This is a genomic window from Roseomonas nitratireducens (genome assembly GCF_017813355.1).
In the GTDB taxonomy this organism is placed as follows: Bacteria; Pseudomonadota; Alphaproteobacteria; order Acetobacterales; family Acetobacteraceae; genus Neoroseomonas; species Neoroseomonas nitratireducens.
On the sequence record NZ_JAGIYZ010000018.1, the window covers coordinates 1 to 55518 of the forward strand.

The following is a 55518-nucleotide window of genomic DNA, read 5'->3' on the forward strand; positions in this document are numbered from 1 at the left end:
CCACCGCCGCCGCGCCGCGCCCCGCCGCCCAGCACGACGCGCGCGCCACGGCGCTGACCCGCGCGGGATCGGCGCGGTCGCCGGTCTCCGCGGGACGACGGCCAGGGCGGCCTGCGCGCCGTTCCGGGTCCCGTGCGCGACATCGGGCAGGGTGATGCCGTTGGTCGCGACGTTGCCTAAGCCGCAACCTCGTCCGTGAAGACGCTGAACCCCGCCAGCGTGCAGGGCCCGAAGGTCGTCGCGATGGCGACGTCGGTGGCATCGCGGCCGCGCGCGAGCAGGATGCGCCCGATGCGGGGGACGTTGTTGCGCGCATCGAAGGTGTGCCAGCAATCATCGAGATACACCTCGAACCACGCGGCGAAATCCATCGGCCCGTAGGGCGGCGGCATGCCGATGTCGCCCAGGTAGCCCGTGCAGTAGCGCGCGGGGATGTTGACGCAGCGGCACAGCGTGATCGCGAGGTGCGCGTAGTCCCGGCACACGCCCCGCCGCTCCATGAAGGCTTCCGATGCGGTGCGCGTGGCGCGCGCATGCTCGTAGCCGAAGGCGATGCGGTCATGCACGTAGTCGCAGATCGCCTGCACCCGGTCCCAGCCGGTCGGCCCCTGGCCGAACAGCGACCAGGCGATGTCCGACAGCCGGTCGGTGTCGCAGTACCGGCTGCCGAGGAGATAGATCAGCATCTCGTCCGGCAATTCCTCGACCGAACGCTGCCACGCCGCCCGGATGACGGGGTCCGGCATGCCGGAATCCTCGACGACCAGCCGCGTGGCGATGGTCAGCCGCCCGGCCGGTGCGACGATGCGCGTGCAGACATTGCCGAAGCCGTCGCTGTAGCTCCTGGCCGCGACCGGCGGATCGAAGTCCAGGCTGTGCGGCCCGACCAGGTCGGGCGCGCGGGAGGGATGTGGCGTGACCACGAGCAGCATCGGCGTGGGCTGCGGGCAGTCGTAGACAATCTGGCAGCCGGCGCCGATGCGCATGGAAAGCTCCTTCGGAACGAGACGCCGGCGGCGACGGGCCGGTGGCGAGGAAAGGTGGCGAAGGGCCCGATCACCCGGGGCCCGGCGGGGGGTTCGTCACCGGGACCGGGCATCCGTGACGCTGACGTCGACCGTCATGCCGAGATCGTCCGAGGGAAAGCCCGTCCATGTCCCGTGCAGCGGCAGGACCTGGCGATGGTCGCGGGCGATGGCGACCCGGACGAGGTCACGGTTGCCGATGATGCCGTTGGTCGGATCGAGCTCGACCCAGCCGGCGCCCGGCACATAGACGCGAAGCCAGGCATGGGTCGCGCCGCCGCCGAGCCGGCCGCTGGGTTCCGGCGCGTAGAGGTAGCCGGAGACGAAGCGCGCCGCGAGGCCGAGCGCGCGCAGCGCCTCGATCAGGAAGACCGCGAAGTCGCGGCAGGTGCCGCTGCCGAGGCGCAGCGTCGCGAGAGGTTCCTGCACGCCCCGCTCGGACCGGGCGACATAGGCGAAGTGCCGGCGGACCCCATGGGTGAGATCCGCGAGCAGGGCGCGCGTGCCCGTCGGGCCGTCACGCCTGACGAACTGCCGCGCCCAGCGTTCCACCAGGTGGTCGGGGTCCGGGTATTGCCGCTCGATCGAGCGCGCGAGATCCGCCATGTCCTCGACATCGTAGGAGAAGGGGAAGGTCTCGGCATCGCGCGCGATCGGGTAGTCGAGCGCGTTGAGCGGCGTATGGTCGATCCAGACGCTGCTCGCGAACCGCAACTCGCTCGCGCGCGACGAGAAGCGCGCGATGCCGACGCTGTTGCCGAAGACGTCGTGCAGCCAGCGGATCTCGGAGGGTTCAGGCGTGATCTCGAGCTTCGCCTCGATCAGCCGCTGGTCATGCCCCTCCCGCGGGCGGAACATCATCCGATGCTCGCCGAAGGCGACGGGTTGCCGGTACCGGTACGTCGTGACGTGATGGATACCGAGCACCGGCATCGCGCATTCCCTCATGGGCTGGTCGCGACCGCGCGGGGCGGCTTCGGATCGTCGGTCGTGGAGCGCGGTTCGCAGCCCGCTGCCGCGCGGGCACCCAGGGATCTTCTTCGATCCATGCGGGTCGGCCATGACGGAGATGGGCACGGCACGCAGCAGGCGCAACCCATGCGCCGGCACGCGCCCCGCGGCCGCGGCGTTCCGGCGGGCCGGATACCGCTCTAGAGAACCGCTTCCCCGCGCAGCACGGGCACGCAGCGCCCCGCGACGCTCGCGCGGATGCCCTCCGGCGTGCGCCAGGCGCGGGCGAGGAGCAGGCTCGGCCGCCCCATCTCCACGCCCTGCGTGATCTCCCACGCGCCTTCGGCCGCGCCCGACAGGTGCAGCAGGAAGCCCGCGAGCGGCGTCGCCGCGGAGCCCGTCGCCGAATCCTCCCAGGTGCCGGCGAGCGGCGAGAACATCCGCGCCCGCGCCACGCCGCCATCGGGCGCGTAGATGTAGAGCGAGAGGAAGCCGCCCGTCGCCTCCGCATGCTCGGCGACCGCGCGCTGGAAGGCGGCGAGGTCGGGCTGCGCGGCGGCGAGGGCTTCCGGCGTCACTTCCACCAGCAGCCGGTGGTTGCCGCCATCAGCGGCGAGCGTCGGCGCATGGCGCGCGGTCAGCACCGCGGCCTCCGGGATCCCGGCGCAGGCCGCGGCGGTCGCGACCGGCAGAGTCGCGCCGATGCGCAGCGGCTGCGGCGCGGCGACCTCCGCCCCCGTCACGCGGCCGGCGGCGTCGCGCGTGAGCGTCACCTCGACGAGCCCCGCCGGTTCCTCGAAGCGATAGGCGCGCGGGCTTTCCTCATCTTCCCGCGCCAGCACATAGGCGGTGCCGACATTCGGATGTCCGGCGAAGGCCATCTCCGCCACGCGGTTGAAGATGCGCACGCGCGCGCTGTGCTGCGGGTTCGCGGGCGGCAGGACGAAGGTCGTCTCGCTGAGGTTGAACTCGGCGGCGAGCGCCTGCATCTCGGCATCGGTCAGGCCGCGCGCGTCGGGAAAGACCGCGAGCTGGTTGCCGCCGAAGCGGCGGTCGGTGAAGACATCGACGGTGACGAAGCGGAAGGCGCGCATGTTTCCTGGCCCTCAAGCGCCGGGCGGCCGGCATCCGCCGGCCTCGGCTTCGCGCCGTGCACTGGCGCACGGGCGGCAACGGTTGGCCTGGGCGCGCTCGCGCCTCGCGCTCCCGGATCGAGGCGATGCCTCGATCCGAACGGGTCGCGCCTTTGCCACCGCGCGCATCACATCACCTCCCGCCCCATCGCGCGCAGGATCGCGCCTTCCAGCAGGCCGGCGCCGATGTTCACGCCCAGCGCCTCGACGAACAGGAAGAAGGCGCCGAGCGAGACCGCGAGCGCGATCGCCGCGTCGCGCGCCGGCGTGCGGCTGCCGAAGGCGCGCGCCGTGCAGACGAACTGGATCGCGGCCGACAGCGCGAAGCCGAGCGGGCCGATCAGGACGAGGTTGAGCACCAGCCCGCCCACCAGCCAGCCGAGCGAGAGGAGGTTCGGCGGCCCGGCCTCCGCCACCTCGGCGATGTCCGCGCTCCATCCCCCGCGCAGCGCCGAGGCGAGCAGCAGCCCGCCCAGCACCACCAGCGCGGCGGCGACGCCATAGGGCACGACCTTCGGCCCGACCTGCGCATAGAGCGGCGAGGTCGGGATGGCGGCCGCCGCCCACAGCGCGACGCCGCCCAGGCCGAGCACGAAGACCCCCGCCGCGACGTCCGCGGCGTCGGCCCCGCGCCTCACGTCACCAGGCCGACATCGCGCAGCACGGCTTCCGTCTCGCGCTGGTCGCGCGCGAGGAATTCCTCGAAGGCCGTGCCGGTGAGGAAGGCGTCGTCCCAGCCGCGGGTTTCCATCAGCTGCCGCCAGGCCGGCAGCGCGTGCAGCGCGGTGAAGAAGTCCACCAGCCCCTGGCGTTGCGCCGCGTTGATGCCCGGCGCGCCGAACACGCCGCGCCAGTTGCCGATGACGATGTCGAGCCCGCTTTCCTTCAGCGTCGGCACGCCGTCGAGGCTGCGCGCATCGCCCGTGGTCGCGAGCGCGCGCATCCGGCCCGCCCGGATCTGCTCGGAGAATTCCGACACGCCGGAAATGCCCGCCTTCACCTGCGCGCCGAGGATCGCCGCCTGGGCGGGGCCGCCGCCGGCGAAGGCCACGTAGGACCCTTCCCGCGCGTTCCGGCCCTGCGACTTCAGCAGCAGGCCGAGCGTGATGTGGTCGATGCCGCCGGCGCTGCCGCCGCCGATGGAAACCGCGCCGGGATTGGCCTTCAGCGCGTCGAGGAAGCCGCGCAGGTCGCGGAATTCCGAATTTGCCGGCACGACGATGACGCCCGGCTCGGTCGTCATGCGCGCGATCGGCGTGACGTCCTTGATGCCGACCGGCGTGCGGTTGGTCAGCACCGCGCCGACCATCACCGCGCCGCCGATCATGACCGCATCGGCGCGGCCGCGGCGCTGCGCGATGAAGCGCGGCAGGCCGACGGTGCCGCCGGCGCCGCCGACATTCTCGAACTGGAAGTTGCCGACCAGGCCGGCGCCGCGCGCCACCTGCTCGATCGCACGGCCGAGGCCATCCCAGCCGCCGCCCGGTCCGGCGGGGACGAAGACATACATGCTGGCATAGCGTTGCTGCGCGGCGGCAAGGCGCGGCGTGAGTCCGAGCGCGGCGGCGGCGGCGAAGAGCGTGCGGCGATGGGTCATGGCGGTGATCCGGATTTCCTCCCTGAATGCCCGGAGTCTGCGCTGGCGCAGGCCACTCCGGGAAGGGGGGGAGATGCGGCCCCCTTGCGCAAGCGTCTCAATTTGCACAATCATCAACGACTTTGAGGAAGGACGTTCGATGCCGGACGATGAGAAGCCGCAGCGCCTGAAGCGCCGCGCCCTGGTGCTGAAGGTGGTTGCGGTCGGCGCGACGGCGCCCGCGCTGGCGGGATGCGTGGTGGTCCCAGGCCCCTCCGCGGGTCCGAGCTACGCGCCGCGCCCGGTGCGCACCGGCCTGACCGACGCCGACCCGAGCGATGGCCCCGGCCAGGGCCGCGGCAGCTATTCCGGCAATCGCGTCCGCACCGGCTACACCGATGCCGATCCCGGCGACGGCCCCGGCTATGGGCGCGGCGTCCGCTCCAACCGCGTCCGCACCGGCTACACGGATGCCGACCCCGGCGACGGCCCCGGCTATGGGCGCGGCGGCGGCGGCTACCGTCGCAGCGTGACGGACAGCGACCCGCGCGACGCCCCGGGTCGCGGGCGCGGCTGACGCCGACGGCCGGCCGGGCCTGAGCGTCCGACCGGCACATCCCCCGGCCATCGGTTCGGCAGGGTCGTTCAGGCGGGATCGCGCCGTCCGGCCCGGTGCCGCGCGCGACGTGACGCGGCGCACTCACCGTCCCTTCACCGCGCTTGCGGAAAATCCTTCGCCGGGCCGATGATGGCGCGGGGGAAGGAGCTGTGACGCGGATGACCGACGGAAAGAAGGTGGCGCCGCAGCCGGCGCCCGACGATTCATCGACGCCAGGGCCTCGTCTCGGCCGGCGTCTCCTGGTCCTCAAGGTTGCGGTCGGCGGCGCGGCCATGGCGGCGGCGACGCCGATGGCGGCCGAGGCCGGCGACGTCACGCCGGTGCAGTACCGCACGGGCATCACCGACGCGGACCCAGGCGACGGGCCCGGCTTCGGCCGCGGCGGCTATCGCGGCCCGCCGCGCACCGGCCTGACGGATTCCGACCCCGGCGACGGCCCGGGCTATGGGCGCGGCGGCTACCGCGCCCCGGCCAGGCCGCAAGGCCGCGCCTATACCGGCATCAACGACGGCGACCCGGGCGATCCCTCCGGCTACGGCACCGGCTGGCGGCAGCGCGGCCAGCCCTACACCGGCATCAACGATTCCGACCCGTCGGACGGCGCGGGGCGCGGGCGCGGCGGGTACCGCCGCAACGTGACCGACAGCGACCCGGGCGACGCGCCGGGCCGCGGCCGCGGCTATCGCTGACCCGACGATGTCACCGAAAAAGGGGGGGCGGCTCGGCCGCCGCCTGATCGTGCTCGCCGTGCCCGCCGCGGCGCTGCCCATGGCCGCCGAGGCACAGCCGCGCACCGGCACATCCGACAGCGATCCGCGCGACCCGGCGGGGCACGGCAGGCCGCAGACCGGGTACTCCGACAGCGATCCTCGCGACGCCGCCGGGCGCGGGCGACCGCGCACCGGCATGTCCGACAGCGACCCGCGCGATGCCGCCGGGCGCGGCCGGCCGCAGACCGGATACTCGGACAGCGATCCGCGCGACGCCGCCGGGCGTGGCCGCCCCCGGACCGGCTATTCCGACAGCGACCCGCGCGATGCGGCCGGGCGCGGGCGGCCGCACACCGGCTTCTCCGACAGCGACCCGCGCGACGCCGCCGGGCGTGGCCGCGGCAGCGCGCGCTAGGACGGCGCCCGGTAGGGTGGAGCGGCGCCGCGCCGCCGATCGGGTCATTCCGCCCGAACGGATATTGCCCTACGGCGCCATCCGATCACACTGGGTCGGTGCGATCGGATTTCGTGCCTTGGAATCAAGGGCTTCCAGCGCGGAAACGCCGATCGGCCAGATCCGGCAGATCGGATATCGCGCTGGTCAGTCAATGCCTCCCCGCCACGCGGCGGGCCCTGGAAGGATGCGATGAGCGCGACACTTGCCGAGGAAGCCTGGTCCCTTGCCTTCGGAACCATGTCCTTCGAGGACGGGCTGACGATGCGCGAAGACACCGCCTGGCGGCTGATGCCGGGCAACGATCCGGATCGTTTTTCCGACCTGCTCTCCATCGCCGACCTCGACGCCTTCCTGCGCACGGACGCCGCGCGCACGCCGCGCGTGTCGATGGCCGATGGCGGGCGCAAGGGCAGCGCGGCGGTGCCTGTCGACGAATACATCGAGGATGGCGGCGACCGCGTGGACCTGCCGCGCCTGCTCGCCCGGCACGATGCGGGGGCGAGCCTCGTCGTCTCGCAATTCCACGAGATCCATCCGCCGCTCGCCCGGTTCTGCCGCGGGCTCGAGAAGGCCTTCCTGCACGGCGTGCAGGCGAACATCTACATGACGCCACCGGGCGCGCAGGGCTTCCGCGTGCATTTCGACACGCATGACGTGCTCGTGCTGCAGGTCTCCGGCCGCAAGGCGTGGCGGGTGTGGGACGCGATCCCCTTCCCGGCGCCGACGCGCCACACGCCCTGGGCCAACAACGCGACCGCCGAGGGCGAGCCGCATGAGCTGCTGATGGCGCCGGGCGACGTGCTGTACCTGCCGCGCGGCGTGATGCACGAGGCGATGGTGCAGGCGGGCGGCGAGCCTTCCCTGCACATCACCATCGGCCTGCTGGAACCCGGCCTCGGCGAGATGCTGCGCAACCTTCTGTCCGAGCTGGAGGCCGAGGAGCCCGCGCTGCGCGCCGCCATTCCCACCTGGCGCCTCGCGGATGCCGACGGCGTCGGCGCGGTCCAGCAGCTGCTCACCCAGGCGCTCGGCGCGCTGGCACGGCCCGGCATCGCCGACCGCATCGCGGTCGCGGCGCTCGACCGCGTCGCGCGCGACCGCATGTCGCTGCCCGGCCGCTCGCTGACGACGCCGCCGCCGGCGCCGGACGACACGCTGCGGCTGTCGGAGACGATGCACCACACGCTGGTCCCCTTCGCCGAGGGCGGCGCCGCGCTGCGCTGGTACGGCGGGGCGGAGAAGCTCTCGCAGCAGGAATTCGACTGGCTGCTGGCGCTGGAGGAAGGCGCGACGCCGGCGGCGCTCGGCGATGGCGCGCTCGACTTCTGCCGCCGCCTTGCCCGCTACGGCCTGCTGGAACGCGCCTGACCATGCGCGCGCTGCCCGCCCATGGACGCGACCGCGCCAGCCTGATGGCGGAGCTGGAGGCGGCCAAGGCGGGCGACGTCTCCTGGCTGGACGCGCGCATGGCCGTCTATTTCTACCATCTGGACGAGGAGGTGACGCGCGTCGCGCAGGACGCCTACCTCGCCTACTGGACCGAGAACGCGATGGGGACGCGCGCCTTCCCCAGCGTGAAGCGGCTGGAGGAGGAGGTGGTGGGCATGGGCCTCTCCCTTCTCCAGGCGCCGCGCGATGCGGCCGGCACCTTCACCTCCGGCGGGTCGGAAAGCATCTTCCTCGCTGTGAAGGCCGCGCGCGACCGGGCGCGGGAGGAGAAGGGGATCGCGCGCGGCAACATCGTGCTGCCGCGCAGCGCGCATCCCACCTTCGACCGCGCGGCGCATTACCTCGGGCTCGAGGTCCGGCGCGTTCCCGGGCGCCGGAACGACCGCCGCGCGGATGTCGATGCGATGGCCGCGCGCGTGGACGCGGAGACGGTGCTGCTGGTGGGCAGCGCGCCCTGCTATCCCTTCGGCGTCTTCGACCCGATCGCCGACATCGCGGCGCTCGCCGCCGCGCGCGGCATCTGGATGCATGTCGATGCCTGCGTGGGCGGCTTCCTCGCGCCCTTCGTGCGCAGGCTCGGCCGGCCGGTCCCGGAGTTCGACTTCGCCGTGCCGGGCGTGACGTCCATCTCGGCCGACCTGCACAAGCACGGCTACACGGCCAAGGGCGCGTCGCTGCTGCTGCTGCGCGACGCGGCGCTGCTGCGCCACCAGCATTTCTCGGCCGATGTGTGGGAACGCGGGCCCTACATGCAGCCGACGACGCAGGGCTCGCGCCCCGCCGGCGCGGTCGCCTCGGCCTGGGCGGTGATGAACTTCCTCGGCGAGGAAGGCTACATGCGCTGGGCCGGGCTGCTGATGGAGACGACCGACCGCTTCGCCGCCGGCATCGCCGCCATCCCGGGCCTCGCGGTGCTCGAGCCGCACGAGCTCTGCATCCTCGTCTACCGCGCGGAGGATCCGGCGCTCGACATCGGCGCGGTGGCCGAGGCGATGGGCCGGCGCGGCTGGCTCGTCGGGCGCCAGGCGGAACCGGACGGCGTGCACCTGCACCTCAATCCGCAGCACGCCGTGGCGGTCGACGGCTATCTCGCGGACCTGCGGGAGAGCGTGGCGGAAGCCCGCGCGAGCGGCGCGACGGCAAGCACCCCGGCGGGGCGGACCTACTGACCCGTCACGGCCGGAGGTAGCCCAGCACCACCTCCACCACGTGCCGCTCCCGCGCCTCGAGCGCGGCCTCCGTGCCGAGATCGGCGCCGAAGATGGTGGACAGCGTGTGCCGGTTCGCCACCCAGAAATGGCCCAGGCCGAGCATCGTCACATAGAGCTGGAGCGGATCGACGTCGCGGCGGAACACCCGCGCCTCCGCCCCGCGGCGCAGCGTCTCCCGCAGCTCGTCCACCAGCGGGGAATAGAGCGCGGGCACCGCGCTGCTGCGCTGGAGGTAGGCCGCGCGGTGGATGTTCTCCTGGTTCAGCAGGGCGACGAATTCCGGATGCGCCGCCGTGTAGCGCAGGTTGAAGCGCACCAGCCGCGCCATCGCCTCGGCCGGCGGCAGGTCGTGCACCTCGAGCGCCCGTTCCTCGGCGCGCTTGGCGGCATAGGCGCGTTCCAGCACCGTCAGCCACAGCTCCTCCTTCGAGCCGAAATGCGCGTAGAGCATCCGCTTGTTGGCGCCGGAACGCGCCGCGATCTCATCCACCCGCGCGCCCGCCAGGCCGTTCAGCGCGAATTCCGCGAGCGCCGCATCGAGGATGCGCTGGCGCGTCGCCGCGGCGCGGGGGGAAAGCGGGCGGGTCTGCTCCATCAGAACTTTCCGTCCCGCACCTCGAACTTGGTGGCCTTGCCCAGGCTGCGGCCGCCGCGCGCCACCCAGCCCGCCACCCAGTCGACCATCCGCGCCAGCGGCACCGTCGGGTAGCCGAATTCGGCGAAGGCGCGCGCGGCGTTGGACAGCAGCGCGTCCGGCGCCTCGGCACCCGTCAGCTCCGGCGCGCGGCCGAATCGCGCGCCGAATTCGCGCGCCAGCCAGCGGATCGAGACCGTCTCAGGCCCCGTCACGTTCAGGATGGGGCAGGTCGCATCCGCCCGCGCCAGCGCGCGCAGCGTCCAGGCATTCGCGTCGCCCTGCCAGATGACGTTGGCATGGCCCATGGAGAGCGGTACCGGCGTGCCGGCGGCCACCTTCGCCGCGACGTCGTGCAGCACGCCGTATCGCAGGTCGATCGCGTAGTTCAGCCGGATGCCGAAGCAGCGCGTCCCGCGCGATGCCGCGGCATGCTGGAAGGCCCGTTCCCGCCCGAGGCAGGAGGCCGCGTAGTCGCCGATGGGCGAGGGCGCCGTATCGTCGGTGGCGCCACCCGATCCGACCGGCACCAGCGGCAGCACGTTGCCGGTCGAGAAGAACACGATGCGGGACGCGGCCCAGCGTTCCGCCACCATCGCCGGCAGCAGCACGTTCATCGCCCAGGTGAGCGGCTCGTTCCCCCTGCTGCCGAACTTGCGCGCCGCCATGAACACCACGTTCGGCGCATCGGGCAGGGCGGCGAGCGCGGCGCGGTCGGTCAGGTCCGCCGCCAGCGTCTCGATGCCCCAGGATTCCATCCGCGCGCGGAGCCCTTCCTCGGTCCAGCGCGCCACGGCGATGACGCGACGCGTCGGATCGGCGCGCCTGGCCTGGCGGCAGAGCGTGGGCCCCATCTTGCCCGCGGCGCCGAGCACCAGGATGTCCCCCGGCGCGCGCGCGAGGTCGGCCACCAGCGCCGGGTCGGGGCGCGAGAGCACCTCCTCGAGCGCGGTCTCGTCCTCGATCGTCGCGGGCCATTCGGTCACGGCGGGTCCTCCCGCGCGAAACTTGCGCGGGGCGCGGCGGCCTGTCCATGCCGCGGCTATTCGCCGACCGCGACCTCCACCGGGCGCGGGAGCAGCAGGAAGACCTCCGCCTCGTCGCGCATGCGGCCGGCGCGGTCGCCCGCTTCCGGCCCCCAGCCCCAGAAGAAGTCGGTGCGCGCGGGGCCGCGGATCGCGCCACCCGTATCCTGCGCGACGACGAGCCGTCCGGCCGGCGGCGCGTCCCGCCGCGCCATCGGGTCGCGCACCGTGACGAACATCGGCAGGCCGAGCGGAATGAAGGCGCGGTCCACCGCGACGCTGCGCTGCGGGGTCAGCGGCACGCCCATGGCGCCGATCGGGCCCTGGTCGGGCGTCAGCCCCTCGACCCTGCGAAAGAAGATGTAGGAGGGATTGCCCCGCAGCAGTTCCGTCGCGCGGTCATGCCCCGCATTCGAGAGCCAGGCGCGCAGCGCCTGCATCGACATCTGGTCGCGGCCGATCTCGCCCCGGTCGATCAGCAGCCGCCCGATCGAGACATAGGGCCGGCCATTCTGGCCGGCATAGCCGATGCGCAGCACCTCCCCATCCGGCATCACCACGCGGCCGGAGCCCTGGATATGGAGGAAGAAGGCATCCGCCGGATCGTCCACCCAGACGAGCTCGAGCCCGCGCCCGGACAGCGCGCCGCCTTCGATCGTCGCGCGGTCGTGGAAGGGCTCGATGCGGCCATCGACCATCATGCCGTAGCGGCGGCGCAGCGGGTTGCCGTTGACGGGCTGTTCCAGCAGTTCCGGCGGGCGGGCGTGCAGCGGCGTGCGGAAGGTGTCGTCCGGCGCCGGGGCGCCGCGCAGGATCGGCTCGTAGTAGCCGGTCATGATGCCGGCGCCGGCGGCGAAGGGCTGGAAGCGGGCCTCGATGAATTCCCGCACCGCGAGGTGCTTGGCCGCGATCCAGGCGGCGACGCGGCGGTCATGCGCGCGGCCCGTGCCGGGGCGCGGCGGCCGTGGCAGGCTGCGTTCCAGCGCGCGCAGCGCGACGCAGATCTCCTGCCAGGCCGCGGGGCTGCCGGCGCGCAGCGCGGCTTCGCCCTGCCCGCCCAGCACCGCGTCCGGGCGCATCGGCCGCAGCGCGGCGCAGGAGGCGGCCAGGGTCGGCAGGATCTCGGCATGCCCGTCGGATGCCCAGCCGGGCAGGTCGTCGAAGGCGACGGGGCGAAGCGGCGGAGGGGCGGGCGGACCGGCTTCCTCGGGCCTGGCTTCAGGCTCGGGCGAGGGGCCGCCATGCTGGGCCCAGGCGCCGGTCGCAAAGGCGCCGAGGACCAGCGCCAAAGCGATGGTCCGGGCGATGCGGCCGGGATGGCGCGGCAGGTCCATGGGCGGAGCATACCCCGGCCCTGCCGGCGCCGCGACTCTCCGGGGGCAAGTGGGAGGGCCGCGGACGCCCCGGCCCGGGGCTCAGGCGGGCCGGGTTCCCACCAGCTTCCAGGTGGGATCGGAGACCGCAAGATCGCGCTGGAATGTCCAGAGGTCCGTGATCTCGGTCACGGCCTCTGCGCCCGAGAGGATCGAGCCGTCCCGGCCCGTGGTCAGGCTGATCTGGTCGGACACGATGCGGACGGTGATCTCGGCGAGCGTCCCGCGCAGGTCGGCGGCCTCGATGCCCATGTCGTGGACGGCGCGGATTTCGGTGCGCTGCGTCTCGCCTTCCTGCTCCCGGCGGGCGATCTCGCCCTCGAAGCCGGCATAGGCGTCGTCGGACAGCAGGTTGCGCAGGGTGATGCGGTCGCCGGCGGCGAAGGCCTCGACGATCATGCGGAAGGCACCCTCGGCGCCGCCGAGGAAGGCGGCCGGGTCGAAGCCGGCATCGACGCCGCGGATGCGCATCAACGCCTGCCCGACGGGGGAGCGTGGATCAGGCACGCCGCGCCGCGCGGGGCCGGGCGGGGCGACGGGCACGGCCTCGGGCGCCACGGGCGCCTGGCCGGCGCCGGGCGCGGTTTCGCCGGGCTGGCGCTCGAAGCCGGTGCGCCGGCCGAGCACGCTGCGCAGGCGCAGCACCAGGAAGGCCGCCACCATCGCGAAAAGGATCAGGTCGATCGGCAGGCCGCCCGTCATGTTGCTCTCCTTGTAATCTCTCACTTAGGGCGGGCATGGCGCCGCCGCAACATGCGCGGCGCCCGGTTGCGGCGATGCCGCGCCCCGGCTACGCCCGCTGGGTCCGCCATCCGGGAAGTCGCCGCATGATCCTGCTCCGCCACGGCCAGAGCGAGTTCAACCTGCTCTTTACCCAGACGCGGAAGGACCCCGGCATCGTCGACCCGGTGCTGACCCCGCTGGGCCACAGCCAGGCCGAGGCGGCGGCCGAGGCGCTGGCGGGGGAGAAAATCTGCCGCATCCTCGTCTCCCCCTACCGCCGCGCGATCCAGACGGCCCGGCCGGTGGCGCGACGGCTGGGGCTGCCGCTGATCGTCACGCCGCTGGTGCGGGAACGCTACGCCTTCACCTGCGACATCGGCAGCCCGGCGACCGAGCTGCGGATGGCCTTCCCCGACCTCGCGCTCGACGGGCTGGATGAGGTGTGGTGGCCGGCCGAGGAGGAGCCCGCGACGCAGGTCGAGGACCGCGCGGCGCTGTTCCGCGCCGAGATGGCCGCGCTCGACGACTGGGCGCACACGCTGGTCGTTTCGCATTGGGGGTTCATCATGGCCCTGACGGGTCAAAGCGTGATGAACGGGCAGATGCTGCGCGTCGATCCGACCGAGCCGGCGCCGCCGGAGGTGCCCTGGCGCCACCCGTAAGGCGGCGCCAGGGGGAAAGGGGGGCCGCGCTACCGCCCCGTGGTGATCCGCTCGACCAGCTGCTTCACGGTCGGCACGAACCCGTTCGAATAGAAGGGGTCGGAGCCGAACCGGTAGGCGTTGTGGCCGGCGAACATCAGGTTGCGCTCCAGCGCGCCGTCATGTGCGACGTCCTGCAGCGTCTTCTGGATGCAGAAGGACCGCGGGTCGGCCTTCTTGCCGGTGCTGAACTCGGGTTCGTTCTGCGACCAGTTGCTGAAGCGGCAGTGCGACAGGCAGCCCATGCAGTCGACCTGGTCCTTCACGATCTCCCGCGCCTTGTCGGGGGTCACGAAGATCAGCGTGTTGTCCGGCGTGCGCATCGCCTCGGTAAAGCCTTCGGCTTCCCAGTGGTTGATGCGGGCGAGGTCGTGCGGCGCGACGTAGACGGGCCGCTTGCGCGGGCCGACGCCGTATTCCGACAGGTGCTCGCCGATCGGCTCGCTGGTGTAGGCGACCTGGCGCTCGTTGCGGTCCTCGAGCTCCCGGAGGAACTCGTTGCGCACGGCGCTGCTGTAGAAGCCGGTGGGCGAGAAGGGCTGCAGCGACACGTCGCCCGCCTTCAGCGTCAGCAGCCGCTGCTTCCAGGCGTCCGAGATCGGGCTTTCCTTCGTCACCAGCGGGCGGGTGCCGAACTGGAAGGCGATGGGGCCGAGCTCGGGATTGTCGATCCAGTGCTCCCATTCCTCCAGCCACCAGACGCCGCCCGCCATGATGATGGGGGTGTCGTCCAGGCCGAATTCGCGCATCTGCTGGCGCAGCTTCAGCACGCGGGGGTAGGGGTCCTCCGGCCGCTTCGGGTCCTCGGAGTTCGACAGCCCGTTATGGCCGCCGGCCAGCCACGGGTCCTCGTAGACCACGCCGCCGAGCCATTCGCGCGTCTTGTGGTAGGCGCGCTTCCACAGCGCGCTGAAGGCGCGGCCCGAGGAGACGATCGGGTAGTAGTGGATGCCGAAGTCGCGCGCGACGTCGGCCAGGCGATAGGGCATGCCGGCGCCGCAGGTGACGCCGTGGATCAGGCCCCGCGCACCTTCCAGCATCCCGCGCGCGACGCGTTCCGCGCCGCCCATCTCCCACAGGATGTTGGCGTGGATGCGGCCCTTGCCGCCGGCCATGTCCCAGGCGCGCTTCGCCTGCGTCACGGCGCCGTCGATCGCGTAGCGGACGAGTTCCTCGTGCCGCTCCCGCCGCGTCTTGCCGTGGTAGATCTGCGGGATGGGCCGCCCATCCGCATCGTAGGAATCCGCATTGACCGCGGAGAAGGTACCGACCCCGCCGGAGGCCGCCCAGGCCCCGCAGGATGCGCCGTTCGAAACGGACACGCCCTTGCCGCCTTCGACCAACGGCAGGACCTCGACCCCGCCCATGCGGATCGCGTTGATGGCCTTCAAGTTAGGGACGCTCCCCGGAGAAACATGACGTGATTATGGCACCGGCCGGGGCCGATCTAAAGACCCCGGCCGGCACTTGGTTATTGGTTCAGTCCGCGGCGTCGCCGCGCTCGCGCCGCTCGCCGCGGTCACGCCGCTCGCCGCCGCGCTCGCCACGGTCGCGACGCTCGCCACGATCGTCGCCGCCCTCGCGCGGGCGACGGGCGCCGACCTGCTCGGTGATGTCCGCGCCGGTGGCCTGGTCGACCACGCGCATGGACAGCTTCACCTTTCCGCGCTCATCGAAGCCGATGACCTTGACCTTCACCTGGTCGCCTTCCTTGACGATGTCGGTGGTCTTGTTCACCCGCTCCTGCGCCAGCTCGCTGATGTGGACGAGGCCGTCCTTGGCGCCGAGGAAGTTCACGAAGGCGCCGAACTCGGCGGTCTTCACGACCTTCCCGTTGTAGATCACGCCGATCTCGGGCTCGGCCACGATGCCGCGGATCCAGTCGATCGCCTTCTGCGCGGCCTCGATGCTGGTCGCCGCCACCTTGATCGTGCCGTCGTCCTCGATGTCGATCTTGGTGCCGGTCTGCTCGGTGATCTCGCGGATCACCTTGCCGCCCGAACCGATCACGTCGCGGATCTTGTCCTTCGGCACGTTGATGACGGTGATGCGCGGCGCGGTCGCCGCGACATCCGTGCGGTGGCCGGTCAGGCCCTTCGACATCTCGCCCAGGATGTGCAGGCGGCCGTCGCGCGCCTGGTCCAGCGCGATCTTCATGATCTCGAAGGTGATGGACGTGATCTTGATGTCCATCTGCAGGCTGGTGATGCCCGTATCCGTCCCGGCGACCTTGAAGTCCATGTCGCCGAGATGGTCCTCGTCGCCGAGGATGTCGGACAGCACCGCGAAGCCGCGGTCTTCCTTGATCAGGCCCATGGCGATGCCGGCGCAGGGGCGCTTCAGCGGCACGCCGGCATCCATCAGCGACAGCGAGGTGCCGCAGACGGTGGCCATCGAGGAGGAGCCGTTCGATTCCGTGATCTCGGAGACCACGCGGATCGTGTAGGGGAACTTCTCCTTCTCCGGCAGCAGCGGGTGGATCGCCCGCCAGGCCAGCTTGCCGTGGCCCACTTCGCGACGGCCCGGGCTGCCCATGCGGCCCGTCTCGTTCACGCTGTAGGGGGGGAAGTTGTAGTGCAGCATGAAGTCCTCACGGTACTCGCCCGTGAGGGCGTCGATGATCTGCTCGTCCTGCCCGGTGCCGAGCGTGGCGACGCAGAGCGCCTGCGTCTCGCCGCGCGTGAACAGCGCGGACCCATGCGCGCGCGGCAGCACGCCCACCTCGGACATGATCGGGCGCACGGTGCGCGTGTCGCGCCCGTCGATGCGCTTGCCGGTGTCGAGGATGTTGTTGCGGACGACGTCCGCCTCCAGCTCCTTCAGCAGGCCCTTCGCCGCGGCGACGTCCGCGCCCTCGGCTTCCAGTGCAGCGACCACGGCCTTCTTGACCGCGCCCACCTTCTCCTGCCGCAGCAGCTTCTGGGTTTCGGTGTAGGCGACCGCCATGTCGGCGCGGCCGAGCTCGGCGATGCGCTTCTTGAGCGCCTTGGTCGCCTCGCTTTCCTCCGGCAGGGGCCAGGGTTCCTTCGCCGCGACCTCGGCCAGGGCGATGATCGCCTGGATCACCGGCTGGAACGACCGGTGGCCGAACTCGACGGCGCCGAGCATGACCTCCTCGGTCAGCTCGCTCGCCTCGGATTCCACCATCAGCACGCCCTCGGCCGTGCCGGCGAGGACGAGGTCGAGCACGCTCGCCTTGCGCTCCTCGGCGGTCGGGTTCAGCACGTACTGGCCGTTGACGTAGCCCACGCGGGCGCCGGCGATCGGGCCGAAGAAGGGGATGCCCGACAGCGTCAGCGCGGCGGAGCAGCCGACCATGGCGACGATGTCGGCCTCATTCTCCATGTCGTGCGACAGCACGGTGGCGACGACCTGCACCTCGTTGCGGAACCCGTCCGGGAACAGCGGGCGGATCGGCCGATCGATCAGGCGGGAGGTCAGCGTCTCGAACTCGGACGGGCGGCCTTCGCGCTTGAAGAAGCCGCCGGGGATCTTGCCCGCGGCGAAGGCCTTCTCCTGGTAGTTCACGGTCAGGGGGAAGAAGTCCTGGCCGGGCTTCACCGATCGCGCGCCGACGGCGGTGCACAGCACGATGGTGTCGCCCAGGCGCGCGAGCACGGCGCCATCGGCCTGGCGGGCGACCTTGCCGGTTTCCAGCACCAGGGTCTTGCCGCCCCAGGGGATTTCCTTGCGGAAGTAGTTCTCGAACATCTTGCGTCCTCTCGGGTGCGGCGCGGGCGCCGCACGGGCCGTGCGCACCCGTCCTTCGCGGGCGCCAGCACGGCGGGATGGGGCCTTGGCAGGCCCCGGGAGCGACGCGGAGGGCGGAACAGGTGCGACCTGACGAGCGCCGGGAGAGTGGGCCGGGGTGTCGGCGTCTCGGGCGGCATGGGGTGGGCCCATCGCGCGGGCGCGACGGGAAGGCCGCCCATGTGGCCGGAAACGCCGCGCCGGTCCAGGCTCCGGGGCACGCGGTGTTCGCTGTTTGCCCGCCGCGGTCGCGGCGGTCGGGCGCGGCGCGGCAAGCGGCCGGGTCGCACCCGGGCGCTCCTATGGCGCAAATGGCGGCAGAACGCCACCGGAAACCACACGCCATGCGTGCAGGGCTTGCCGGCGGCGGTGGGGGGGCTATCCCGCCCCCATGACCGAGACCGACCTCCGCCGCCGCGCCCCCGCCGCCGCGCGCAACCGGGACCCCATCCTGGCCGCGCTCCGCCCCCGCCTGCCCGCGGCGGGGCTGGTGCTGGAAGTCGCGAGCGGCAGCGGCGAGCACGCGATCCATTTCGCCGCCGCCCTGCCGGGCCTGGCCTTCCAGCCGAGCGACGCGGACCCCGAGGCGCGGGCCAGCATCGATGCCTGGGCGGCGGAGGCCGCGCTGCCCAACATCCGGCCGGCGATCGCGCTGGATGCCGCCACCCTGCCCTGGCCGGTCGCGGCCGCCGATGCCGTGCTGTGCATCAACATGATCCACATCGCCCCCTGGGCGGCCTGCGAGGGGCTGGTCCGCGGCGCCGCCGGGCTCGGCGCGACGCTGGTGCTCTATGGCCCCTTCCGGCGCGGCGGGGCGCATACCGCGCCGTCCAACGAGGCCTTCGACGCGGACCTGCGCGCCCGCGACCCGTCCTGGGGCGTTCGGGACCTGGAGGCGGTGGCCGCGCTGGCCGCCGGGCAGGGCTTTGCGGCGCAGGAGATCGTCGCGATGCCGGCGAACAACCTGATGCTGGTCTTCCGCCGCCTCGACGCCACGCCCCGCGCCGCGCGATAGTCCCGCCGGAGCGAGGAGACCCGCCATGTCCGACCTGCCGCGCGCCGTGCGCATCACCGAGGAAGGCCCGCGCGAAGGCTTCCAGATCGCCGCCACGCCCGTGCCGACGCAGGACAAGATCGCGCTGATCGACGCGCTGTCGGCGACCGGCGCGCCGCGCATCCAGGTCGCCTCCTTCGTCAGCCCCAAGCGCGTGCCGGGCTGGGCCGATGCCGATGCCGTCGTCGCCGGCTTCGCGCCGCGCGCGGGCGTGGCCTACACCGCGCTGTGGTTCAACGCGCAGGGGCTGGACCGCGCGATGGCCTTCAAGGACAGGCTGACGCTGTACGGGTCCGTCACCGTCGCTGCGTCCGAGGCCTTCTCGCTGAAGAACCTGAACCGCGACCGCGCCGGGCAGATCGCCGCGCAACGGGAGACGATCGCCGCCCACCAGGCCGCCGGCGTGCCGGTCACGCGCGTCTCGGTCCAGGCGGCCTTCGGGTGCAATTTCTCCGGCGATGTCGCGCCTGCCCGCGCCGTGGCCGCCGTTTCGGAAGCGATGGCGCTGGCGGAGGAGACGGGCTGCGCCATCGAGAAGATCGCGCTGGCCGACACGATGGGCTGGGCCAATCCGCTGCTGATCGAGCGCGTGGTGGGCGAGGTGCGTTCCCGCTGGCCCGGCCAGGCGGTCTCGCTGCACCTGCACGACACGCGCGGCCTCGGCATCGCCAACGCCATGGCCGGGCTGCGCATGGGCGTGGCCGAGTTCGACGCCGCGGTGGGCGGCGCGGGCGGCTGCCCCTTCGCCGGGCATGCCGGCGCGCCGGGCAACATCGCGACGGAGGAACTCGTCCTGCTGTGCGAGGAGATGGGCATCGCGACGGGCATCGACCTCGATGCGCTCATCGCGGCGGGGCATCTCGCGGAGCGCGTGCTGGGGCGGACGCTGCCCTCCGCGCTGCTGCGCGGCGGGTCGCTGGCGGGGTTCCGGGCGAAGGCGCGGGCGGCGTGAGGCGCGGCGCGGCGCGCGGGTGGGGCGCCGCCCCTCCCGAACCCTCCCCGGCAAAGGCCGAAAGGCCTTTGCAATCCATGAGTTGGCGCCCCGCCTTGGAAGGTTCGGCGCCAGATATCGGTTCCCAAAGGCCTTTCGGCCTTTGGTGGGGAGGCCCGGAGGGGCAAGGCCCCTCCGGAAGCGAAGGACACGCCCCATGACATCCCTCCCCCTCGCCGGCATCCGCGTCGTCGAATTCTCGCACATGGTCATGGGCCCGACCTGCGGCCTGGTGCTGGCGGACCTGGGTGCGGAGGTCATCAAGATCGAGCCGCCCGGCAAGGGCGACCGCACGCGCTACCTGACCGCCTCCGGCACCGGCTTCTTCCCCGCCTTCAGCCGCAACAAGAAGTCCGTGCAGCTGGACACGGAGGACGAGGCCGACATCGAGACGCTGAAGCGGCTGATCGACACGGCCGACGTGGTGCTGGAGAATTTCCGCCCCGGCGGGCTGGAATCGAAGGGCCTCGGCTACGCCGCGCTGTCGGCGCGCAACCCGCGGCTGATCTACCTCTCGCTCAAGGGCTACCTGCCCGGCCCGTACGAGAACCGCACCGCCTTGGATGAGGTGGTGCAGATGCAGTCCGGCCTTGCCTACATGACCGGCCCGCCCGGGCGGCCGCTGCGCGCCGGCGCGCCGGTGAACGACATGATGGGGGGGATGTTCGGCGCCATCGCCATCCTCGCCGCGCTGCGGCAGCGGGACGTCACGGGGCGCGGCCAGCACCTGCAGTCCGGGCTGTTCGAGAACGCGGCCTTCCTCGTCTCCACCGCCATGCTGCAGCAGGCGATGACCGGCAAGGACCCGACGCCGATGCCCGCCGGCCGCCGTGCCTGGGGCGTCTATGACGTGTTCGACACCAGGGACGGGCAGCAGATCTTCGTCGGCGTCGTCACCGACCGGCAATGGGAGATCTTTCGCCGCGAACTGCAGGAACCCGCGCTGGAAGACCCCGCCTACGCCACCAACACCGACCGTGCGTCGCGGCGGGAGACGCTGATCCCGCTGGTGCAGTCGCTGCTCGTGAAGCACGACGTCGCGGCGATCGAGGCGATGTGCGAGCGCGCCGGCCTGCCCTTCTCCCGCATCGCCAGGCCCTGGGACCTGTTCGCCGACCCGCATCTGCTGGCCAGCGGCGGGCTGCTGCCCGTCACCCTGCCCGATGGCCGCGCGGGGGCGGTGCCGGCGCTGCCCGTCACCTTCGACGGCGCGCGGCTGGGCGTGCGGCACGACCTGCCGAAGCCCGGCGAGCATGACGAGGAGATCCTCGGGCCGCTCCGCGCCGCGCGCGACGCGGCGGAGTAGCGGCAGGCGCCTTGCCTGCCCCCGCGCCATGGACCACATCGCCACCATGGCCGGACCGATCCGCTTCACGCTCAACGGGCAGGACATCGCGCTGCCCGAGGGCACCTCGCCCACCGTCACGCTGCTCGACTGGCTGCGCGGGCCCGGCCACCTGCCCGGCACCAAGGAAGGTTGCGCGGAAGGCGATTGCGGCGCCTGCACGGTGGTGATCGAGGAGGGCGCGGCGCGCATCCCGGTCAATGCCTGCCTGATGCTGCTCGGCCAGGCGGCGGGTCGGGCGATCCGCACGGTGGAAGGCCTCGGCTCCGACCATCCCGTGCCGCGGACGCTGGCGGACAGCGACGGCACGCAATGCGGCTTCTGCACGCCCGGGATCGTCATGTCCGCCTGGGCCTGGACTCGGCAAGGCGGCGACGTGCACGAGGCGCTGGCCGGGAATCTCTGCCGCTGCACCGGCTATCGCCCCATCCTGGACGCGATGGCCGCCATGAGAGACGACGGCGCCGCCGCGCCATCCGCCGCCCCCGCGCCGGCCGATGTCTCGACCGCGGCGCAGCGCTTCTTCCTGCCGCGCGGGCTGGATGAGGCGATCGCGCTGCGCGCCGCGCATCCGGACGCCTGGCTGCTGTCCGGCGGCACCGATCTCGGCCTGCGCGTGTCGGAACACCGCGAACAGCCCGGCGCGGTGATCTGCCTGCTGAACGTGGCGGAGATGCAGTCGCTCACCGTCGACGCGCACGGCATCACGGCCGGCGCGGCGGTCTCCTACGGGCGGCTGCTTGCCGCCTGCGACGAGGATTTTTCCCCCTTCGCGCGGCTGCTCGCGCGGCTCGGCTCGCGGCAGATCCGCGGGCTGGGCACGCTGGGGGGCAATCTCGGCACGGCGAGCCCGATCGGGGATTCGCTGCCGCCGCTGATCGCGCTGGGGGCGATGGTGACGCTTGCCTCCCCGCGCGGGGAGCGCGTGCTGGCGGTGGAGGATTTCATCACCGGCTACCGCGCGACCGCGCTGGCGGCGGACGAGGTCATCGCGCGCGTGCACATCCCGCGCCCGCCGTCCGGCGCGCTGCTCGCCTGCGAGAAACTGTCCAAGCGCCACGACCAGGACATCGCGACGGTCGGGCTTTCGGTGCTGCTGGAATTCGAGGATGGCGTTGTGCGCGCGGCGCGCATCGCCCATGGCGGCTGCGGCCCGCGCGCGGCGCGCGCGCCGGGGGCGGAGGCGGTGCTGCTCGGCGCGCCCTTCGATGCCGCCGCTGCGGACCGCGCGGCGCACGCCCTGGACGCGGAGATCGCGCCGCTGTCCGACCTGCGCGGCAGCGCGGCGTATCGGCGCATCGCCGCGGGCAACCTGCTGCGGCGGCTGGCGCTGCGCGCGCCGGGCGTGATGGACCTGCCGGCCCCGCACGCCCCGCGCTTCATGGCCTGACGCGCCGGGCGGCGGGCGCGCCTCAGCCGCCCTTGTCGGCCTCCAGCACGGCGTTCACCGCCGCCGGGTCGCAGGCGATGGCGACACCCGCGCGGTCGAGCTGCATCTTCATCGGCGAACGGCTGTCGAGGTTCTCCCAGCCGCGGTTCAGCGCCTCGTTCACATCCTCCAGCGTCAGGTTGCACAGGCGCATCGGCACGCCGAGCTCGCGGCCCATGTTCACCGCCAGCGAGATGTCCTTGTGCGCCAGCTTCAGCGTGAAGGATGGCGGGTCGTAGTGGTCGATCAGGAACTGGTCGGCCAGCCGGTCGAAGGTGCGCCGCCGGCCGAGCGCGCCCTGCCGCACCACGCGCCAGAGCTCGAGCGGGTCCATCCCCGCCTTCACGCCCATGGAGAAGACCTCCGCCAGCACGGACTGGATCGCGTAGCCGGCCATGTTGTGCACGAGCTTCGCGACCGTCGCCGTGCCGATCGGGCCGATATAGGCCGCCTGGTCGCCGAAGCTGTCGAGCAGCGGCTTGTACTTGTCGTAGATCGCGCGATCGCCGCCGACCCAGATGGCGAGCTTGCCGCTCTCGGCCCCCTTCGGCCCGCCGCTGACCGGCGCGTCGAAGGCATGGGCGCCCTTCTCGGCCAGCGCCTCGGCGATGCGGCGGACCAGCGCCTGGGAATTGGTCGTGAGGTCGAACAGCACGGCGCCCGGCTGAATGCCGGCGAGGATGCCCTCGGGCCCGAAGACGACCGGCTCGACCTCCTTCGGGCCGGGCAGGGAGGTGAAGACCACCTCGCATTGCTCGGCCACCGCCCTGGGCGTCTCCGCCCAGACCGCGCCGGCGGACAGGCGGTTCGCACCCGCCTCCCGCCTGACGTCGTGGATGACGAGGTCATGCCCGGCCTTCTGGATGTTGGCGGCCATGAAGGCCCCCATGGTGCCGAGCCCGATGAAACCGACCTTCATGCCAGCATCTCCTCCCGCCGCCGCCGCGCGCCTCAGGGCGCGAGGTCGAAGCGCGTCATGGTGTCCAGGTCGTCGCCGAACCAGGCCTTGATGCCGGCCCGGTGCGCGCCGATCGCGCGCGGGATGCCGTTCTCGACCACCATCGGCAGGTCATGGCCGGGGATCAGCACGCAGCCCGGGCGGGCGCGGCAGATCTCCCACACCATGTCGATCGTCGCGCGGCTGACCGCGGGGTCGTAGGTCATGTCGGTGCGGCGCGTGGTGAGTTCCACGCGGTTCTTCACCGCGTCCTGCAGCAGCACGCAATCCTGCCCGTCGCCCTTGATGACGAAGATCAGGTGCCCCGGCGTATGGCCGGGGGCGAGATGCGCGGTGATGCCGGGCAGCACTTCGGCGCCGTCGTCCATCAGCACCAGCGTCGGCCAGGTGGACAGGCCGGCCACGGCGTGTTCGGGCACCGGCGTCTCCCCCCAGGGCACGCCGAGCGCCCAGGCCATCTCGCGCCGCCCCGCATGGATGCGCGCCTGCCGGAAGATCGGCCAGTTGACGCAGTGGTCGTGGTGCAGGTGGCTCAGCAGCAGGTCGGTGACGTCGCCCGGCGCAAGCCCGCGCGCGGCCAGCATGCCGACCAGCACGCGCCGCATGCCGAAGCCGCCGCCATCGAGCAGCACGACGCGCCCATGCCCGCGCAGCAGCAGCACCGTGCTCCAGCCGAGGCCGCCATGCGGGTCCGCCTTGCCGGGGAAGCCGTTGACCAGGATCTCGAGGTCCCAGCCACCGCCGCGCCAGCGCATGCCGTCATCCATGCCCGCTCTCCTCAATCCATCGTCGCGCCGGAAGACCGCGCGACCGGGATCCACAGCGCGAGCTGCGCATCCCAGAAGGTGGCGAGTTCCTCCGCGCTGCCGCCGCGCGGATCGACGCCGACATCGACCAGGCGCTGGCGAATGGTGGGCGAGGCGACCGCGGCGCGCGCGGCGCGTTCCAGCCGCGCGACCACCGGCGCGGGCGTGCCCACCGTCGCGAAGACGGCGTGCCAGTTGTAGCTTTCATAGCCCGGCAGGCCGGCTTCCTCGGCCGTCGGCACCTCCGGCATGGCGGGGCTGCGCGTGCGCGTCGCCATGGCGAGCGCCCGCACGCGCCCTTCGCGCACCATCGCCACATAGGGCGGCAGCGTGTCGACCATCATGTCCACCGTGCCGGCGATCAGGTCGTTCAGCGCGGGGCCGGACCCGCGATAGGGCACATGCACCATCTCCACGCCGATCAGCCCGGCGAGCATGTGGCCCGACAGGTGCACGATCGTGCCGGGGCCCGAGCTCGCATAGGTCACGCGCCCCGGGTTGCGGCGGACATGCTCGACGAATTCGCGCAGGTTCGCCGCCGGCAGGCGCGGGTTCACCACGATGATGTTCGGCACCAGCCCGACGAGCGAGACCGGCACGAAGGACCGCCGCATGTCGAAGGGCAGGTTGCGGTAGAGCGCTACGTTCAGCACGGCGGAGGACGCGGTGTGGAAGACGATGGTGTATCCGTCCGCCGGCGCGGTCAGCGCCGCCTGGGACCCGATCACGCCGCCCGACCCGCCCCGGTTCTCCACCACCACCGGCTGGCCGAGATCCTCCGCCATGCCCTGCGCGACCAGGCGGGAGACGATGTCCGCCGCGCCGCCGGCGGCGAAGGGCACCACCATGCGGACCGGCCGCTCGGGGAAGCCGCCCTGCGCGGCGGCCGGCCCGGCCAGCGCGGTCGCGCAGGCGACGAGAAGCGCGATGATGGCGCGCATGGCGTGTCCTCTCCCGTTCGGCGCGTCGCGCGCCGTTGCGCGCAGTAGAACCGCGCATGGCCGGAAGGTCCAGGGCGCCCGCCTGCATTTGGTGGGTTGCGCCCGTGGCCGCGCGGTTGAACCATCCCCCCATGCCCGAGCCCGACGCCTTCGACCCCATCAGCCTTGAGATCCACTGGTCCCGGCTGATCTCCATCGCCGACGAGGCCGCCACCGGCCTGCTGCGCACCGCCTTCTCCACCATCGTGCGCGAGTCGAACGACTTCGCCACGGTGCTGATGGACCGCAACGGCGACAGCGTGAGCGAGAACACCGGCGGCATCGCCTCCTTCTCCTGCATCCTGCCCAAGACGACCAAGACCTTCCTGGAACGCTTCCCGGCCGAGACCTGGCAGCCGGGCGACTGCGTCATCACCAACGACCCTTGGCTCGCCACCGGCCACCTGCCGGACTTCACGGCGGTGACGCCGATCTTCCACCGCGGCGCGCTGGTGGGCTTCGCGGGGTCGATCTCCCATTCGCCGGATGTCGGCGGATCGCTCTGGTCGGCCGATTGCCGCGAATTGTTCGAGGAAGGCATCCGCATCCCGCCCTCGCGCCTGTATCGCGCGGGGGAACGCAACGAACAGCTGGTGGACATCCTGCTGTCCAACGTGCGCGTGCCGCGCCAGGTGCTGGGCGACCTGGAGGCGCAGGTCGTCGCCAACCGCGTCTGCGCGCAGGGCGTCGCCGAATTCCTCTCCGACACCGGACTGCCCGACCTGCAGGGGCTGTCGGCCGCGCTGACCGCCCGCGCCGACGCCGCGATGCGCCGCGCCATCGCGGCACTTCCCGACGGCACCTGGCGCAGCGTGCTGGAGGCGGACGGCTTCGACGAGGCGATCACGCGCATCGTCTGCGAGGTGACGATCCGCGGCGACACCATGCATATCGACTTCGCCGGGACCTCCCCGCAGGTCGATCGCGGCATCAACTGCGTGATGAACTACACCCACGCCTATTCGGTCTATCCGATCAAATGCGCGCTCGACCCCTTCACGCCGCGCAACGAGGGGTCCTACCAGGCGATCACCGTCGCCGCGCCCGAGGGCAGCATCCTCAACCCCCGCTTCCCCGCGCCGTGCAGCGCGCGGCAACTCACGGGGCACCTGCTGGCGGGCGCGATCTACAAGGCGCTGGCGCCGGTGATGCCGGAGAAGATCATCGCCGAATGCGGCGGCGCGCCGACCATGCGCGCGCTGTTCAGCGGCATGACCGCGGATGGGGACCGCTTCTCCCAGGTGCTCTTCGCATCGGGCGGCATGGGCGCTTCCCCGCACCGGGACGGGCTGCCGACCACCGCCTTCCCGACCAATGTCGGCGCGGGGTCGATCGAGGCTTATGAAAGCGTCGCGCCGCTGGTCGTCTGGAAGAAGCAGCTGCTGCCCGATTCCGGCGGCGCGGGAAGGTTCCGCGGCGGGCTGGGGCAGGAGGTGGAGATCGAGGTGCGCGCACCCGACGCGGTGCGGCTCTCCCTGCTGTCGGACCGGCGCGACCATCCGGCGCTCGGCGTGCTCGGCGGCGGGCCGGGCGGGGCGGCGCTGATCGAACTCGCGGACGGCACGCGGCCGCATCCGAAGTCCCGCACCACGGTCGCGGCCGGCGCGCGGCTGCGGATGCACTATGCGGGGGGCGGCGGGTATGGCGACCCGAAGGCGCGCGACCCGGCGGCGCTCGCCGAGGATGTGCGGAACGGCTACGTCACGGCCGAAGGCGCGGCGCGCGACTACGGGGTGAAGTCATGACCCCCACCGCACGCATCGGTGTCGATGTCGGCGGCACCTTCACCGACTTCGTCCTGCACGACCCCGCGCGCAACCTGGTCGCCACCGGCAAGCGCCTGACCACGCCCGACGATCCGTCCGAGGCGATCGTCGCCGGCATCGCGCGCCTGCTCGAGGAAACCGGCCTGCCGCCCGCCGCGCTGCATTCCGTGGTGCATGGCACGACGCTGGTGACCAACACCATCATCGAGCGCACCGGCTGCAAGGTCGGGCTGCTGACGACGGAAGGCTTCCGCGACTCCATCGAGATCGGCAAGGAGACGCGCTACGACCTCTACGACCTGTTCCTCGAACCCGCGCCGACTCTGGTGCCGCGGGCGCTGCGGCTCGAAGTCCCGGGCCGGCTCGACGTGCATGGCGCCGAACTGAAGCCACTGGACGAAGCGGCCGTCGCGCGCCAGGCCGCGGCGCTGGTGGCGGAGGGCGTGGAGGCCATCGCCATCGGCTTCATGCATGCCTGGCGCGACGCGCGGCACGAGAAGCGCGCGGCCGAGATCGTCCGCGCCGCGCATCCCGGCATCGCGCTGACCCTCTCCTCCGCCGTCGCGCCGGAGATCCGCGAGTTCGAGCGCATCTCCACCGCCTGCGCCAACGCCTATGTCCAGCCGCGCATGCTGCGCTACCTGGACCGGCTCGAGGCGCGGCTGGCGGAACTCGGCGTCACTGGCGCGCTCTATGTCATGCTCTCGGGCGGCGGCATCGCGAGCGTGCAGGAGGCGAAGGACTTTCCCATCCGCCTGATCGAATCCGGCCCGGCGGCGGGCGCGATGGCGGCGTCCTGGCTCGCGCGGCAATCGGGGCTCGACCACGTCGTCTCCTACGACATGGGCGGCACCACGGCGAAGATGTGCCTGATCGAGAACGGCGCGCCCGACCGGAAGTTCGAGTTCGAGGCCGGCCGCGTGCGCCGCTTCCAGAAGGGATCGGGCCTGCCGCTCAAGGTCAGCGTCGTCGACATGATCGAGATCGGCGCCGGCGGGGGTTCCATCGCGCGCGTCGACGAAGGCTCCGGGCTGATGAAGGTGGGGCCCCGCAGCGCGGGCGCGAAGCCGGGGCCGATCTGCTACGGGCGCGGCGGCACGGAGCCGACGGTGACGGATTCCGACCTCGTGCTCGGCCGGCTCGACCCCGCCTACTTCCTGGGTGGGGAGATGGCGCTCGACCTCGATGCCGTGAAGCGCGCCGTAACCGACCGGCTCGCGACCTCGCTGCGCGTGACGCCGGACGACGCCGCGCTCGGCATCCGGCGCATCGTGGACGAGACCATGGCGGCCGCGACGCGCATGCACCTGGCCGAGAAAGGCCGCGACCCGCGGCGCTACACGCTGGTCGCCTTCGGCGGCGCGGGGCCGGTGCATGCCTGCGACCTCGCGCGGCGGCTTAAGATGGGTCGCGTGCTCGTGCCGCTCGGCGCCGGCGTCGCCTCCGCGCTCGGCTTCCTCGTCGCCCCGCCGGCGACCGACCTGGTGCGCAGCCTGGTCGGGCGGCTGGAACGGCTCGACTGGGGCAAGGTCGCCGCGCTGTATGCCGAGATGGAGGCGGAAGCCCGCGCGCTGCTGACCGGCGCGGGCGCCGATCCGGCGGCGATCGCGTTCCGCCCGGCGGCCGACATGCGCTATGTCGGCCAGGGCTTCGAGATCCCCGTGCCGCTGCCGACCATGGCGCCGACCGCGGCCGACCTGCCGGCGATCCGCGAATCTTTCCTCGCCGCGTATCGCGAACGCTTCGGCCGCGCGCTCGATGAACTGCCGGTGGAGGCGCTGACCTGGCGCCTCGCCGCCGCGGCACCCGGGCGCGACATCGACATGAAGGGTGCGAACATCGCCGAGGGCCGCGCCGCGGCGCGCGGCACGCGCAGCGCCCTGTTTGAAGGCCATGGCTGGTGCGACTGCGCGGTGATCGACCGCTACGCGCTGGCCCCCGGCGCGGCCTTCGCCGGCCCGGCGCTGGTCGAGGAGCGCGAATCCACCTGCGTCGTGCCGCCCGGCGCGCGCGTGACAGTGGATGCCTTCCGCAACCTCGTCATCGATCTTCCCACCCCCCAGGAGGCCCCGTCATGACAAGCACCAGCCGCCGCGCGCTGCTCGGCGCATCCCTTGCCGTGCCCGCCTTGCACGTCGCCCGCGCGCAGGCCGCCTGGCCGACGCGCCAGGTCACCCTGGTGAATCCCTGGCCGCCCGGCGGATCGTCGGACACCATGGCGCGGCTCTTCGCGCAGCGCTTCTCGGAAACCCTCGGCCATCCCTTCGTGGTGGAGAACCGCGCCGGCGCCTCCGGCACGATCGGCCACGGCCACGTCGCGCAGCAGCGGCCGGATGGCGCGACGCTGATCTTCGGCACCAACAGCACCTACGCCATCGCGCCGCATCTCCTCACGCAACTGCCCTACGACAACCGCACGGCCTTCACCGGCGTGACGCTGGTCGCGCGCACGGCGCAGGCGGTCTGCGTGCATCCCTCCGTGCCCGTGGCCACGATCCAGGAGTTCCTGGCCTATGTGCGCGCGCGGCCGGGGCAGGTGAACTTCTCCTCCGCCGGCATCGGCGCGACGAGCCACCTCGCGACCGAGCTGCTGATGGCCGCGGCGGGGCTCGACATGGTGCACGTGCCCTATCGCGGCGGCGCGCCGTCGGCCCAGGCGGTGCTGTCGGGCGAGACGAAGATGTCCTTCATCGACGCCATCACGGCGCTGCCGCACCGCCAGGCCGGCACGCTGAAGATGCTCGCGGTGTCGACCGCCACGCGCTCGCCGCTCGCGCCCGATGTGCCCACCCTGCAGGATGCCGGCGTCGCGGGCTTCGAATCCTCGACCGACATGGCGATCCTCGGCCCCGCCGGCCTGCCGGCGCCGGTGACGGAGGCGATCGCGGCCGCGGTGCGCGCGGCGGTGGCGGACCCAGCCTTCCGCCAGCGGGTCATCGCCCAGGGCGCCGATCCGGTCGGCGGCACGCCGGCGGAATTCGCGACCTACTGGACGCGGGAGAGCGAGAAGTGGGGCAACCTCATCCGCACGCGGAACATCCGCATGCCGTCCTGATCCCTCAGCGCGGCGGCGGCACCGTCGCCGCGACCGAGGGCCGCGCCTGCGCCGCGTCGAACAGCGCGGACAGCACCGGCCGCCCTTGCCGCCAGGCGAAGGAGGGGTGGCGCACCTCGCAATAGCCGAGCAGCGCCACCAGCGCGAACCACGCCGCGTCGCGCGCTGCGAAGCCGCCCGCCGCCGCGTCGCGTTCCAGCGCATCGGCGATGCGCACGGCGCGCAGCGCTTCCAGCGCGATGACGCCGGGGCTGCGTTCATGCTCGGGCCGGCGCAGTTCGCGGTTCCACACCGCGATGCCGTCCATCATGCCGAGCACGCGGCCATAGGCGGCCAGCGCGCGCGGCGCGTCGGGCCCGGGCAGCAGGCGCCGCGCGGGTTCCACCAGGCTGTCGAGCATCATCAGCACCGGCGTCGTCTCGGTGATGGTCGTCCCGTCGTCCATCACCAGCGCCGGCACGCGGCCCACCGGGTTGAAGGGCAGCAGGACGGAGGCAGGGTCGCGCAGCGTCGCCTCCTCCACCGACACGCGGTCGGCCAGGGCGAGTTCGATCACCGCCATGCGGGCGATGCGGGCATAGGGCGAGCCGGGGGCGTGGTACAGGCGCATGGCCGCCACGCTAGACCCGTTTCGCGCCGTGCCAAGGCCGCGCGACGAGGCCTGCGCATGTTTTCCGCGGGACCGCGTCGATTCCTGCGGTCCTGGGCGCCCCCCGTTGACGCCGCCGCCGCGCCGGGCGAAGCCACCGCCATGACCGACGCGCCCGCCCCCTTCGACCCCGCCGCGCATGGCTGGAAGCATCTCCGCTGGCATGAGGAGGGGTTCCCCACCCTCGTCGGCCCCTTCTGGTCGAAGAAGGAAGGCGATGGCTGGGCCTATGGCCTGGTCGCGGAACCGCGCCACGGCAATGCGCATGGCATCATCCATGGCGGCATGCTCGTCACCTTCCTCGACCAGATCCTGGGCGTGACCTGCTGGGAAGCGGCCAAGCGCGGCCCCGTCGTGACCATCCAGCTCAACACGCATTTCGTCTCCGGCGCCAAGGCCGGGGAATTCCTGGAAGCGCGGGCGGAAGCGGTGCGCGCCACGCGGTCGGTCGTCTTCGTGCGCGGGCAGATCACGGTGGGCGATCGCATCGTCGCCACCGCCGACGGGGTGTGGAAGCGGCTGGGCGCGCCCTGACCGCCTGCGCTACCGTCCCCGCCAACCAACGCAGGGAAGGAAGCGCCATGCGCAGCGCCGTCATCGTCTCCACCGCCCGCACGCCGATCGGGCGTGCATATCGCGGCGCCTTCAACGACACCAACGCGCAGACGCTCGGCGGCCACGCCGTGCGCGCGGCGATCGACCGCGCGCGCCTCGACCCGGCGGAGGTCGAGGACGTGATCATGGGCGCCGCCCTCCAGCAGGGCTGCCAGGGCGGCAATGTCGGCCGTCAGGTGGCACTCGCCGCCGGCTGCCCGGACACGGTGCCGGGCATGAGCCTCGACCGGCAATGCTCCTCCGGCCTCATGGCCATCGCCACCGCGGCGAAGCAGATCCTGCATGACGGCATGCAGGTCGCGGTGGGTGGCGGGCTCGAATCCATCTCTCTCGTGCAGAACGAAAAGGCCAACTGGCACCGCCGCGCCGACCCCGCGCTCATGGAACGCGTGCCCCAGCTGTACATGTCGATGCTCGAGACCGCGGAGATCGTCTCCGAACGCTACGGCATCGGCCGCGACGCGCAGGACGAATACGCCTATCGCAGCCAGCTTCGAACCGCCGCCGCCCAGGCGCGCGGCGCCTTCGACGACGAGATCGTGCCGCTGCCCTCCGTCATGAAGCTCGCGAACAAGGAGACGGGGGAGGTCCTGGATGTCCCGACGACGCTCAAGAAGGACGAGGGCAACCGCGCCGACACGACGCTCGAGGGGTTGCAGTCGCTCAAGCCGGTGTTCAAGGACGGCATGGTGGTCAAGCAGGGCCGCTTCATCACGGCGGGGAATGCCAGCCAGCTCAGCGACGGCGCCTCGGCCTGCGTGCTGATGGAGGAAGCGGAGGCGTCGCGGCGCGGACTCCAGCCGCTCGGCATCTATCGCGGCATGGCCGTCGCCGGCTGCGATCCGGGGGAGATGGGCATCGGGCCGGTCTTCGCCGTGCCGAAGCTGCTGAAGCAGCACGGCCTGAAGGTCGAGGATATCGGCCTATGGGAGCTGAACGAGGCCTTCGCCTGCCAGGTGCTGTACTGCCGCGACCGCCTCGGCATCCCCGACCATCTGCTCAACGTCGATGGCGGCGCCATCTCGATCGGCCATCCCTATGGCATGTCCGGCGCGCGCATGGCCGCGCACGCGTTGATCGAGGGCAAGAAGCGTGGCGTGAACTTCGTGGTCGTGACCATGTGCGTCGGCGGCGGCCAGGGCGCGGCGGGCTTGTTCGAGGTGGCCTGACACCCCCATCTGACCGGCGCCCCGATCGGAGACGCCCAAGGATGGACGCCGCCTGCTGGACCCCCGCGCGCCTGGTCGCCGCGCTCGCCTCGCGCGGGCCGCGGCCGGCTGTCGTGACGATGGAGAATGGCCGGCCACGCGCCTGGCCCGGCGATGCGCTGGCACGCGACATCGAGCAGCTGGCGACGGGCCTCGTCGCCGCGGGCATCACGCCGGGGGAGCCGGTCGCGATCCACGCGCCGAACTCGCCCGACTGGATCGTGGTGCGCCTCGCCCTCGGCGCCGCCGGCGCGCTGCCGGTCGCGATCGACGACCTGTCGGGGGCCGAGGAAGCCGCCGCCATCATCGCCGATGCGGGCTGCCGCTGGCTCTTCGCCTCCGCCGCGCATGCCGCCGCCTTCCCGCCACGGGACGGGCTGCGCGTCGTGCTGGTGGACCGGCCCGATGCGCCGGAGGGCTGGCACGCGCTGCGCGCCGAGGCCGCCGCGCCGCTGCCCGACCTGCCGCCCGAGGCGGAGGCGATGGTCGTCTACACGTCAGGCACCACCGGCGCGCCGAAATCCTTCGCGCTGACGCATGCGAACCTGACCGCGAACCTCCGGGGCGTGATCGCGACGGACATGATCGGGCCGGAGGACCGGATGCTGGTGCCGCTGCCGCTGCACCACGTCTATCCCTTCCTCGTCGGGCTGATGACGCCGATCGCATCGGGTGCCGCCATCGTGCTGCCGGAAGCGGTCACCGGCCCGCTGCTCGTGCAGGCGCTGAGGGAGGGGGAGGCGACGATCATGATCGGCGTCCCCCGGCTGTATGTCGCGCTGCTGGCGGGGCTGGAAGCGCGGGTCGCGGCGCGCGGGCGCGTGCCGCAGGCGATCTTCCGCGCGTTGCTCGAACTCGCGACCAGCCTGCGCAAGGGCGGGCTCGACCCTGGCCGGCGGCTGTTCGGCGCGCTGCATGCGCAGATGGCGCCCAGCCTGCGGCTCATGGTCTCGGGCGGCGCGAGGCTCGACACCGACGCGACCTGGACGCTGGAGGCGCTCGGCTGGCGGGTCCTGAACGGCTACGGCCTCGCCGAGACCGCCTCGCTCTTCACCGGCAACACCCCCGCCGCGCAGCGCGTCGGCTCGGAAGGCCGGCCCGTCGCGGCCGGCACCGCGATGCGCATCGATCAGCCCGACGCGCTCGGCATCGGCGAGATCCTGCTGCGCGGCCCCAACGTGTTCTCCGGCTACCGCAACAACCCGCAGGCGAACGCCGCCTCCTTCACCGAGGATGGCTGGTTTCGCACCGGCGACCTCGGCCGCATCGACACCGACGGCTTCCTGCACGTGACCGGCCGCAGCAAGGAGGTAATCGTCCTCGGCGGCGGCAAGAACGTGATGCCGGAGGAGGTGGAGGCCGCCTACGCCGCCGACCCCGTCATCAAGGAAGTCGCGGTGCTGGAGAAGGACGGCACGCTGGTCGCGCTGGTGGTGCCGGACCTCGCCGCGGTGCGCGCCACCGGCAGCACGCGCGCGGAGGACGTGGTGCGCGTCGCGCTGGCGGAAGCGGCGCAGGGCCTGCCGTCGTTCCAGCGCCTCGCCGGCTATGCGCTGGCGCGGGAGCCGCTGCCGCGCACGCGGCTGGGCAAGGTGCAGCGCTTCCGGCTGGCCGCGCTCTACGACGAGCTCCGCGCCGGCCGCGCTGCCCCGCCGCCGCCGCTGACGGAGGAGGAAGCGGCGCTGATCGCCACCCCGGGGGCGCGGGAGGTGTGGGAGATCCTTTCGGCGCGCTACGCCGGCAAGCAGCTGTCGCCCGGCGCGCATCCCGCGCTCGACCTCGGCATCGACAGCCTGGAATGGGTCTCCCTCGCGCTCGACATCGAAAGCCGGACCGGGCTGCGCCTGACCGAGGAGGAGATGGCGGAGATGACGAGCCTGCGCGCGCTGCTGGAGCGCGCGGCCGGCGGCGCGCCCGCCATGCCCGTGCGCAGCGCCGCCGACCTGGCGGCCGATGCCGCGCGCGCGACGACGCCGCCTTCGTCGCTGCTGCTGCCGGTGCGCTTCGCCGGCTGGGCGATGGCGCGCGGGATCGGGCGGGCGATGTTCTCGCTCTCCGCCATCGGCGCAGACGCCGTGCCGCGCGACGGCCCCTTCGTGATCGTCGCCAACCATGTCAGCGACCTCGATCCCGGGCTGGTCGCGGCGGCGCTGCCTTTCGGCGCGATGCGACGCCTGTGGTGGGGCGGGGCGGTGGAGCGGCTGTTCGGCAGCGCGGGCGCGCGCGCCTTCGCCCGCGCCTTCCATGTCTTCCCGGTCGATGAACGGCAGCCCGCGCAGGTCACCGCGATGGCGCGCGCGGTGCTGGCGCGCGGCGAAGGTCTCGTCTGGTTCCCCGAATCCTGGCGCTCGCCCGATGGCGCGCTGCAGCGCTTCCTGCCCGGCATAGGCCGCGTGCTGAACGGGATGGATCAGGTGGTCGTGGTGCCCGCGCTGATCGAGGGCGCATTCGAGGCGATGCCGCGCAACCGCCGCCTGCCGCGCCGCCATCCCGTGCGCATCCGCTTCGGCGCGGCGTTCACGGCGGGCTCGCTCGCGGTGACGGCGACGGAGCCACGCGCGCGGGCGGAGGAGATCGCCACCCTGCTGCGGGCCTGCGTCGCAGCCCTGGAGTAACCCAGGTACCGGTTTCCAAAGGCCTCTCGGCCTTTGGCGGGGGGTCGAGGGGGGCGGCGCCCCCCTCGATGCCGGTCAGTAGCGGTACTGCTCCGCCTTGAACGGCCCCTGCTGCTCGACGCCGATGTAGGAAGCCTGCGCCGCGCTCATGCGGGTCAGCGTCGCGCCCACCTTCGCGAGGTGCAGCGACGCCACCTTCTCGTCCAGGTGCTTGGGCAGCACGTAGACCTTCTTCTCGTACTTGCCCGGGTTCGTCCAAAGCTCGATCTGCGCGAGCGTCTGGTTGGTGAAGGACGCCGACATCACGAAGGAAGGGTGCCCCGTCGCGTTGCCGAGGTTCACCAGGCGCCCTTCGGACAGCAGGATGATGCGCTTGCTGTCGGGGAACTCGATCTCGTCCACCTGCGGCTTGATGTTGTCCCACTTGTAGTTGCGCAGGCCGGCGACCTGGATCTCGCTGTCGAAGTGGCCGATGTTGCACACGATGGCGCGGTGCTTCATCGCGCGCATGTGGTCCACCGTGATGACGTCGATGTTGCCGGTCGCGGTGACGAAGATGTCCGCCTGCGGGGCGGCCTGCTCCATCGTCACGACCTCATAGCCTTCCATCGCGGCCTGCAGGGCGCAGATCGGATCGACCTCGCTGACCATCACGCGGCAGCCGGCATTGCGCAGCGAGGCGGCGGAGCCCTTGCCCACGTCGCCGAAGCCGCAGACCATCGCGACCTTGCCGGCCATCATCACGTCCGTGCCGCGGCGGATCGCGTCCACCAGCGACTCACGGCAGCCGTACAGGTTGTCGAACTTCGACTTGGTTACGCTGTCGTTCACGTTGATGGCGGGGAACAGCAGCTTGCCTTCCTTCGCCATGTTGTACAGGCGATGCACGCCCGTCGTCGTCTCCTCGGACACGCCGACGATGTTCTTCGCCAACTGCGCGAACCAGCCCGGCTTGGTCTTCAGGCAATCCTTGATGAGGGCGAAGAAGACCTCCTCCTCCTCATTCGTCGGCTTGTCGAGGAAGGCGACGTCGCCCTGCTCGGCGCGCAGGCCGTAGTGGACCAACAGCGTCATGTCGCCGCCGTCGTCGAGCAGCACGTTGGGCGTGCCGCCATCGGCCCATTCCAGCGTGCGCTTCACGTACTGCCAGTATTCCGGAAGGGTCTCGCCCTTCACGGCGAAGACCGGCGTGCCGGTCTCGGCGATCGCGGCCGCGGCGTGGTCCTGGGTGGAGAAGATGTTGCACGACGACCAGCGGACATCGGCGCCGAGATGCTTCAGCGTCTCGATCAGCACGGCGGTCTGGATGGTCATGTGCAGGCAGCCCGCGACGCGCGCGCCCTTGAGCGGCTGGGACGGGCCGTATTCGGCGCGCACGGCCATCAGGCCGGGCATCTCGTCCTCGGCCATCGAGATCTCCTTGCGGCCCCAGGAGGCCAGGGAGAGGTCCTTCACGACATAATCGGCAGCGGACATGCGCTCTCACTCTTCAACGGTTGATGTCAGGCGGGCGCGGTAGCACGCCCGGCCGGGGGAGGCCAGAGAGCACAGCCACTCATAATGATATCTTTATGTCCCGGGGCCCGGATCGACCCCCGGCCACCACACCCGGAACAGGGTCCCCGCCCCTTCCTCGCTCTCGATCGCCAGGGTCCCGCGGTGCCGGTTCACGATGTGCTTCACGATGGCGAGGCCGAGCCCCGTCCCCCCCGCCCGCCGGGACCGCCCCTTGTCCACGCGGTAGAAGCGCTCGGTCAGGCGGGGGATCTCGTCCCGCGGCACGCCGGGCCCGTCATCGGCGACCGACAGCGTGACGCCCGGGCGGCCGTCGCGCCCAGGACCGGGGGTGACCGCAAGGCGCACCTCCCCACCCTCCCGCCCATGGCGGATCGCGTTGTCGAGGAGGTTGCGCACCACCTGCGCCACCTGGTCGGCATCGGCCGGGTCGGCGATGGCCGCGTCCGGCAGGTCGAGGCTGAGCCGAACCTGCCGCTGCGCGAGGATCGGGGCCATCGCCTCCGCCTCCGCCCGCGCCACGGACGCCACGTCGGCCCGCCCGGTCGGCGCCTGGTGCTCCGCCATCTCGATCCGCGACAGGCCGAGCAGGTCGTCGATCAGCCGCCGCATCCGGTCCGATTGTTCCGCCATGATGCCGAGGAAGCGCTGCTGCGCGGCCGGGTCGTCGGCCGCCGGACCGCGCAGCGTCTCGATGAAGCCGATCAGGCTGGCGAGCGGCGTGCGCAATTCATGGCTGGCATTGGCGACGAAGTCCGCGCGCATCCGCTCCACCGCCCGCTCCCGCGTGCGGTCGGACAGCAGCACCAGGATGCGCCCGCCATCGGCCAGCGGCGGGTCCATGGGAATGATCTGCGCCACCAGGTCGCGCAGCACCGGCACCGGCAGCACCAGGTCCGCGACCATGGGCTGCCTGGCCGCCAGGGCGCGGTCCAGCGCTTCCGCCAGCGCGGGGTGGCGCAGCAGCGCGGCCGCGTCGGTCGGCGCCGCGCCGGCATCGGCCGGGGCGCCGAGCATTTCCCGCGCCGCCCGGTTCGCACGCAGCGGCAGCCTGGATTCCGAGAGCACCAGCAGCGGGTCGGGCAGCGCCTCGATGATCGCGGCATCGGCCCGGCGCAGCGTCTCGACCAGCGCGCCGCGCTCGGCGAGGCTGCGGGCCAGCCGGTTCACGCCGTCCGCCACCTCCTGCACCGAGGGCAGCAGCGGCGCGACCGTCAGGCGCGGCAGGTCGCCGCCCGCGGCCGCGCTGCGGATCTGCGCGGCCAGCCGCGCGAGGTTGCCGAGCCAGACATGCGCCACGCCCGCGCCGGCCAGCAGCGTCACGATCAGCGCCGCGAAGCCGGCCCGGGGCGACAGCGCGCCGGACCCCATCAGCAGCAGCAGGCAGCCCGCGGGGGCGCCAGCGACGGTCAGGCTGGCGCGGAGCCAGGGGCCCGGGCGCGGCGCATCCCCGATCATGGGCCCGGTCAGGACCCGGCGGCACCCGGCGCCGGGGCTGGTTCCACCATGCGCGCCTCGCCCGTCGGCTCCACCGCGAACAGCGCGAGGCCGCGCTGCACCCGGCCTTCCGGCTGCAGGCGCACGGGGCCGTCCACGCCGTCGAACACCTCCCCCGTGTTCGGGCCGGACTGGCCGCGCGGCGTCAGCACCACGCGCGCGGCGAGCCCCGCCGCGTCGTAGGCGATGCCGGCCAGCCGCGGCGGGCGCTCGCCGAAGGCGCCTTCGTAGCGCGCATCGAAGCGGGCGCGGCTGCGCGGGTCGGGGGCGGCGAAGATCGCGCCATGCAGCGCGGGTTCCTGGCCGAGCGTCGCGTCCATCGCCCAGAGCGCATGGCCCAGGATGCGCGGGGCCGGCGCGATGCCCGCCGCCGCGAGCCCGCCCGCGATGCCGCGCGCCTGCGCGCCCGCGCCGCCGATCATCACCGCGTCGAGCCCGCCCGGCGCCCGTGCGGCGAGGTCGCGCGCCACCCCCGCGCCGTCGGCGCGCGCCGCATGCAGCAGGATGACGGGGTCGGGCAGCGTCCAGGTCGCGGCCTCGCTGCGCATCGCCTCGGCCAGCGCGCGGCCGAAGGCGTCGTCGGGGGCGGCGAGGGCGAAGCGCCGCGCCCCGCCCGACACGGCGGCACCCATGGCGCGCCGGACCTGCTGCGCCGGCGTGACGCCGAGCGTCCAGACGCCGGGGCCGGCCTGCGCGGCATCGTTGGTGAAGGCGAGGATCGGCACGCGTCCCGCCCGCGCGGGGCCCGAGGCGGCGGAGGTCTCGGCCGCGGTCAGGGGTCCGGCGATCATGCGCGCCCCTTCGCCCACCGCCCGCCGCGCCGCGGCCGCGGCGCCTGAGGCGGTGCCGCCCGTGTCCATCGGCAGGAAGTCGACGCCGCGGTTGCCGCGCTCGAACAGCGCGAGTTCCGCCGCCTGCTGCATGGCCGCGCCGAGCGGCGCCTGGGGCCCCGACAGCGGCAGCAGCAGCGCGATCCGGTTGCGCGGCGGGTCCTGCAGCGGCCCCGCCGCGGGGCCCGAGGCTTGCGGCCCGCAGCCCGCGAGCCCCACAAGGGCGCAGAGCACGGGGAGGGACAGGCGGCGTGGGAGGGGAAAGCGCGGCAGAAGGGACACGGTCCTCGGATCCTCCCGGCGGCCCGGGAAGGCCGGGCCTGGTGCTGGTCGCGACGCCGATCGGCAACCTCGGCGATCTCTCGCCGCGGGCCCTGGCGGCGCTCAGGGATGCCGACGCCGTGCTGTGCGAGGACAGCAGGGTGACCGGCGGCCTGCTCGCCCGGCAAGGCATCGCGGCGACGATGATCCCCTTGCACGAACACAATGAGGCGGCGCAAGCCCCCCGCCTGGTCGAACGCATGGCGGCGGGCGAATCCTTCGCCCTGGTCTCCGATGCCGGCACGCCGCTGGTCAGCGACCCGGGCTACCGGCTGGTGCGCGCGGCGATCGCCGCCGGCATCCAGGTTTCGGCCGTGCCGGGGCCGAACGCGGCGGTCATGGCGCTGGCGCTGTCCGGCCTGCCGCCGCACCCCTTCCTGTTCCTGGGCTTCCTGCCGGCACGGTCGGGGCCGCGCGCGGCCGAATTGTCACGCTTGCGCGGGATCGAGCGTGCCGGGCTTTCGGCGACCCTGGTGCTGTACGAGGCGCCCCATCGCCTGGCCGAGGCGCTCGCGGCCCTGGCCGAGGCGCTCGGCCCCGAGCGCCCGGCCGCCGTCGCGCGCGAACTGACCAAGCGGTTCGAGGAAGTGCGCCGCGGCAGCCTCGGCGACCTCGCCGCGCACTACGCGACGGCGGAGGCGCGCGGGGAGATCTGCATCCTGGTCGGCCCGGCGCCGGAGGAAGCGGCGGCGGGGGCGGCGGATATCGACGCCGCGCTGCGCGCGGCCCTCGCCGGCGGAATGAGCCTGCGCGACGCCGCGGCGAGCGTCGCCGCCGCCACGGGGGTCAAGAAGCGGGAGGTCTATGCGCGGGCGCTGGCGCTGGACACGACGCCGGAGCCCGGCTGAACCGCGGTCCGGCCGCCTGCGTCACGCCGCCGCCTTCACCCCCGTGATCCGCCGCACGACGGCCATCGCATCCGCCCCGGCGGCGCCGAAGACCAGGCCGACGCGATCCTTGTCGACCGAGGTCACGCGCACGGGGAACTCGGTGCCCTCGAGCCGCAGGCTGCCGGTCTGCCCGTGGCGGGCTTCCCCGGGCGTCATCGCGATGCCGGCGCCACCTTCCGAAAGATCCATGACGCGCACCTCCCGCGGCGCGGCGCCATTCAGCCGGAGCGTCGCGGCGCGATCCACGGGATGGCGTTCGTGCATGCGGCGATCCACCTCGTCGGTCGAGGTCCGCACGATGCGGACGAGCGCGCCGCGCAACTCCGCCACCGAACCCTGCGCGTCCTCGGCGGCGCCCGCCATCTCCGTCGCCGCATCGGCGCCGCTGCGCGATTCGGCGGCCACGCCCTTCATCCGCATCTCGACATCCTGCACCGCGGAGGCGGCGGAGGAGACGGCGCGCGCGATTTCGGTCGTCGCGACGGTCTGCTGGTCCATCGCCTCGGCGATGCCGGCCGCGATGCCGTCGAGCGCGCCGACCGACTGGGCGATGCCCTGCACGGCCTGCACCGCCTCGCTCGTCGCGGCCGTGATCAGCGCGATCTGCTTCGAAATGTCCTCGGTGCGCCGGGCTGTCTGGGTGGCGAGCGACTTCACCTCCCCCGCCACCACGGCGAAGCCCTTGCCGGCTTCGCCGGCCCGCGCGGCCTCGATGGTCGCGTTCAGGGCGAGCAGGTTGGTCTGCCCCGCGATGTCGGCGATCAGGGCGGCGACCTCCCCGATCCGGGCGACCGCGTCCTGCAGGCTGACGATGGTGCGCGTGCCGTGCTCCACGCCGTCCACGGCGGACCGGGCGGCGGCGGCAGCATCCGTCACGCGGCCGGCGATCTCGCGGATGGAGGCGGAGAGCTCGTCGGTCGCGGCGGCCACGGTCTGGGTGGCGCCAAGCGCCTCCCGCGCCGCCTCGGCGACGGAATCGCTCTCCGTCCGGATGCGGCCGGTGGCCTGGCCGACGCCGCTCGCGACCTTCGTCACGCTCGTCATGCGGGCGGAGACGGCATCGACGGCGCCGCGCGTCTCCTCCTCTACGCGGCGCGCCATGCCTTCCAGCGCCTCCCTGCGGGCAGCGGCGGCGGCGGCCTCGGCCTCGACCTGGGCGGCGCGCAGGCGGGCATTCTCGACCGCGCCTTCCTTGAAGACGAGGACGGCGGCGGCCATGTCGCCGATCTCGTCGCGGCGGCCGGCGCCGGGCACGTCGGCGGCAAGGTCGCCGCGGGCAAGCGCGCCCATCGCGCCGGTCAGGCGCCCGATCGGGCCCGTGACGCGTCCGATGACGACCCAGCCGGCAATGAGCGCGGTGCCCAGGCCGAGCAGCACCATGACCGCAAGCACGGCCGTATGTTCGCCGAGTTCGTCGACGCCTTCCGAGATGCGGCTATGCGCCATGGCGACCGCGGCATCGAGCACGGCGCCGACGGATTCGGTGAAGGGGTCGATCGCGGCATAGAGGCGTTCGCGCACCAGCGTGTCGAGGCCCGCCGTGTCGCGCGCGGCGAGCACGCGGCGCAGGTCGGCGACGAGGCGTTCGGCGACCGCGCGGCGTTCGCGCGCCTGCGCGAAGGCGGCCGCGCCGTCGCCTTCGAAGCGCGTGGCGCTGACGGCGGTCCAGCTGGACTCGATGATCCGCACGGCGGCGAGGACCGATGCCTCGCCTTCCTCCCAGGTGAAGTTGCCGTTGCGCACCTTGTGCGCGGCATCGACCACCTGCACGGCGTAGGCGTCGGAGATCGCCTTGAGGTGCCGCATCGGTTCGACCGTATCGTCGCGGACCGATTCCATCCGCCCGGCATCGTCGCGCATGCTCAGCCACGCGAAGGCGCTGGCGGCGGCGTTCACGACGACGATCGCGGCCAGGAGACCGATCAACAGGTGGACGATTCGTAGGCGCATCGAAGGCATCCCGCTTGGCGTGCCCGGCATAGGGCAACGTCACAGAAGCATGACACCCGCTACTCAACGGTAAGCGGACGCGAACCGATACGCACACGAGTTGAGTTGTTCGCGGGGACGGCCCACATTCGCGCCATCATGGAATCCCCACAGCACGATCCCCTCGGGTGGCACGGCACCACCATTCTCTGCGTGCGCAAGGCGGGCCGCGTGGCCATGGCCGGCGACGGGCAGGTTTCGCTTGGCCAGACGGTGGTGAAGGGCAATGCGCGCAAGGTGCGCCGCATCGCCGGCGGCAAAGTGCTTGCCGGCTTCGCCGGCGCCACCGCCGACGCCTTCACGCTTCTGGAACGCCTGGAGGCGAAGCTGGAACGCTTCCCCGACCAGCTGGAGCGCGCCTGTGTCGACCTTGCGAAGGACTGGCGGACGGACCGCTACCTGCGGCGGCTGGAAGCGCTGCTCGCGGTGGCGGACACTAAGCGGTCCCTGCTGGTGACCGGCCAGGGCGACGTGCTGGACCCGGAGGACGGCGTCATCGGCATCGGGTCGGGCGGCAACTACGCGCTGGCCGCGGCGCGCGCGCTGCTGCCGGTCGATGCGCTCGACGCCGAGGAGATCTGCCGCCGGTCGATGAAGATCGCCGCCGACATCTGCGTCTACACCAACGGCAACTTCGTGCTGGAAAGCCTGGAGTCGCAGGCGTGACGCTTCGCGCACGACAATACTCCGCCGCGGATCGCGGCACGCCGCGATCCGGGAGCGCAACGCGCGACCGCGCCCAACCCAACCACCACCGCCGGCACGCCAGTGCATGGCGCGAAGGCAAGGCCGGCGGATGCCGGCCGCCCGCCGTCTGAGGGCCAGATAAATGTCCGAGTCGATCAACCTGAGCCCGCGCGAGATCGTCAGCGAGCTCGACCGCCACATCGTCGGCCAGCAGGACGCCAAGCGCGCCGTCGCCATCGCGCTGCGCAACCGCTGGCGCCGCCAGCAATTGCCCGAAGGGCTGCGCGAGGAGGTGGTGCCCAAGAACATCCTGATGATCGGCCCGACCGGCTGCGGCAAGACCGAGATCGCGCGCCGGCTGGCGAAGCTCGCCAATGCGCCCTTCCTGAAGGTGGAAGCGACCAAGTTCACCGAGGTCGGCTATGTCGGCCGCGACGTGGATTCCATCGTGCGCGACCTGGTCGAGGCCGCGATCACCATGGCCCGCGAGCAGGCACGCCGCGGCGTGCAGGCCAAGGCCGAACTCGCCGCCGAGGAAAGGCTGCTGACCGCGCTGGTGGGCGACGGCGCCTCGGGCGAGACGCGCATGAAGTTCCGCCGCATGCTGCGCGACGGCGCGCTCGAGACGCGGGAGGTCGAGGTGCAGGTGGCCGAGGCCGCCGGCGGCCTGCCGATCGGCATGATCGACCTGCCCGGCGCGCAGGGCGCGCAGATGCAGAACATGCAGGAGATGCTCGGCCGCATGTTCGGCGGCCGCGCGCGCTCGCGGAAGATGAACGTCGCCGAGGCGCGGATCGTGCTGACGCGGGAGGAAGCGGACAAGCTGCTCGACCAGGATGCGCTGGTGCGCGACGCCGTCGCGAATGCCGAGGCCAATGGCATCGTCTTCATCGACGAGATCGACAAGGTCTGCGCGCGCACGTCGGAAGGCGGCTTCCGCGGCGGCGACGTGAGCCGCGAAGGCGTGCAGCGCGACCTGCTGCCGCTGATCGAGGGGACCACAGTCTCGACCAAGCATGGGCCGGTGAAGACCGACCATATCCTGTTCATCGCCTCGGGCGCCTTCCACCTGGCGAAGCCTTCGGACCTGCTGCCGGAACTGCAGGGCCGCCTGCCGATCCGCGTCGAGCTGAAGGCGCTGGGGCGCGACGATTTCCGCCGCATCCTGACCGAGCCCGAGCATTCCCTGCTGAAGCAGTATGTCGCGCTGCTGGGGACGGAGGGCGTGACGCTCGACTTCGCGCCGGACGCGGTCGATGCGGTGGCCGACCTCGCCGCCGAGATCAACGCCAGCGTCGAGAACATCGGCGCGCGGCGGCTGGCGACGGTGCTGGAGCGGCTGCTGGAGGAGGTCTCCTTCACCGCCTCCGACCGCGGGGGGGAGACGGTGCGGGTGGACGGCGCGCTGGTGAAGGACCGCGTCGCGCCGCTGGCCGGCAGCGCGGATCTGTCGCGGTTCATCCTGTAGCTGGCCTCGCGGCGCTCATGAGCCTCACCATCCCCCCGCCCGGCCTGCCGCCCGAGGCGGTGTCGGACCTCCGCGCCGCCTTCGAGGCGCTGGAGAACCCGTCGCTGGCCGCGCGACTGGCCGGCATGGCGGGGATGCCGGTCGAGGCGCTGCGCGCGCGCCTGCCCGCCGCGATCCAGGGCGGGCTCGACGGCGCGGTGCGCGGCGCGCTTTCCGCCGCCATGAAGGCGGCGCTGGCCTCGGGCCCCGCGGCGACGCCGCTGCCCGTCTCCTCCGCCTGGTTCCATCGCGGCCTCGCCGCCGCCTCGGGCGCGCTGGGCGGCGCCTTCGGGCTGCCGGGCACGCTGGCGGAACTGCCGGTCTCCACCACCATCCTGCTCCGCCAGGTCGCCGCCGTGGCGGCGGAGGCGGGGGAGGACCTCTCCGCGCCCGGCGCGGCCGCGGAATGCCTGAAGGTCTTCGCGCTCGGCGGCACCAGCGCGTCGGACGACGCGGCGGAAAGCGGCTATTTCGCCGTGCGCCTGGCGCTGGCGGAAGCGCTGAAGGGCGCGGTCGGGCGCACGCTGGTGCCGGGCTTCGTCGCCGCGGTGGCCGCGCGCTTCGTCGGGCCGGTCGGGCTGAAGCTGTCCGCCCAGGCCGCGCCGGTGATCGGCGCGGCGGCGGGGGCGGCGGTCAACATCGCCTTCCTCGAGCATTTCCGCAGCGTCGCCCGCGGGCATTTCACGCTGCGGCGGCTGGAACGCGCGCATGGCGCGGCCGCCGTGCGCGCCGCCTGGGACGGGCTGGCGGCGACGCGGGACGCGCCCTTCGTCGCGCGCGGCGTCAGAAGCTGATGCCGAGGCCCACCGAGGTCCCGGTCACGCCGCCATCGCCGTAGAAGTAGCGGCCGATCAGGCGGACGCGCGACACGTTGATGCCCATGGCGCCGATCTCGTAGCGCCCGAGATCGACCTCGAGCCCCCCACCGACCTTGGCCGCCCAGGAAAAGCCGAGCACCTGTTCCTGGTCGCCGAAATAGCTGGTGAAGGATCCGTCGATCACCCAGCGCACCGGGCGGCCGAAGGCTTCCCAGCCGGTCGGCCAGCGATAGCGCGCCCACAGCCCCATGGTCTGCGCGACCGAGCTGCCGCGGGCGGGCCGCATCGTGTCGCCGAAGGTCTGTAGGTGCAGCTGCGTGTAGCGGAGCTCGACATCGATGTCCCGCTCCGGCCGGTAGTCGTAGTAGGCGAGCATGAGCGACCCGCCGAGCCCGTAGACATTCACGTGCCGGTCCGTCAGCGCCGGGATGTCGCGCCCGGTGCGGTAGCTGAGGAAGGCGCCGAACAGCGTCGCGTCGCCCGCCGCGACGCCGAGCGAGGCGTTCAGGATCGGCCGCAGCCAAAGGTATTCGGCAAGGCGGATGTCGTAGCCCACGCCGATCGTGGTGGTGAAGTTGTTCCAGCGCAGCGGCGTGCGCCGGGCGGTCGCGCCGGTGAAGACCGCACGCGGGTCGTAGCGCGCGTAGCCGGCGTAGATCTCGGTAAAGAGCGGAAAGCTCTCGCTCCAGGTGAAGCCGAAGCCGAACTGGCTCAGGGTGAAGACGGAGGAGCCCGCCTCGTTGGACGCCGTGGTGCGGTTCACCTGGATCGCGTTGGCGGACCCGTCCGGCACCATGTTGTAGCCCATGATGCCGAGCACGCCGGGCCCGCGGCGGGCGAGGCTCGCCTGCACGGCGTCGAGCCGGTCGAGCGCGTTCTGCAGCGTGTCGCCGGTCTGCGCCCCGGCCGGCGCGGCGGCGAACGGCAGGATGGCCAGGAGAAGGCGGCCGATCAGGCGGCGCATGCGGGGTGCCGGGGGGGCGTGGGCGGCATGGCGTCCTTCCGTCGTGGCGGGATGCGGCAGTCTAGCCGGCCTCGCGCGTCTGCGAAGCCGGGCTCACGCCTGCTTCCGCTCGATCAGCTCCCTGCGGATCTTCCGCCCGCGCCGGATGCGGTCCTCGATGAATTCCGCCTGGCCGTAGCGCACCGCGCGGCCCAGCGCGTGCGCGTCCTCGGAAAAGCGCGCCAGCATTTCCAGCAGCGCCTCGCGGTTGTTCAGGAACACGTCGCGCCACATGTCGACGTCGCTCGCCGCGATGCGCGTGAAGTCCCGGAAGCCGGAGGCGGCGAATTTCAGCACCGCCTCCTTCGTCTCCTCCGCCAGGTCGTCGGCCGTACCGCAGATGGTGAAGGCGATCAGGTGCGGCAGGTGGGAGACGATGGCCACGACCCGGTCATGCGTCGCGGGGTCGAGCGTCTCGATCATCGACCCGCAGCGGCGCCACATCTCGCGCACCTTCTCGACCGCCGCGGGGTCGCTGCCGGGCAGCGGGGTCACGATGCAGTAGCGCCCGTCGAACAGTTCCGCGAAGCCGGCATCCGGGCCGGAATGCTCGGTGCCCGCCATAGGGTGCGCGGGGACAAGGTGCACGCCGGGCGGGACCAGCGGCGAAAGGTCGCGCACCACGCTGCCCTTGGTGGACCCCACATCGGACAGCACGCAGCCCGGCGCGAGATGCGGCGCGATCTCCGCCATCACGGCGGCATAGGCGCCGACCGGCACGCATAGGATGACGCCGTCGCAGCCTTCGACGGCGCGGCCGATATCGTCCTCGACCACGTCGACGATGCCGAGCTCGCGCACGCGGGCCAGCGTCTCCCGCCGGCGGGTCGTGGCGACGATAGTGCGCGCGATGTCGCCGCGCTTCTTCGCCACCCGCGCGATGGACGACCCGATCAGCCCGATGCCGACCAGGCAGAGCCGCTCGAAGACCGGCTCAGCCACGCATGAAGCCCGTCAGCGCGTCGACCACCATGCCGCATTCCTCGGCGGTGCCTATGGTGATGCGCAGGCATTGCGGCAGGCCGTAGCCGCCCATGGCGCGCACGATCAGGCCGCGCGCCTTCAGCGCGTCGTCGGCAGCCTTGGCCTTCGCGGCCGTGCCGAAGTCGACCAGCACGAAATTGCCCTCGCTCGGCCAGACGCGGATGCCGAGGGCGGTCAGCGCATCGCTCACCTTCGCGCGCCAGAGCGTGTTGTGCTCGACCGAGCATTCCACCCAGCCCTTCTCGGCGACCGCCGCGATGCCGGCCGCCATCGCGGCCGCGTTCACGTTGAACGGCCCGCGCACCCGGCCGAGCACGTCGATGACCGCCCGCGGCGCGTAGCACCAGCCCAGCCGCATCCCGCCCATGCCGAAGATCTTCGAGAACGTCCGCGTCATCACGGTGGTGCCGGACGCATCCACCAGCTTCGCCCCTGCGTCGTAGTCGGGCCGCGTCACATACTCGGCATAGGCGGAATCGAGCACGAGCAGGATGTCGTCCCGCAGCCCCGCGCGCAGCCGCTCGACCTCGGCCTGCGGCAGGATCGACCCGGTCGGGTTGTTCGGGTTCGCCAGGAACACCAGCCGCGTGCGCGGACCGACGGCGGCCAGCATGCCGTCCACGTCGGTCGTCAGGTTCTTCTCCGGCACCTTGATGATGCGGCAGCCGGCCCAGCGGCCGGTGATGTCGTACATCATGAAGCCATGCGCGCTCATCACCAGCTCGGTGCCCTCGCCGCCATAGGCGAGGATGAGCAGCGCCAGCAGCTCGTCCGACCCGTTGCCGACGACGATCCGCGCGGGGTCGAGGCCGAAGCGCGCGCCGATCGCCTCCCGCAGCGCGGTCGCACCACCATCGGGGTAGCGATGCGCCTCCGCCGCCATGGCGCGGATCGCCTCGACCGCGGCCGGCGGCGGGCCGAAGGCGCCCTCGTTGGAGCTCAGCTTCACGATCCGGTTCACGCCCGGGATCTTCGATTCCCCGCCGACATAGGGCTCGACGGCCAGGATCGAGGGGCGGGGCATCAGCGTCATGGCGCGTCTCCGGCGACCGGCACCGCATAGGCGCCAAGGATGGTGCAGCGCGACCAGGGCAGCGCGGCGATGCGCGAATCCCCGGGCTTGAGGAAGCCGTCGATCTCGGCGATCACGCGCGTCGTCGCCTCGGCACGCGTCACGAGAAGGCCCGCGACCGCGAGCCCCGCATCGGCCAGCGCCTGGGAGATGCGCCCGCGCGCCGCGCCGGGCTCGGTCTCGATCAGCAGCAGGGAACGGTCCTGGCCGGACGGGTCGGGGGCGACGGGGGCCACGACCAGGGCCTCGGCCTCCCCGGGCCGGGCGACGAAGGGCAGGCGCGCGACGACCTGCAGCCGCGGCACGTCCAGCCGCGCCCACCAGGCACCTTCCACGCCGTCGCCATCCTCGGACGGCACGGGCAGCACGGCGGCGGAGGCTTCCCCCGCGCTCACCGCCGCCAGCGCGCGCGCCGGGGTGGGGTGGACGCGCATCGGCGTCGCCGGGCCGAAATGCTCCCGCGCCAGTGCCGCGTGGGCGGAGGCCGCGTCGGGCGAATAGACGGCGGCCGAAAAGGCGCCCTGGATCGCCGTGCTCGCCTGGAAGATCTCCCGCCAGATGCGGACCAGCCGATCGCGCGGCAGGGGCCCGGCATGGCGGGCAAGCAGCCGGCGCAGCACGGCGGCTTCGCGGCCCGGGCGCAGCGGCGGGCCGCTGCCCTTGGCACGGCTGCCGGCAAGGCGCCCCACGACCTCCGACCGGCGCATCAACAGGTCGTGCATGGCATCGTCCAGGCGGTCGATCTCGGCGCGCAGAGCGGCGATCTCGGCCTCGGCGGGGGCTGGCGTGGGGCTGTCTGGCATGGGGAAGCCCCCAATAGACGGGGCGGCCCGGCGCGCCAAGGGCGCAGGGGCGTTGCGGCGGCCGCGCGCGCGCCCTATGCATCCCCGCCCATGTCCCAGGTGGTCGCCCCCTTGCCGGAGGTCGCGCACCAGCACGCCGTCTTCGCCGACGGCCTGCCGCTGGATTGCGGCGCCGTGGTCGTGCCGCTGACCGTCGCCTTCCGCACCTACGGCACGCTGAACGCGGAACGATCCAACGCGGTGCTCGTCTGCCACGCCCTGACCGGGGACCAGTATCTGGCCGAGCCCCACCCGGTGACCGGCAAGCCCGGCTGGTGGGAAAGCATCGTCGGGCCCGGCAAGCCGCTCGATACCGACCGCTACTTCCTGGTCTGCGCCAACGTGCTGGGCGGCTGCATGGGCTCGACCGGCCCCAGGTCCGAGATGACGGATGCCGAGGGGCGGGGCTTAGGCCGGCCCTGGGGCACCGATTTCCCGCAGGTGACGATCCGCGACATGGTCCGCGCGCAGAAGCGGCTGATGGACCATCTCAGCATCCCGCGCTGGCTGGCCGTGATCGGCGGTTCGATGGGCGGGATGCAGGTGCTGGAATGGGCGGCGACCTATCCGGACGCCGTGCTCGCCGCGGCGCCGATCGCATGCGCCGCGCATCACAGCGCGCAGAACATCGCCTTCCACGAGGTCGGCCGCCAGGCGATCCATGGCGACCCGGACTGGATGGGCGGGCGGTACTGGGAGGATGGGCGCATCCCCGCGCGTGGCCTCGCCGTCGCGCGCATGGTCGCGCACATCACCTATCTTTCGGAACAGGCGCTGACGCGGAAGTTCGGCCGGCGGCTGCGCGGGGCGAGCGCGCTGACCTTCCTCGAGGACGTGTTCGAGGTGGAGTCCTACCTGCGCCACCAGGGCAGCACCTTCGTGCGCCGCTTCGACGCGAATTCCTACCTGACGATCACCCGCGCGATGGATTTCTTCGACCTCGCCGCCGAGCACGAGGGCAATCTCGCCCGCGCCTTCGCCGGCACGTCGACGCGCTTCTTCCTCGCATCCTTCAGCAGCGACTGGCTGTTCCCGACCGAGGAAAGCCGCGCGGTGGTGCGCGCGCTGAACGCCGCCGGCGCGCGCGTGTCCTTCGTCGAGATCGACAGCGACAAGGGCCACGACGCCTTCCTGTTGGAGGAGCCGGAGTTCCACGCGGCGCTGGGCGGCTTTCTGCGCGGCGCCGCCGAGAAGGCGGGCGTCTAGTCGCGTCCTTCACCACGCGTTCCTGACCGACAGGCCCCACGCGCACCACCAGACTCATGAATCCGCCTGTCCCGGGCGGTTGTCCCTGTGATCCGCGTCGCATCAGACGCGCGATTTCGCTGCCACGTTCCAGCCCTCGATGCGCATGCCACGCACGCAGCTTCACAGCAGGAGCAAGCACATGCTGAGGGCAACGATCGTCACGGTCACGGCGCTTGGCTTCGCGCTCGCGGCCAATGCGCAGGTCGAGCGCAGCCCCACGGCCGCGCCGCAGCCGCAGGTGGAGACCATCACGGACCCCGACGCGATCGCCGCGCGGCTGCGCTTCTGGGCGACCGACAGCGGCGCCCCCGTCTACTACGGGGAGGTCAGGAACGTGGATGCGCGCAGCCGCCGCGTCCTCGGCCACTACCAGTGCCTGGCCATCGCCTTCATTCGCTACGAGGCCGGCGTCTTCCACTACTACCACAAGATGTGGGCGCGATCGCCGGACGGCTCCTGCCGCTACGACGACCAGACCAGCCACCCGGTCGGCAATCGCGGCCTGTGTGTCCGGGACAGCGACGCTGCCGGTCCCGGCCGCGCGCCCAGCACACGGCGCATCAGCAAGGACAACCTCGACTGGCAGAACGGCCGCTTCCGCACGATCGACACGCGGACCCGCGTGGTGGGGGAGACCGCCGAATGCGTGCCGCCGCGCGGCGTGGGCGCCGGCCTGTTCTCCCTGCAGATCGTCGGGGACCGGTTCCGGCTCATCACCACCCGCCCGCTCAGCTACGAGCTGAACATGGCGCCGCAGGACCCGCGCAGCCCGCCTTCCGCCCCGGTGTTCTGAACCGTCCCGTCCCCGCCCTGACAGGATCGGAGACCGCATGAGCTTCCTCGCTGCCCTAGACGCGCTCCCGCCGGGCGACCCGGCGCGGGCCGGCCTGTTCATGCAGCGGCTGCGGGCCGATTGGCGCGCGCTGTTCGCGGAACTCCGCGCCGACCGGCCCGTGTTGCAATTGCCGATCTTCACCATGGTCAGCCGCTGGACCGATGTGGTGGACGTGCTGTCGCGCAACGAGACCTTCCGCGTCACCTATGCGCCGATGATGGACCCCTCGGTCGGGCCCTACATGCTCGGCCGCGACGGGGCGGAGGAGAACTGGCGCGACAAGTCGGTCATGCGCGCGCTGATGCGCTGGGACGACGTGCCGGGCATCCGCGCGCTGGCCGCCGCGACGGCCGCCGAGGCGCTCGCCGCCACCGCCCCGCCTCTCGTCGACGTCGTGCAGACGGTCTCGCGCCTGGTGCCGCTGCGCGTCGTGCAGCGCTGCTTCGGCTTCCCCGGCCCCGACGACGCCATGCTGCGCTGGTCCTGGGCCACGCAGGCGGACATGTTCCACAATATCGCGAACGTGAAGGCCCGGCACGATGCCTGCGTGCAGGCCGGCAACGAGATGCGCGAATGGGTGCGTGGATTCCTCGCGACGCGCCGCCCCTGGGACCAGGCGGCGGGCGAGGACACGGTGTCGCGGCTGCTGCGGCTGACCGCCAGTGGTCTGTCGGGGCTCGACCCCGAGCAGGTGGTGAGCAACGTCTGCGGCCTGCTGGTCGGCGCGATCGAGACGTCGTCGCAGGCGATCGTCAACGCGACCGAGCAGATCCTGCTGCGCCCGGAGGTGGCCGCGCGCGCGCTGCGCGCCGCGCGGAGCAACGAGGAAGCGGCCTTTGACGCGATCGTGTGGGAAGCGCTGCGCTTCAACCCGATGACGACATTCGTGATCCGCACGGCGGCCACCGATGCCGTCCTCGGCCCGGGCACGCCCTACGAGACCGCGGTCCCGGCCGGCACCAGGATCGCGGCCGGCATCGGTTCGGCGATGTTCGACCCGGGCGTCTTCCCCGATCCGGACGCGTTCCGCGAAAGGCGGCGGACCGCCTACCTGCATACCGGCTTCGGCCCGCACGAGTGCCTCGGCCAGTTCGTGGCCTATGCCATCATCCCGGAGACGATCCGCCAGGTCCTGCTGCTGCCCGGCCTGCGGCTGCGCGACGGGGCAGGGAGCCGGGTCGACAATGCGGGCGGGCCGTTTGCCGAGCACTTCGTGCTCGCCCACGGGGCGGCGGGGTGACGGAGCGGGAGCGCAGCCGCGACGGGCTGTGCGTGGGCGGCCGGATCACGCGGCGCGTGCCGCGTGAGCGCCCGCTGAAGCCTCGTCCTGCTGCCCGACGCTCGCCGGCGGGTGATGCCGTGTCGGCCGCGCTCGGCGACAGCCTCCTCTGTCTCACCCCGCCACGATCCCCTCTGCCCGCGCCACCCCCACCCAATGGTCGCGGAACGCCGCCACGAATCCCTGGAACGCATCGCCCACCAGCAGCGGCGTCCGCGGCGGGGATGCCAGTTCCTCCAGCCGCGCCACGATCTCCGGCCGCGCCACGATGCCCGGGATGGCGGCCGAGATCCGCGCCGCTTCCGCCGTCGGAATGCGTCGCGGCGCGCTCAGCCCGATCCATTGCGTCATGGTCGCTCGCGCGAAGCCCAGTTCGCCCACCGTCGGCACGTCCGGGAAGGCCGGCACGCGACGTTCGGTGGAAACCGCCAGCGCGCGCAGCGACCCGTCGCGCAGCTGCGCCACCAGCGTGGTGATCGGCGCGTTGATCGCCTCCACCTGCCCAGCCAGCAGGTCCTGCAGCGCCGGCGGCGTGCCGCGATAGGGCACGTGGTCGAGGTTCGCCACCCCCGCCTCCTTGCCGATCACCGCGCCCATGAAGTGCTCGGCTGAGCCGACGCCGGAGGAGCCGAAGCGCACCGGCCGCGTGCGCGCGGCCGCCAGCAATTCGGGCAGCGTCGCGAAGGGCGACCGCGCCGTCACCACCATCACCGTCGGCGCCTCGGCCAGCATGCCCAGGTGCAGGAAATCCGCGACCGGATCGTAGGTGAGGGAGGGCAGCACCCCCGGCGCGAAGCCGAACGGGATCGCGTGGCTGACGGCGAGCGTCGTGCCGTCCGGCGCCGCCTTGGCCACCGCATCCGCCGCGATGGTGCCGGACGCGCCGGTGCGGTTTTCCACCACCACGGAAGCACCCAGCGCATCGCCCAGCGGCCCGGCGACCAGCCGCGCCACCACATCCGCGAGCCCGCCGGCAGGGAAGCCCGCGATCAGGCGGATGCTGCGCGTCCCCTGCGCGATCGCGGGCGTGGCGAGCAGCAGGGGCGCGGCGCCCAACAGGCGGCGACGGAGGATCATGGTCTCGGGCTCCCGGTTCGTGGCGCCGTGGCGGCGCGGTGCGGGCCGGGGTCAGCAAGGCGCGTGCCGCGGGGCGCGCGAGCGGGGCGAAGGCGCAACTTCGCCCTGCCATGCCCTCGCACGACGGGCAGGAAGGGGCGGGCCCGCGCCTGCCGCCGCGCGGCCGGGCATGGCGCAGCCATCCTTCAGCAATATGCGGTCAGCCGGACACGCCCGATCGGACGCCGCGCCCCTGCGTCCGCCGTCACCGCGCCGGCGTGACCGGCACCTCCTCCGCCTCCTCCAGCGTCAGCCCCGCCGCATCGCGCAGCAGGCGCGCCGCCTCGCCCCGCGCCTCCCGCCAGAGCGCGGCGCTCTCCTCGGGGATCTCCACCTCCGCCTCGGTACCTTCCCGCGTGGCGAAGACGAGCGTGCAGCGCTGCTCGACGCGGCACCGGGCGAGCAGGCCGGGACCGACCAGGTGATAGACATCCGCCCCGCCTGCCCAGGGCGTATACAGGCGCCGGACGAGCGCCGCCTCGGGCAGGCGCTCGGCGAGCGTCGGGTTGGACGCCTCGCCATATTCGAAGACGAGCTGCCGGCAGGCGAAGACGCCACCCATCGCCGGATCGGGCTCGGTGCAGCCGAGCGCCACGCGGCCCGGCTCGACCGTCAGCGCAGGAAGCCCCCAGCGCGCCTGGAGCCGGACGCGTCGCAGCAGAGCGCCGGGTGCCGGGCCGCGCGGGTCGCGGACGATCTCGATCGACCGCGGCGTCTCGGCCGGCGCGCGGTTCCGGTCCTCGAGGCCGAGCCAGCCCTCGGGCACCGTCAGCGCCACCGGGCGCGGGCCGGGCGTCGCGCGCATCGCCTCCCCGGCGTAGCGGCCGACCTGGTAGCCGCCGGCGTCCCGGAACAGCCGCAGCTCCGCATGCAGCGCCGCGTGGCGGGACGGCAGCAGCGCCGGCCAGAAGGGCCCGAGCGCCAGCGCGCCCGGCAGCCAGATGAGAAGCAGCAGCGCGCCGGCGCGACGCGGCATGAACCTTGGCGGGCCGTTCGGCGCGCGCCAGGTCAGGGTCAGCAGGGCGTGCGGCAGGCAGATCAGCAGCAGCGGCGCGAGCAGGGAGAAGATGCCCGCCGCGCTGATCCCCGCCGGCGGATAGGGCATGCCGTACCGGTCGTTCGTGGCCAGCAGCGCGGGCAGCAGCCCGGCATAGCCCACCACCAGCCCGGCGATATGCGCCAGGCGGGGCGCGCCCGCGCCCGGCGCCGCATCCGCAGCGTCCCGCCGCGCCAGGTCGCGCCCGATCAGCACGACGCCCGCCAGGCCGACCGGCAGCACGAGCAGCGCCATCGAGACCAGCCCGAGGAGCAAGGCGGCCACGAAGGTGAGGAGGCTGAGGCCGAGCGAGACCGCGGCACCGATCAGCGCCCGGCGCAGGGATGCGAAGGCCAGCACCTGCCAGGCCATCAGGTACCAGGCCGGCAGCAGCCAGATCGGCGCGGCGCTGACGATCGGGCCATCGGCCCAGGGCAGCACCGTGACCGGCCCGCCGAACAGCGCGTACCAGGCGTAGATGCCGGAGCCGACCACAAGGGCCAGCAGCGCCACCTGCCGCGCCGCCGCCGCCCATCCCACCTGACCGCTTGCCATCACCGGGGCAGGCTACTACGCGAAGGCCACCGCAGCCCTGAAGGGATGCACATGCCCGAAGCGCCGACCGACATCCGCTACGTCGCCAAGAACATGCGGCTCGACCTCCGCCTGATCGCGGAGATGATCCCCCATGGCGCGAAGCTGCTCGACATCGGCTGCGGCGACGGCGCGCTGATCGAACACCTCACGCGCGAGAAGGACGCCGACGCGCGGGGGATCGAGATCGACATGGACGAGGTGACGAAGGCCGTCTCCTCCGGTCTCGCGGTGATCCACGGGGATGCCGACAACGACCTCGCCTTCTATCCCGATGGCGGCTTCGACTACGTGGTGCTGTCGCGCACGCTGCAGGCGGTGGAAAAGCCGCGGGAAGTGCTGCGCCAGATGCTGCGCATCGGGCGGCATGCGATCGTGAGCTTCCCGAATTTCGGCCATTGGCAGATGCGCTGGCGGCTGCTCGTGAACGGGCGGATGCCCGACACCGAGACCTGGAACCGCCCCTGGTACGAAACGCCCAACATCCACCCCTGCACCATCCTGGACTTCATGGCGCTGTGCGAGATCGAGGGCTACGTGGTCGAGAAGTGGCTCGCGGTGGACGAACGCGGGCTGAAGGCGCCGTGGAAGCGGTCCGTCAGGCTCGCGAACCTGTTCGGCGAACAGGCGCTGTTCCAGCTTCGCCG

General features: G+C 72.7%; 49 protein-coding genes (1 of these 49 only partly in view). 24 read left to right on the top strand and 25 right to left on the bottom strand.

All coding sequences use genetic code 11. From position 1 onward, the window contains the following. Positions 1–176: 176 nt before the first annotated feature. The 5 genes from J5Y09_RS17275 to J5Y09_RS17295 all read right to left on the bottom strand — a co-directional run bounded on the left by J5Y09_RS17275 (position 177) and on the right by J5Y09_RS17295 (position 4706). The gene (locus tag J5Y09_RS17275; protein WP_209353070.1) at positions 177–986 is read right to left on the bottom strand and encodes a transglutaminase domain-containing protein; all 810 of its coding nucleotides are present in this window, start codon (positions 984–986) and stop codon (positions 177–179) included. 96 nt (positions 987–1082) lie between these two features. After that, entirely contained in the window at positions 1083–1958 is an 876-nt protein-coding gene (locus J5Y09_RS17280; RefSeq protein WP_209353071.1) for a transglutaminase family protein, read from the bottom strand. A 218-nt stretch (positions 1959–2176) separates the two neighbouring features. Then, positions 2177–3070 carry a PhzF family phenazine biosynthesis protein gene (locus J5Y09_RS17285; protein ID WP_209353072.1) on the bottom strand — a complete coding sequence of 298 codons (894 nt, stop codon included), beginning with the start codon at positions 3068–3070 and terminating at the stop codon, positions 2177–2179. Positions 3071–3237: 167 nt separating this feature from the next. After that, positions 3238–3747, bottom strand: a complete 510-nt coding sequence (locus J5Y09_RS17290; protein ID WP_209353073.1) for a tripartite tricarboxylate transporter TctB family protein — start codon at positions 3745–3747, stop codon at positions 3238–3240. Then, entirely contained in the window at positions 3744–4706 is a 963-nt protein-coding gene (locus J5Y09_RS17295) for a Bug family tripartite tricarboxylate transporter substrate binding protein (RefSeq protein WP_209353074.1), read from the bottom strand. Before J5Y09_RS17295 ends, J5Y09_RS17290 begins: the two co-directional genes overlap by 4 nt. Positions 4707–4845: 139 nt before the next feature. Between J5Y09_RS17295 and J5Y09_RS17300 the strand changes: the two genes are divergently transcribed. From J5Y09_RS17300 to J5Y09_RS17320, 5 genes are all read left to right on the top strand, one after another. Further along, positions 4846–5262 (top strand): hypothetical protein, encoded by a 417-nt coding sequence (locus tag J5Y09_RS17300; protein ID WP_209353075.1) that lies wholly within the window; start codon positions 4846–4848, stop codon positions 5260–5262. A gap of 200 nt (positions 5263–5462) precedes the next feature. Continuing rightward, positions 5463–5993: a hypothetical protein gene (locus J5Y09_RS17305; RefSeq protein WP_209353076.1), complete on the top strand. Its 531-nt coding sequence runs from the start codon at positions 5463–5465 to the stop codon at positions 5991–5993. 7 nt (positions 5994–6000) lie between these two features. Next, positions 6001–6429, top strand: coding sequence for a hypothetical protein (locus J5Y09_RS17310; protein WP_209353077.1), 429 nt, complete (start codon positions 6001–6003; stop codon positions 6427–6429). Between the two features lie 231 nt (positions 6430–6660). After that, complete coding sequence (locus J5Y09_RS17315; RefSeq protein ID WP_209353078.1) at positions 6661–7839, top strand: cupin domain-containing protein; 1179 nt, start codon at positions 6661–6663, stop codon at positions 7837–7839. 2 nt (positions 7840–7841) lie between these two features. After that, positions 7842–9089 carry a pyridoxal phosphate-dependent decarboxylase family protein gene (locus J5Y09_RS17320; protein WP_209353079.1) on the top strand — a complete coding sequence of 416 codons (1248 nt, stop codon included), beginning with the start codon at positions 7842–7844 and terminating at the stop codon, positions 9087–9089. A 4-nt stretch (positions 9090–9093) separates the two neighbouring features. Here J5Y09_RS17320 and J5Y09_RS17325 read toward each other — a convergent pair whose 3' ends face one another. The 4 genes from J5Y09_RS17325 to J5Y09_RS17340 all read right to left on the bottom strand — a co-directional run bounded on the left by J5Y09_RS17325 (position 9094) and on the right by J5Y09_RS17340 (position 12865). Further along, positions 9094–9726 (bottom strand): TetR family transcriptional regulator, encoded by a 633-nt coding sequence (locus J5Y09_RS17325; protein ID WP_209353080.1) that lies wholly within the window; start codon positions 9724–9726, stop codon positions 9094–9096. Beyond that, the gene (locus J5Y09_RS17330; protein WP_209353081.1) at positions 9726–10751 is read right to left on the bottom strand and encodes an NAD-dependent epimerase/dehydratase family protein; all 1026 of its coding nucleotides are present in this window, start codon (positions 10749–10751) and stop codon (positions 9726–9728) included. The genes J5Y09_RS17325 and J5Y09_RS17330 overlap by 1 nt, the downstream gene beginning before the upstream one ends. A 56-nt stretch (positions 10752–10807) precedes the next feature. After that, on the bottom strand, positions 10808–12124 hold the full coding sequence (gene mltA / locus J5Y09_RS17335; RefSeq protein ID WP_209353082.1) for a murein transglycosylase A: 1317 nt from the start codon (positions 12122–12124) through the stop codon (positions 10808–10810). An 81-nt stretch (positions 12125–12205) separates the two neighbouring features. Further along, positions 12206–12865 carry a Tim44/TimA family putative adaptor protein gene (locus J5Y09_RS17340; protein WP_209353083.1) on the bottom strand — a complete coding sequence of 220 codons (660 nt, stop codon included), beginning with the start codon at positions 12863–12865 and terminating at the stop codon, positions 12206–12208. Between the two features lie 125 nt (positions 12866–12990). On the opposite strand from J5Y09_RS17340, the gene J5Y09_RS17345 reads away from it, so the two are divergent. Then, positions 12991–13548 carry a histidine phosphatase family protein gene (locus J5Y09_RS17345; RefSeq protein ID WP_209353084.1) on the top strand — a complete coding sequence of 186 codons (558 nt, stop codon included), beginning with the start codon at positions 12991–12993 and terminating at the stop codon, positions 13546–13548. A gap of 29 nt (positions 13549–13577) precedes the next feature. Here the strand turns inward: J5Y09_RS17345 and J5Y09_RS17350 are convergent, their stop codons facing one another. Further along, entirely contained in the window at positions 13578–14978 is a 1401-nt protein-coding gene (locus tag J5Y09_RS17350) for an NAD(P)H-dependent flavin oxidoreductase (RefSeq protein ID WP_209353085.1), read from the bottom strand. Between the two features lie 88 nt (positions 14979–15066). Next, positions 15067–17298, bottom strand: coding sequence for a polyribonucleotide nucleotidyltransferase (gene pnp, locus J5Y09_RS17355; protein WP_209353086.1), 2232 nt, complete (start codon positions 17296–17298; stop codon positions 15067–15069). Positions 17299–17728: 430 nt separating this feature from the next. Here pnp and J5Y09_RS17360 point away from each other — a divergent pair, with 430 nt between their 5' ends. The 4 genes from J5Y09_RS17360 to J5Y09_RS17375 all read left to right on the top strand — a co-directional run bounded on the left by J5Y09_RS17360 (position 17729) and on the right by J5Y09_RS17375 (position 22117). Further along, complete coding sequence (locus tag J5Y09_RS17360; protein ID WP_209353087.1) at positions 17729–18352, top strand: DUF938 domain-containing protein; 624 nt, start codon at positions 17729–17731, stop codon at positions 18350–18352. A 25-nt stretch (positions 18353–18377) separates the two neighbouring features. Then, positions 18378–19343 (top strand): hydroxymethylglutaryl-CoA lyase, encoded by a 966-nt coding sequence (locus J5Y09_RS17365; RefSeq protein WP_209353088.1) that lies wholly within the window; start codon positions 18378–18380, stop codon positions 19341–19343. Positions 19344–19539: 196 nt separating this feature from the next. After that, positions 19540–20688 carry a CaiB/BaiF CoA transferase family protein gene (locus tag J5Y09_RS17370; RefSeq protein WP_209353089.1) on the top strand — a complete coding sequence of 383 codons (1149 nt, stop codon included), beginning with the start codon at positions 19540–19542 and terminating at the stop codon, positions 20686–20688. Positions 20689–20716: 28 nt separating this feature from the next. Then, entirely contained in the window at positions 20717–22117 is a 1401-nt protein-coding gene (locus J5Y09_RS17375) for an FAD binding domain-containing protein (RefSeq protein ID WP_245217205.1), read from the top strand. Positions 22118–22139: 22 nt separating this feature from the next. Here the strand turns inward: J5Y09_RS17375 and J5Y09_RS17380 are convergent, their stop codons facing one another. The 3 genes from J5Y09_RS17380 to J5Y09_RS17390 are packed head-to-tail and all read right to left on the bottom strand — an operon-like array spanning position 22140 to position 24861. Further along, positions 22140–23075: an NAD(P)-dependent oxidoreductase gene (locus tag J5Y09_RS17380; protein ID WP_209353090.1), complete on the bottom strand. Its 936-nt coding sequence runs from the start codon at positions 23073–23075 to the stop codon at positions 22140–22142. Between the two features lie 32 nt (positions 23076–23107). Continuing rightward, positions 23108–23881, bottom strand: a complete 774-nt coding sequence (locus J5Y09_RS17385) for an MBL fold metallo-hydrolase (RefSeq protein WP_209353091.1) — start codon at positions 23879–23881, stop codon at positions 23108–23110. An 11-nt stretch (positions 23882–23892) separates the two neighbouring features. Further along, complete coding sequence (locus J5Y09_RS17390; RefSeq protein WP_209353092.1) at positions 23893–24861, bottom strand: Bug family tripartite tricarboxylate transporter substrate binding protein; 969 nt, start codon at positions 24859–24861, stop codon at positions 23893–23895. A 131-nt stretch (positions 24862–24992) separates the two neighbouring features. Here J5Y09_RS17390 and J5Y09_RS17395 point away from each other — a divergent pair, with 131 nt between their 5' ends. The 3 genes from J5Y09_RS17395 to J5Y09_RS17405 are packed head-to-tail and all read left to right on the top strand — an operon-like array spanning position 24993 to position 29721. Then, the gene (locus J5Y09_RS17395) at positions 24993–26645 is read left to right on the top strand and encodes a hydantoinase B/oxoprolinase family protein (protein WP_209353093.1); all 1653 of its coding nucleotides are present in this window, start codon (positions 24993–24995) and stop codon (positions 26643–26645) included. Then, positions 26642–28744 carry a hydantoinase/oxoprolinase family protein gene (locus tag J5Y09_RS17400; RefSeq protein ID WP_209353094.1) on the top strand — a complete coding sequence of 701 codons (2103 nt, stop codon included), beginning with the start codon at positions 26642–26644 and terminating at the stop codon, positions 28742–28744. Before J5Y09_RS17395 ends, J5Y09_RS17400 begins: the two co-directional genes overlap by 4 nt. Then, a complete protein-coding gene (locus J5Y09_RS17405) occupies positions 28741–29721 on the top strand; it encodes a Bug family tripartite tricarboxylate transporter substrate binding protein (RefSeq protein WP_209353095.1) in 981 nt (326 codons plus the stop codon). Before J5Y09_RS17400 ends, J5Y09_RS17405 begins: the two co-directional genes overlap by 4 nt. Positions 29722–29725: 4 nt before the next feature. On the opposite strand, the gene J5Y09_RS17410 is transcribed toward J5Y09_RS17405, so the two are convergent. Further along, positions 29726–30331, bottom strand: coding sequence for a glutathione S-transferase family protein (locus J5Y09_RS17410; RefSeq protein ID WP_245217211.1), 606 nt, complete (start codon positions 30329–30331; stop codon positions 29726–29728). 141 nt (positions 30332–30472) lie between these two features. On the opposite strand from J5Y09_RS17410, the gene J5Y09_RS17415 reads away from it, so the two are divergent. From J5Y09_RS17415 to J5Y09_RS17425, 3 genes are read left to right on the top strand one after another with little or no spacing between them, the layout of a single operon-like run. After that, on the top strand, positions 30473–30904 hold the full coding sequence (locus tag J5Y09_RS17415; RefSeq protein ID WP_209353097.1) for a PaaI family thioesterase: 432 nt from the start codon (positions 30473–30475) through the stop codon (positions 30902–30904). A gap of 47 nt (positions 30905–30951) precedes the next feature. Then, positions 30952–32154 (top strand): acetyl-CoA C-acyltransferase, encoded by a 1203-nt coding sequence (locus J5Y09_RS17420; protein ID WP_209353098.1) that lies wholly within the window; start codon positions 30952–30954, stop codon positions 32152–32154. A gap of 41 nt (positions 32155–32195) precedes the next feature. After that, positions 32196–34808 (top strand): AMP-binding protein, encoded by a 2613-nt coding sequence (locus tag J5Y09_RS17425; protein ID WP_209353099.1) that lies wholly within the window; start codon positions 32196–32198, stop codon positions 34806–34808. 75 nt (positions 34809–34883) lie between these two features. Here J5Y09_RS17425 and ahcY read toward each other — a convergent pair whose 3' ends face one another. The 3 genes from ahcY to J5Y09_RS17440 all read right to left on the bottom strand — a co-directional run bounded on the left by ahcY (position 34884) and on the right by J5Y09_RS17440 (position 38932). Continuing rightward, positions 34884–36284: an adenosylhomocysteinase gene (ahcY, locus tag J5Y09_RS17430; protein WP_209353100.1), complete on the bottom strand. Its 1401-nt coding sequence runs from the start codon at positions 36282–36284 to the stop codon at positions 34884–34886. 93 nt (positions 36285–36377) lie between these two features. Then, positions 36378–37781 (bottom strand): ATP-binding protein, encoded by a 1404-nt coding sequence (locus J5Y09_RS17435; RefSeq protein ID WP_209353101.1) that lies wholly within the window; start codon positions 37779–37781, stop codon positions 36378–36380. A gap of 8 nt (positions 37782–37789) precedes the next feature. Further along, positions 37790–38932: a penicillin-binding protein activator gene (locus J5Y09_RS17440; protein WP_209353102.1), complete on the bottom strand. Its 1143-nt coding sequence runs from the start codon at positions 38930–38932 to the stop codon at positions 37790–37792. On the opposite strand from J5Y09_RS17440, the gene rsmI reads away from it, so the two are divergent. Continuing rightward, complete coding sequence (gene rsmI, locus J5Y09_RS17445) at positions 38902–39819, top strand: 16S rRNA (cytidine(1402)-2'-O)-methyltransferase (RefSeq protein ID WP_408904063.1); 918 nt, start codon at positions 38902–38904, stop codon at positions 39817–39819. The two genes, J5Y09_RS17440 and rsmI, sit on opposite strands and share 31 nt — an antisense overlap. A gap of 21 nt (positions 39820–39840) precedes the next feature. Here rsmI and J5Y09_RS17450 read toward each other — a convergent pair whose 3' ends face one another. Further along, the gene (locus J5Y09_RS17450) at positions 39841–41811 is read right to left on the bottom strand and encodes a methyl-accepting chemotaxis protein (RefSeq protein WP_209353104.1); all 1971 of its coding nucleotides are present in this window, start codon (positions 41809–41811) and stop codon (positions 39841–39843) included. Between the two features lie 138 nt (positions 41812–41949). Between J5Y09_RS17450 and hslV the strand changes: the two genes are divergently transcribed. The 3 genes from hslV (at position 41950) to J5Y09_RS17465 (ending at position 44838) form a co-directional block, all read left to right on the top strand. After that, entirely contained in the window at positions 41950–42516 is a 567-nt protein-coding gene (gene hslV, locus J5Y09_RS17455) for an ATP-dependent protease subunit HslV (protein WP_209353105.1), read from the top strand. Between the two features lie 163 nt (positions 42517–42679). Continuing rightward, on the top strand, positions 42680–44005 hold the full coding sequence (gene hslU / locus J5Y09_RS17460; protein ID WP_209353106.1) for an ATP-dependent protease ATPase subunit HslU: 1326 nt from the start codon (positions 42680–42682) through the stop codon (positions 44003–44005). A gap of 17 nt (positions 44006–44022) precedes the next feature. Beyond that, complete coding sequence (locus tag J5Y09_RS17465) at positions 44023–44838, top strand: EcsC family protein (protein ID WP_209353107.1); 816 nt, start codon at positions 44023–44025, stop codon at positions 44836–44838. Here the strand turns inward: J5Y09_RS17465 and J5Y09_RS17470 are convergent. The 4 genes from J5Y09_RS17470 to J5Y09_RS17485 form a co-directional block, all read right to left on the bottom strand. Further along, the gene (locus tag J5Y09_RS17470; RefSeq protein WP_209353108.1) at positions 44828–45826 is read right to left on the bottom strand and encodes a hypothetical protein; all 999 of its coding nucleotides are present in this window, start codon (positions 45824–45826) and stop codon (positions 44828–44830) included. The two genes, J5Y09_RS17465 and J5Y09_RS17470, sit on opposite strands and share 11 nt — an antisense overlap. A gap of 93 nt (positions 45827–45919) precedes the next feature. Further along, on the bottom strand, positions 45920–46807 hold the full coding sequence (locus J5Y09_RS17475) for a prephenate/arogenate dehydrogenase family protein (RefSeq protein ID WP_209353109.1): 888 nt from the start codon (positions 46805–46807) through the stop codon (positions 45920–45922). Then, positions 46800–47882, bottom strand: a complete 1083-nt coding sequence (gene hisC, locus J5Y09_RS17480) for a histidinol-phosphate transaminase (RefSeq protein WP_209353110.1) — start codon at positions 47880–47882, stop codon at positions 46800–46802. Before hisC ends, J5Y09_RS17475 begins: the two co-directional genes overlap by 8 nt. Further along, a complete protein-coding gene (locus J5Y09_RS17485) occupies positions 47879–48724 on the bottom strand; it encodes a chorismate mutase (protein WP_209353111.1) in 846 nt (281 codons plus the stop codon). The genes hisC and J5Y09_RS17485 overlap by 4 nt, the downstream gene beginning before the upstream one ends. Positions 48725–48814: 90 nt before the next feature. On the opposite strand from J5Y09_RS17485, the gene metX reads away from it, so the two are divergent. The 3 genes from metX to J5Y09_RS17500 all read left to right on the top strand — a co-directional run bounded on the left by metX (position 48815) and on the right by J5Y09_RS17500 (position 52086). After that, positions 48815–49969, top strand: coding sequence for a homoserine O-acetyltransferase MetX (gene metX / locus J5Y09_RS17490; protein ID WP_209353112.1), 1155 nt, complete (start codon positions 48815–48817; stop codon positions 49967–49969). Between the two features lie 181 nt (positions 49970–50150). Then, entirely contained in the window at positions 50151–50804 is a 654-nt protein-coding gene (locus tag J5Y09_RS17495; protein WP_209353113.1) for a hypothetical protein, read from the top strand. Positions 50805–50841: 37 nt separating this feature from the next. Then, positions 50842–52086, top strand: coding sequence for a cytochrome P450 (locus tag J5Y09_RS17500; protein ID WP_209353114.1), 1245 nt, complete (start codon positions 50842–50844; stop codon positions 52084–52086). Positions 52087–52239: 153 nt separating this feature from the next. Here J5Y09_RS17500 and J5Y09_RS17505 read toward each other — a convergent pair whose 3' ends face one another. Next, complete coding sequence (locus tag J5Y09_RS17505; protein ID WP_209353115.1) at positions 52240–53202, bottom strand: Bug family tripartite tricarboxylate transporter substrate binding protein; 963 nt, start codon at positions 53200–53202, stop codon at positions 52240–52242. Positions 53203–53446: 244 nt separating this feature from the next. Continuing rightward, a complete protein-coding gene (locus J5Y09_RS17510; RefSeq protein ID WP_209353116.1) occupies positions 53447–54832 on the bottom strand; it encodes a hypothetical protein in 1386 nt (461 codons plus the stop codon). A 93-nt stretch (positions 54833–54925) separates the two neighbouring features. On the opposite strand from J5Y09_RS17510, the gene metW reads away from it, so the two are divergent. Next, positions 54926–55518 carry the 5' portion of a methionine biosynthesis protein MetW gene (metW, locus tag J5Y09_RS17515; RefSeq protein WP_209353167.1) on the top strand. It continues 10 nt past the right edge of the window, so the window shows 593 of its 603 coding nt (coding positions 1–593); the start codon lies at positions 54926–54928; its stop codon lies beyond the right edge, outside the window.

Excerpts from the sequence above, each read along its gene's own strand:
- J5Y09_RS17275 (WP_209353070.1), bottom strand. The coding sequence starts at position 986 with ATGCGCATCGGCGCCGGCTGCCAGATTGTCTACGACTGCCCGCAGCCC.
- J5Y09_RS17280 (WP_209353071.1), bottom strand. The coding sequence starts at position 1,958 with ATGCCGGTGCTCGGTATCCATCACGTCACGACGTACCGGTACCGGCAA.
- J5Y09_RS17285 (WP_209353072.1), bottom strand. The coding sequence starts at position 3,070 with ATGCGCGCCTTCCGCTTCGTCACCGTCGATGTCTTCACCGACCGCCGC.
- J5Y09_RS17295 (WP_209353074.1), bottom strand. The coding sequence starts at position 4,706 with ATGACCCATCGCCGCACGCTCTTCGCCGCCGCCGCCGCGCTCGGACTC.
- J5Y09_RS17300 (WP_209353075.1), top strand. The coding sequence starts at position 4,846 with ATGCCGGACGATGAGAAGCCGCAGCGCCTGAAGCGCCGCGCCCTGGTG.
- J5Y09_RS17305 (WP_209353076.1), top strand. The coding sequence starts at position 5,463 with ATGACCGACGGAAAGAAGGTGGCGCCGCAGCCGGCGCCCGACGATTCA.
- J5Y09_RS17310 (WP_209353077.1), top strand. The coding sequence starts at position 6,001 with ATGTCACCGAAAAAGGGGGGGCGGCTCGGCCGCCGCCTGATCGTGCTC.
- J5Y09_RS17315 (WP_209353078.1), top strand. The coding sequence starts at position 6,661 with ATGAGCGCGACACTTGCCGAGGAAGCCTGGTCCCTTGCCTTCGGAACC.
- J5Y09_RS17320 (WP_209353079.1), top strand. The coding sequence starts at position 7,842 with ATGCGCGCGCTGCCCGCCCATGGACGCGACCGCGCCAGCCTGATGGCG.
- J5Y09_RS17325 (WP_209353080.1), bottom strand. The coding sequence starts at position 9,726 with ATGGAGCAGACCCGCCCGCTTTCCCCCCGCGCCGCGGCGACGCGCCAG.
- mltA (WP_209353082.1), bottom strand. The coding sequence starts at position 12,124 with ATGGACCTGCCGCGCCATCCCGGCCGCATCGCCCGGACCATCGCTTTG.
- J5Y09_RS17340 (WP_209353083.1), bottom strand. The coding sequence starts at position 12,865 with ATGACGGGCGGCCTGCCGATCGACCTGATCCTTTTCGCGATGGTGGCG.
- J5Y09_RS17345 (WP_209353084.1), top strand. The coding sequence starts at position 12,991 with ATGATCCTGCTCCGCCACGGCCAGAGCGAGTTCAACCTGCTCTTTACC.
- pnp (WP_209353086.1), bottom strand. The coding sequence starts at position 17,298 with ATGTTCGAGAACTACTTCCGCAAGGAAATCCCCTGGGGCGGCAAGACC.
- J5Y09_RS17360 (WP_209353087.1), top strand. The coding sequence starts at position 17,729 with ATGACCGAGACCGACCTCCGCCGCCGCGCCCCCGCCGCCGCGCGCAAC.
- J5Y09_RS17365 (WP_209353088.1), top strand. The coding sequence starts at position 18,378 with ATGTCCGACCTGCCGCGCGCCGTGCGCATCACCGAGGAAGGCCCGCGC.
- J5Y09_RS17370 (WP_209353089.1), top strand. The coding sequence starts at position 19,540 with ATGACATCCCTCCCCCTCGCCGGCATCCGCGTCGTCGAATTCTCGCAC.
- J5Y09_RS17375 (WP_245217205.1), top strand. The coding sequence starts at position 20,717 with ATGGACCACATCGCCACCATGGCCGGACCGATCCGCTTCACGCTCAAC.
- J5Y09_RS17380 (WP_209353090.1), bottom strand. The coding sequence starts at position 23,075 with ATGAAGGTCGGTTTCATCGGGCTCGGCACCATGGGGGCCTTCATGGCC.
- J5Y09_RS17385 (WP_209353091.1), bottom strand. The coding sequence starts at position 23,881 with ATGGATGACGGCATGCGCTGGCGCGGCGGTGGCTGGGACCTCGAGATC.
- J5Y09_RS17390 (WP_209353092.1), bottom strand. The coding sequence starts at position 24,861 with ATGCGCGCCATCATCGCGCTTCTCGTCGCCTGCGCGACCGCGCTGGCC.
- J5Y09_RS17395 (WP_209353093.1), top strand. The coding sequence starts at position 24,993 with ATGCCCGAGCCCGACGCCTTCGACCCCATCAGCCTTGAGATCCACTGG.
- J5Y09_RS17400 (WP_209353094.1), top strand. The coding sequence starts at position 26,642 with ATGACCCCCACCGCACGCATCGGTGTCGATGTCGGCGGCACCTTCACC.
- J5Y09_RS17405 (WP_209353095.1), top strand. The coding sequence starts at position 28,741 with ATGACAAGCACCAGCCGCCGCGCGCTGCTCGGCGCATCCCTTGCCGTG.
- J5Y09_RS17410 (WP_245217211.1), bottom strand. The coding sequence starts at position 30,331 with ATGCGCCTGTACCACGCCCCCGGCTCGCCCTATGCCCGCATCGCCCGC.
- J5Y09_RS17415 (WP_209353097.1), top strand. The coding sequence starts at position 30,473 with ATGACCGACGCGCCCGCCCCCTTCGACCCCGCCGCGCATGGCTGGAAG.
- J5Y09_RS17420 (WP_209353098.1), top strand. The coding sequence starts at position 30,952 with ATGCGCAGCGCCGTCATCGTCTCCACCGCCCGCACGCCGATCGGGCGT.
- J5Y09_RS17425 (WP_209353099.1), top strand. The coding sequence starts at position 32,196 with ATGGACGCCGCCTGCTGGACCCCCGCGCGCCTGGTCGCCGCGCTCGCC.
- ahcY (WP_209353100.1), bottom strand. The coding sequence starts at position 36,284 with ATGTCCGCTGCCGATTATGTCGTGAAGGACCTCTCCCTGGCCTCCTGG.
- J5Y09_RS17435 (WP_209353101.1), bottom strand. The coding sequence starts at position 37,781 with ATGATCGGGGATGCGCCGCGCCCGGGCCCCTGGCTCCGCGCCAGCCTG.
- J5Y09_RS17450 (WP_209353104.1), bottom strand. The coding sequence starts at position 41,811 with ATGCGCCTACGAATCGTCCACCTGTTGATCGGTCTCCTGGCCGCGATC.
- hslV (WP_209353105.1), top strand. The coding sequence starts at position 41,950 with ATGGAATCCCCACAGCACGATCCCCTCGGGTGGCACGGCACCACCATT.
- hslU (WP_209353106.1), top strand. The coding sequence starts at position 42,680 with ATGTCCGAGTCGATCAACCTGAGCCCGCGCGAGATCGTCAGCGAGCTC.
- J5Y09_RS17465 (WP_209353107.1), top strand. The coding sequence starts at position 44,023 with ATGAGCCTCACCATCCCCCCGCCCGGCCTGCCGCCCGAGGCGGTGTCG.
- J5Y09_RS17470 (WP_209353108.1), bottom strand. The coding sequence starts at position 45,826 with ATGCGCCGCCTGATCGGCCGCCTTCTCCTGGCCATCCTGCCGTTCGCC.
- hisC (WP_209353110.1), bottom strand. The coding sequence starts at position 47,882 with ATGACGCTGATGCCCCGCCCCTCGATCCTGGCCGTCGAGCCCTATGTC.
- J5Y09_RS17485 (WP_209353111.1), bottom strand. The coding sequence starts at position 48,724 with ATGCCAGACAGCCCCACGCCAGCCCCCGCCGAGGCCGAGATCGCCGCT.
- metX (WP_209353112.1), top strand. The coding sequence starts at position 48,815 with ATGTCCCAGGTGGTCGCCCCCTTGCCGGAGGTCGCGCACCAGCACGCC.
- J5Y09_RS17495 (WP_209353113.1), top strand. The coding sequence starts at position 50,151 with ATGCTGAGGGCAACGATCGTCACGGTCACGGCGCTTGGCTTCGCGCTC.
- J5Y09_RS17500 (WP_209353114.1), top strand. The coding sequence starts at position 50,842 with ATGAGCTTCCTCGCTGCCCTAGACGCGCTCCCGCCGGGCGACCCGGCG.
- J5Y09_RS17505 (WP_209353115.1), bottom strand. The coding sequence starts at position 53,202 with ATGATCCTCCGTCGCCGCCTGTTGGGCGCCGCGCCCCTGCTGCTCGCC.
- J5Y09_RS17510 (WP_209353116.1), bottom strand. The coding sequence starts at position 54,832 with ATGGCAAGCGGTCAGGTGGGATGGGCGGCGGCGGCGCGGCAGGTGGCG.